This is a genomic window from Nocardia mexicana NBRC 108244 (genome assembly GCF_001613165.1).
Classification (GTDB): Bacteria; Actinomycetota; Actinomycetes; order Mycobacteriales; family Mycobacteriaceae; genus Nocardia; species Nocardia mexicana.
This window is the reverse complement of record NZ_BDBV01000055.1, coordinates 57,672-113,699: the sequence shown is the minus strand read 5'-3', so window position 1 is coordinate 113,699 and position 56,028 is coordinate 57,672. Positions and strand designations below refer to the sequence as shown.

The following is a 56,028-nucleotide window of genomic DNA, read 5'->3' as shown; positions in this document are numbered from 1 at the left end:
GGTATTTCGTCCAGGGGGACATGGTTTTCAGCCATTTCGTGGCGGGCCTGTCCGGCGGCTTCCCGGCCGGGGAGGAGTCGTTCATCCGATCGGTGCGCCGAGTCACCGACCGCGTCACCGATCCCGTGCTGAAGAAGCGCGTGGCCGGGTTCATCGGCCAGGAGGCCACCCACGGCCAGGAGCACCGGCGGCTCAACGACCGGCTCGTCGAGCTCGGCTATCCCATCGAGTGGCTGGATCCGAAAGGCCCAGGGCGCGAACGGCAGATCCGATTCGAGCAGCGGCTGCCCGAACTGGTGCACCTGGCCGCGACGGCCGCCGCCGAACACTACACCGCCATTCTCGCGCAACGCGTGCTGACCAGCGACGAGATCCAGGCCATCCCCATGGATCCCGAGATCCGGCACCTGCTCAACTGGCACGCCTTCGAAGAGATGGAACACAAGTCGGTAGCCTTCGACGTCTTCGTCGCCGCGGGCGGCACCGAGCGCACGCGCATCCTGACCATGCTCGTGATGCTGGCGCTGGCCTATCCGCTGACGATGGTCGGCCTGGCCACCTCGCTGGGCTCCGATCCGGTCGCCCGGCGACAGCCCGTGGCCCTCGCCCGGCAGGCGCGCGACCTGTTCCGTGGGCCACTGTTCCGCGGCCTGGTGTGGGATCTGGCGCGGTACGCCCGGCCCGGATTCCATCCCGACGATATCGACACCGGCGCGCTGCTCGAGCATTGGCAGCACGAATTGTTCGGCGCCGGTGGCGAACTCACCGATCGCGTGAAGTAGAGGAATGCCGTCATGACTGCCGCCGAGATCAAGACCGCGTACCCGAAGGTGCGCCGCATGCGGTTCCGCTTCGGCGGGCCCCCGCCTATGAGCCATCACTTCGTCGAGGGCGATATCGTGATGAGCCACCTGACCGCGCTGCTGTCGGGGGCGTTTCCGCCGGGGGAGGAATCGTTCATCCGGTCGGTGCGCCGCTATGCCGACCGGATCACCGATCCCGTGCTGAAGAAGCGGGTCGCCGGGTTCATCGGGCAGGAGGCCATGCACGGCCACCAGCATCGCGCGCTCAACGAGAAGCTGGCGGCGATGGGCTACCCGGTGGTGCGGCTGCTCACGTTCGATCCCGACAGCCGGCGGCAGCGGGTGATCGTCCGGCTGGAGCGGATGCTGCCCGCATCGGTGCACCTGGCCGGGACGGCCGCCGCCGAGCACTACACGACGATGCTGGCACTACGGGTGCTGACAAGTGAAGAGCTGCAGTCGATTCCGATGGCGCCGGAGGTGCGTAGCCTGCTGAACTGGCACGCGCTCGAGGAACTGGAACACAAGTCGGTGGCCTTCGACGTGTACCGCGCGGTCGGGGGAGACGAGCGGACCCGGATCGGGGTGATGGCGCTGTTCTACGCGATCACCATTCCGGGGGTGAGCGTCGCCGTGCTGCTGTCGATCCTCACCGATCCGAGCGGGTGGCGCCCGATCGCGGTGACGCGTCAGGCGCTCGACGTGTACCGGGGTCCGCTGCTGCGCGGCCTGATGGTCGACCTGGCCCGGTACCTGCGGCCCGGATTCCATCCCGACGATCTCGACACCGCCGAGCTGGTGCGGCGGTGGGAGCGCGAATTGTTCGGCGCCGAAGGCACTCTCGCCGATCGCGTCAAGTGACCGTCGCGGGGGAGTACGTGGAGGAGGGGCCGAATGCGCGCGCACGAAGTGAAGGTCGTCGAGGTGATCGGTGAGACCGCGGACACGGTCTCGCTGGTACTCGACATACCCGACGATCTCACCGGCCGATTCGCCTATGCGCCAGGACAATTCCTGACGGTGCGGGTACCCAGTGAACGGACCGGCTCGGTGGCGCGGTGCTACTCGCTGTCGAGCAGTCCGCACCACGATCCGCGGCCGGTGCTGACCGTCAAGCGCAGCGCCGGAGGCTATGCCTCGAATTGGTTGTGCGACAACGTGGTTGCGGGATCGGTACTGACCGTGCTGGAACCGTCGGGCAGCTGTGTGCCGCGCTCGCTGGACGGCGACGTGCTGCTGTGCGCGGGCGGCAGCGGTATCACGCCGGTCATGTCCATTGTGAAATCCGTGCTGTACGCCGGGCGCGGGCGGGCGGTACTGCTCTACGCCAACCGGGACCGTGGCTCGATCATCTTCGCGGATCGGCTCGAGGAGCTGGCGGCGGAGTTTCCCGGCCGTCTGACGGTGCTGCACTGGCTGGAATCCGACCGCGGCATGCCGAGCGCGCGCGGTCTCGCCGCACTGGCGCAGGGGCACGGTAGTGGAGAATGCTTCGCGTGCGGGCCGCCGGGATTCCTGGACGTCGCTCGTAAAGCATTGGCGTGCTTGGGGATACCGCAACACCGGATCCGCATCGAAGAGTATCGATCGCTGTCGGAGAACCCGTTCGAAGATGCCCGACCCGCTAGGACCGACGGCGACCCACCCGTGCGAATCGACCGAGGCGCCACCGGTCGGACTCTTCCGGACGCCGACCATGCGGTAGCCGAGGTGGAATTCGAGGGCCGCACCTACACCTTCGACTGGCCCCGCACCAAGCGCCTCCTGGACGTCCTCCTGGACCACGGCCTCGACGCCCCCTACGTGTGCCGCGAATCCGCCTGCGGCACCTGCGTGTGCACGGTCCGCCGCGGCCGCACCCGCATGGTCGCCCGCGAGGCCCTCCTCGACGACGAGATCGACGCCGGGCTCACCCTCGCCTGTCAGACCCTTCCCGAATCCCCCCACATCCACATCGCCTTCGACCAGTGACCGGGCGGTCTCCTACCGGGGTATTGGTTACGCCTCACACCTGGGTACCTGTCGGCCACCGCGGGGACGCAGTAGCGTCCAGGTCGAAGGGGCGGCAACGCCGTGCCGGTCGGGACGTCTCACAACATGTCGGGCTCGCAGAGGCCGGTGAGGTGTGCGCCCGCAGGGCCGGGCACGGTGTGCCGCAGGGAGAACGGTGGAGGTGCGCGGCATCGTGGTCGTGACGGAATTGGTGGCCGACCGCCGGCTGGGCATGGCGCATCGGTGGGGTGTGGCGGTGGCGCGGCATCGGCGGCTGGTGCTGGGTATCTGGCTGGCGATCATGGCGGCCTGTGCGGTGGCCTACCCCGTGCTCGACTCGCGGGTGCAGGCGCCGGACTTCAATCCGGACCACGCCGAATTCCTGGAGGCGGGAGAGCTCGCGCGCCAGTACTTCCCACAGCTGGGCGACGAACAGGACGTGGTGGTGTTCGACTCCGCCGCAACGACCGTGGACAGCCCCGAATACCGCCGCGCCGTCTCGGACGTGCTGTCCCAGATTCGCGACCTCGACGGAATCGCCGGCGTCACCGGGCCTTTCGACGGCCTGGGGCAGATCGCGCCGGACCGGCACACCGCCTTCGCCGTCGTCGGTGTCACGGGCACCGGCCCCGAGCGCGCCGATCGGGTGGCCCGGGTGCACGACGCGCTGAGCACCGTCGACACCGGCGACATCCGGGCAGGGCTCAGCGGATTCACCGCCGTCCAGAACGATCTCGTGGTCGTGGAGAAGGCCGACCTGGCGCGCGCGGAGATGATCGGCCTCCCGGTGGCGCTGCTGATCATGGTGGTGGCCCTGGGCGCGGTGGTGGCCGCCGCGATTCCCGTGGGCGTGGGATTGGCGGGCATCCTGCTGGCCAACGGCGTACTGCTGGTGGTGTCGCTGTTCACCGGCGTCGATGTGCTGATGACGTCGCTGGCGTCGATGATCGGCCTCGGGATCGGCATCGACTACGCCATGTTCGTGGTCAGCCGGTTCCGCGAGGAACTCGTGCGCGCCGGGGTGACCGATCGCCGGGATCCCGGCGTCGCCACGGCGGTCGGCGTCGCGATGAACACGGCCGGACGCACCGTGCTGGCCTCGGGCGTGATCGTCGCGGTGGCGGTGGTCGCCCTGGTCATCATCGGGTCGCCGACCTTCCGCGGCCTCGCGCTGGCGGTGTCCATCGCGGTGGTGTGCACGCTCGTCGTCGTCGTCGCCGTCGCCCTGCTGCCCGCGCTGCTGGCGCAACTCGGCCCCGCCGTGAACCGCGGCGCCCTGCCCGCGCGGTTCCGACCGGCGTCGATGCGCGGCGAACGCGCTGCCGCCCACGGCAATTGGTACCGGTGGGCGCAGGCCGTGATGCGCCGCCCGATCCTGTTCGGCGCCGGTGCGACGGCGGTGCTGGTGCTCGCGGCGCTGCCGATCCTGAAGATCGACTACGGGCTGAACATGGGCATCGACAATCTGGGCGACCGGCCCTCGGGCCAGGCGGCGCAGGTGCTGGCCGACAAGTTTCCGCCGGGAACGATGGCACCGATCGAGATCATCGCGACGGCGCCGAGCGGCGGACCGCTCGGCGCGGACGGCGCGGCCGAGCTGGATCGGTTCGTCGCGGCCACGGGGAAGGACGAGCGTGTCGCCACCGCGCTGCAGCGCCGCTCCGACGGTCGCGTGGCGGTCGCGGTCGTGCCCAAGACGGCCATGGACGATCCCGAGACGGACCGGCTCGTCACCGATCTGCGCGAGCGGGCCCGCGAGATGGACGGGGTGCGGGTCGCGGTCGGCGGCGTGAACGCGGGCATCGTGGACTTCTCCGCCGAGATCACCCGCAAACTGCCCGCTGTGATCGCGTTCGTGCTGATCGTCTCGTTCGCGTTCCTGGTCGCCGCGTTCCGCAGTATCGCGCTGCCGCTCAAGGCGATCGCGATGAACCTGCTCGCGACCGGCGCCGCCCTGGGGCTGACCGTCGCCGTATTCCAGTGGGGCTGGGCACAATCGCTGCTCGGCTTCCACAGCGCCGGGTATCTGCAGGTGTTCCTGCCCGTGATGGTGTTCGTCATCCTGTTCGGGCTGTCGATGGACTACGAGGTGTTTCTCATCCGCCGGATGAAGGAGCGCTGGGACGCGGCCGCCGACCATTCGGACGCCGGCAACCGAGCCGCCGTCGCCGAGGGTATCGAGCACACCGCGCGCCCGATCACCGCCGCGGCCGCCATCATGGTGGTGATCTTCGGCAGCTTCCTCACCGCGAATGTGCTGGAGCTCAAGCAGATCGGCTTCGCGCTGGCCGTCGCGGTGACCCTGGACGCGGTCGTCGTCCGCATGGTGCTCGTCCCGGCCTTCATGCGCCTGCTGGGCCGCTGGAACTGGTGGTTACCGCTCAGCGCGAGGCGTCGATGAGCCAGCGGCGCAGCCAGGCGGTCGCGGTGGTGCCGGAGCCGTCGACGACGTAGGACGCGTAGCTCTGGTGCACGGCCGAGTCGTTGAAATCCTGCAGCTGCTGCATCCGTTCGGCATTGGCGCCGTCGCTGAACTGCCCCTGCAGCGTCGGGAGCCCGCCCGCCGCCATGAGGTCGTCGATGATCGCCTGGGCCTGCGCCTGATACCGACCGGCCAGGCCCGGATCGGGGGCCGACATCTGGGCGAAGAACCCGGCGAAGCGCGCGGCGAAATCGTCCGGCGGCGTGGAACAGTAGAGGTCTCCGACGGCGCAGATGCTGCGGACCCGCGGGCTCACCCAGCCGAATCCGCTCACTCGCGGCCCGCCCGCTCCGGCGCCCGCCACCGCCGGGCCCACTGTGGCGTCGGCGGGTGAGCGCCGGGGGTCGGCGAGCAGGCCGACCGCGGCCACCCGGTCCGGCGGCACCACGCCGAGCCCCGTGCCGATCTCCGAGGCGAGGTCGCCGGCGGCATCGGCGCCCTGGCTGTAGCCGATCAACGCGATCTTGGTCGCGGCGCCGCACTGCCGCGACATATCGCCCACGAGCCAGCGGGCGCCGTCTAACGCCTCCTGCTTGGAGCGGCCGTAAACGTCACCCTCCCAGGGCAATGCGGTGGCCGCGTAGTGCACGTAGTCGGTGCGGATATTGCCCGGCAGCCCGTCGGTGACCGCCGACAGCATGCCCTCCCGGGGCTCGGCGCGCGAGGTCTCCCAGGTGCCGGGGATGGCGACGACATACATATCCGGGCAGTCCGGCGCCGCCTGCGCGGTGGGCGCCGAGGCGGCCGACAAGGTGGCCGCGGTGATCGCAGTCGCCGAAGCGACTGCGCCCCAGTACTTTCGCGTGGACACAGCCGACACCCCCTGGTGTTGAACGGTTCACGAGCGGTCCGTCGTTCGAAGCACGAGTGGAAGGTCCGGCTGCCTGTGCCGGTCACCGTGCGCCCTGGCCCCGCGTGCTGATGATAACGGAGTGGGCGGTCTGTCTGGGTCGCCATCGTGCCGGTGTGGCCGGAACTGTCAATGACGCGACGTCAGCCGACGATCGAGAACCACGGGCGGGCGGGTCCGCCGCCCGCGCGCCGCTGCCGCGCGACGGCGAGGTCGGTGGGCTGCGCGTGCAGCCGGTCGTAGCGCGCGATCTCCGAGGCGAGTTCCGGTGAGCCGCGCACGAATTCGTCGCGGATCGACCCCTCGGTCCCGAGCTGGCAGACCACGCCCAGCGCGGTGAGGATCGCCCGCGCGAACGGCGTGAACTCCGCGGGCATCGTCAACTGCCGGTTCACGTTCGACAGCTGCGGGTTCAGCGCGCGGCGCACCTGGCGGCGCAGCCAGTCGGTGCTGAGCCGGAACGTGGGGGCCACCATGGGCTCGCAGACCGCCGCCATCGCCTGGTGCGCCGCGGCGACGTCGAAACCCCGGTCGGCGTCGACGAATCCGTGGCGGCGGAAGGCGGCCTCGAATTCGGCGGCGTCGCCGTTGACGGCGCCGCCGCAGATATCGCGGACCAGCTCGTCGAATCCGGCGCCGGGCCAGGCGGTGCACGCCCCGAAGTCGAGCACGCCGAGGCGCCCGTCGGGCATGATCCGGAAGTTCCCGGGATGCGGGTCGGTGTAGAGGTATCCGGTGCGCCGCCACGACGACAGCAGGAAACGAACGATCAGCAGGCCGACCCGATCGCGTTCGGACTGCGGGCCGTCGGCGATGAGGCGGGAAACCGGTGTGCCCTCGACCCATTCGCCGACCACCACATCGCCGTCCTGGGCGATCACCCGGGGCACGAAGAAGTCCGGATCGTCGGCGTACGCGTCGGCGAACACCCGCTGGTACTCGGCCTCGGCCGCGTAGTCCAGCTCGTCCGCCACGCACGCGCAGATCGCCTCCGTCACCGACTTGACGTCCGCGGCGGGCACGAAGACGGTGGCCAGCAACGAGATTCGGCGCAACTGCTCGAGATCCGACAGCACCGACGCGCGGGCCCCGGGAAACATCACCTTGACCGCGACCGGCCGCCCGTCGCGCCACACCCCGCGGTGCACCTGACCGATCGACGCGGAGGCGGCGCTGCGGGCGTCGAATTCGCGGAAGTACCACTGCCAGCTGTCGCCGAGGCTGGCCGCCATGGCCCGGCGCACGGCGTCCGGCAGCATCGTCGGGGTCGAGTCCTGCAGCTGCGCGAGCGCCGTCCGATAGGGCGCGGCCAGCTCCGGCGGCAGCGCCAGCTCGTAGATCGACAGCAGCTGACCGAGTTTGGCCGCGCACCCCTTCAGCTCGCCGAGCACCTCGAAGATGTGCTGGGCGGTGCGCACCTGGATGTCGAGTTCGACCTCGGCGGCGGGTCGGCCCAGCGCGCGACGACCGGCGCCGGCGGCCTGCCGTCCGGCGTAGGCGACCGGAAGCGCGGCGAGCTTGGCGTTGCGGACCGTCTTGCGCACCGGCGGAATTCCGTTGGGACGCCGGGTGAACGCGCGCTTGCCGCCATCGGAACGGTTGCCGTTCGATGGCTCACCCACGCGTCGGACCGGCATCTACCACCTCATCGTGTGCGCGTCCCCACCGATGAACGCACGTGCAGTTTGGCACATGAGAGCTTAGACTGTCTGGGACGTATCCGAAAGTTGTGGAAAGGTGACATGATGGGAGCCCAGACGGTCGTCGCCGACGTCGCCGACGCGCTTGCTCGTCGCGTAGCGTCCGGGCAGTACGCCCCCGGCGACCTGATGCCGTCTGTTCGCCAGGTCGCCGAGGAGTTCAACCTCAACAGGGCTACCGCACAACTCATTCTGGGCCGATTGGAGTCCTACGGCTTCGTCGATGCGCACCGCGGCAAGGGATTCACCATCCGCGACGTGCGCGCCGACGGCGGTGTCGACGTGTTCCGGCGGCTGTTCCGGATGTCGATGGACACCCCCGAGATCGCGGCCGAGATGTTCGCCAACATCGTCGAGGAGGAGCGCGGCATCGTCCTGGGCGCGCTGCTGTCCTACACCCACGACGAGCACGGCCACGATCCGGCCGAGCTGAAGGTCGCCATCGATGAGCTGGAAGCGTTGGCGCGCACCGAGAATCCCGACCGCTATCGCCTGTTCACCATCGAACTGGGCCTGGTGCGCCGGTTGGTCACCGCGCTCGGCCAGACCATGCAGCGCGCGGTGCTGAACTCCATCGGCGAGATGGTGCTCGAGGTCCCGGAGGCGGTGGAGGCGTTCTACGCCGTGTCGCCGGATCTGCACGTGCTGATCTGGCGCGGCCTGGCCGCGGTGTGGGAGTCCGACTCCGGGCCGACGGAGTCGCAGCTGGCGCTGTTCGAGGATCTGTTCGGGATGTACCACGCGAAGGTGATCGCCCGCTTCGACGAGCTGGTCGGCGCCGCCGAGCACGCCGACGAGCAGCGCGTCGCCACGGCATGATCTCCGTCTGAGACGACGCGCCCTCCCGGACGTCTTGTAATTCAGTACTTTCCGAACAGCACCGCGGCGTTGTGCCCGCCGAAGCCGAACGAGTTGTTCATCGCGAACTCGACATTGCCGTAGCGCGGCTTGTCGTGCACCACGTCGAGATCGACCTCGGGATCCTGGTTGTCCAGGTTGAGCGTCGGCGGAATCACCTGATCGCGCAGGGACAGCACGGAGATGATCGCCTCCAGCGCGCCGACCGCGCCCACGGAGTGACCCAGCGCCGACTTCGGCGCGTACACCGTCGGATGGTTACCGATCGCCGCGGCGATCCCCTTGGCCTCCGCCAGATCGCCGAGACCGGTGCCGGTGGCGTGCGCGTTGACGTGGTCGACGTCGGAGGCGGAGACCCCCGCGGTCTGGATGGCGCGCCGCATGGCCCGCGCGCAGCCCAGGCCCTCGGGGTCGGGCGCGACCATGTGGTAGCCGTCGGCGGTCAGACCGGCGCCGAGCAGCCGCGCGAGCGGCTTCGCCCCGCGGGCCAGCGCGTGCTCCTCGGACTCCAGCAGCAGCAGCGCGGCCGCCTCACCGAAGACGAATCCGTCGCGATCGCGGTCGAACGGGCGGGAGGCCTTCTCCGGTTCGTCGATCCGGGAGCTGAGCGCCCGCGCCATCGAGAATCCGGCGATCGCCATCGGGTTGATGTAGCCCTCGACGCCACCCGCGACGATCATGTCGGCCTCGCCGAGCACGATCGAGCGCCACGCGTGTACGAGTGCCTCGTTGCCCGAGGCGCAGGCCGAGACCGGCGTGACCACGCAGGCCCGCGCACCGATCTCCAGGCCGACCACCCCGGAGACGCCGTTGGGCATGCTCATCGGCACGGCGAACGGCGACACCTTCCGGTAGCCGCCCGCGCGCATGGCGTCGTTGGCCTCGACGATGGTGTCGCCGCCGCCGAGACCTGTGCCGATGATCACGCCGAGCCGGTCCTTGTCGACCTCGGGCTCGCCGACGTTCTTCCACAGCCGCTTGCCCATCGCGTACGACATCTGCTGCACGTAGCACATGCGGCGCTTGCGGACGCGTTCCAGATCATGGGTCGGGTCGTGAATGAGCTTGCCGCCGATGGCATTCGGCAGCTGCTTGTCCACAATTTCCGGATCGGTGAGGGTTTTGATGCCGCTGGTGCCGGAAAGCAGGGCTTGCCAGCTGCTTTCGGTCTCCTTACCGATCGATGTCGTCATCTCGACGGCGGTCACCACGACATTGCGGAAACCTCCGGTGCGAGTGGAGAAACTTTCGAGCTCATGCACGTTGTTCGAATCCTCACTGTCAGTCCACAGACCCGGACACGGGGCGTCGGCGGTACGCGAGCGACATCGTTGTCGTGGGTGGCGCCGGACGCCGGCGCCCAATCCGCCGACGCGGCGAGCAGATTGCGTGCCGGGGCCAGCGTAGCCCGGAAGTCGGGGACCAGCAGACTCGACCGGACGCGCCCGTCGCGTTTACCGCTGTGCGCTCCGGGTACGCCCGGACACGCCGACGAGGGTGGCCAGGTGAGCGGCGTGCCGGGCCGTCATCGCCTCCCCCTCGAATAGGGGGTGGGAGCCGACCGCGACGGGTGACGCCTTTCGTCCGGTTGGTCCGGTCTGCCATTTGGTATCTGAGTGTTTGCTATCCGGCGTACGGTGGAATGCCCCCAGTACCACCCGGTCGCGCGGCGGCGGCCGGACGGGCGGAGGAAAGGTCGGGCCCGAGATGATACTCACCGCTGCTCAGGACGTCATCCGCGTACAACTGGAGAATCCGGGGACGGAGTCTCCGCCCGGATCGGGCTCGTCCACCGAACTGTTGCGCCACCTTGTCTGGGTGCATGTGCTGGCCACCGTGATCGCGGTGCTGTGCTGGGTGCGGCTGGCGCGGGGACGCGGTACGGGACGCGGCCGCATCGTCACGGTGGCGGTGGGCACGGTCCTGATCGGACTCGCCTCCGCGGGGGCCGGTGCCGTCCTCGAGGCGGCATTGAAGTGATGCGGTGGCGCGCGGGCGGCCACCGACCACGCGGGCCTACTCCATTGCGGTCCGCACGGTGCGCAGATCGGCGATGAACTCCTCGTAGGCCGCCTCGCGGTCGGGAGCGCGCAGAATGGCCGAGGGGTGCACGGTCGCCACGGCACGATAATCCTCGAGCGCGATCACCTCGCCGCGCTGCCGGGTGACCCGGAAGGACGGCCCGAACACGGTCTGCGCGGCCACCGCGCCCAGGCACACCACCAGCTCCGGCCGGACCACCGACAGCTCGGCCTCCAGCCACGGTCGGCAGGCCACGATCTCGGTGCGTCCGGGCTGCTGGTGAATGCGCCGCTTACCACGCTCCTCGAACTTGAAATGTTTCACCGCATTGGTCAGATAGACCATGCTGCGGTCGATTCCGGCCTCGACGAGCGCCCGGTTCAGCAGCCGCCCGGCCGGGCCGACGAACGGATGCCCGACGACATCCTCCCGGTCGCCCGGCTGCTCGCCGATCATGACGACGCGGGCGTCGCCGGGGCCCGCCCCGAACACGATCTGGGTGGCGTGCCGGTAGAGATCGCAGCCGCGGCACTCGCTCGCCGCCTTGCGCAGTGTCTCCAGATCCGCGCCCGCGGGAACGTATGCGCTGGCACTCACTGTCCGCTCCTCCCGTATTTCCGGCTGCTGCGGCGATACCCGGCCGGTCGCGGCGGAAACGGCGCACCTTGCCGTCGTGCAGTCGGTGCAATGCTGCATTCGCCGCCGTCGCCGCGTCATCCCCTTGCGGCGCATCGGATCTCGGGGTTGTGCGCCCGGCGCGATCAGCCCCGGCGGACGAAATTCGGGCGGATATCGGGGTCGGGCGGGTCGTAGTAACGGTGAAAGGTCGGCGTCAGCGCGGCCGACATGGGCGGGTTGACCCACGACCAATCGGTGGGGCATCGGCGCCCGGCAGCTTGTTCCCGCTCGACGTGCTCGATGAACTGCTTGGCCGCGGTGTGGTGGTCGGAGATGTACACCCCCGCCTGCCGATAGCTGTGCAGGACGGCGACATTCAGTTCGACCAGCGCACGGTCGCGCCAGAGCGTGCGCTCGCTGCCGGTGTCCAGGCCCATGCGCTCGGCGATCGCCGGTAGCATGTTGTAGCGGTCGGTGTCGGCCAGATTGCGGGCGCCGATCTCCGTGGACACGTACCAGCCGTTGAACGGCGCCGCCGGGTAGGTCACGCCGCCGATCTCGAGATCCATATTCGACACCGCGGGCAGTGCGGGCCAGCGCAGACCCAGATCCGCGAACCACCGGAACTCGGGGTGTTCGAGGTGGACCTCGCCGACCAGCTCCCGCGGCACGTCGAACCAGCGCAGGGGCTCGGTGGGGGTGCTGATCAGAACGGGCAGCACGTCGAAGGCCGTCCCCGGACCCCACCAGCCGAGCTTGCGGGCGAGTTCGGTCAGCGCGACGGTGGACGGATCACCGAGCACGCTGCCGTCGGGACGGCGGTAGCCCGCGTAGCGGATGAGCTGCGGACTGATGATCCGGAACGGCAGCCGGTCGGGCTCGGCGGGCGGGCCGACGGTCACCAGGCAGCGCAGCGTGCGCCCGAGGCGGGCCCGGCGCAGGTGCTCCCAGCAGGCGTCGGCCAGCTCCGCCGCATTCGCGGCCGACCGCGCGTCGATGACATCCAGCGAGCGCCAGTGCTTGCGGCCCACGCAGCGATCGTGATTGCGCCAGGCCAGTCGGGCGCCGATGCAGATCTCGTCCAGGGTCTGCCGGTAGCTGCCGAATTCCTGCAGCGTCCACAGCGCGCTGCGGCGGCGCCGTTCGGGTAGGTGGCCGAGCTCGGGCTCGGCGAAGAACTCATCGCACTCCCGGAGCCGGCGCGACAGTTGCCAACCGGCCGGTCGTTTCGCTGTGAGGGGTGGAACGTCGGTGGGATTCAGTTGTGCTGCAGGGCAATTCACGACACATCTCCGGACGGGGGCGGGTGTGCTCGGTGGACGCTGAGCGGGCGCCGCGGCGCTTGCTCCAGTGTTGCACCCACCCGCCGGCGATGGTGCTCGAATCGTGATGTTCGCGTAATCCGCGAAAGGTAGCGGACCGGCGGACAGCCATCGCCAGCTAGACGTAACCTGCGATAACACGTACCCTGCGGGTGAGCCCGGTCGCAGACGTCCGGGCCCGGATCACACACGAAACGAGTACCTCAATGGCGCGGCATGTCGACGTACTGATCATCGGCGCGGGTCTGTCCGGCATCGGAATGGCCTGCCACCTTACCCGCGAGGGCACCGGGCGCAGCTACGCGATCCTGGAGCGGCGGACCGCCATCGGCGGGACCTGGGACCTGTTCCGGTATCCGGGTATTCGATCCGATTCGGACATGCTGACCTTCGGCTACGGTTTCCGTCCCTGGCACGGCACCAACGTGCTGGCCGACGGCCCGCACATCCGCCGCTATATCGCCGAGACCGCCGAGGAGTACGGCGTCACCCCGCATATTCGTTTCGGCCGCAACGTCACCCGCGCGAGCTGGTCGAGCGCGCAGGGCCGGTGGACCGTGACCGCCGTCGACGAGCAGACCGGCAAGACCGAGACCTACACCAGCAATTTCCTGGTCGGATGCACCGGCTACTACGACTACGACAACGGCTACCGCCCGGCGTTTCCGGGCGAGGAGAACTTCCGCGGTCGGATCGTGCACCCGCAGCACTGGCCGGAGGACCTGGACTACCGGGGCAAGCGGGTGGTCGTCATCGGCAGCGGCGCCACCGCCATCACGCTGATTCCGGCGATGAGCGCCGATACCGAGCACATCACGATGCTGCAGCGCTCGCCCACCTACATCATGGCGCTGCCGTCCGACGACCCGGTCGCCGTCGGCATGAAACTGGCCAAAATGCCCGCCTCCGTGGCCTATCGGACCGGCCGGGCCCGCAATATCGCGCTGCAGCGGGCCAGTTTTCAGCTCTCCCGCACGAGCCCGAAGCTGTCGCGCCGACTCTTGCTGGCGTCGGTGCGGGCGCAGGTCGGGTCGAAGATCGACATGCGGCACTTCAGCCCGACCTACAACCCGTGGGATCAGCGGCTGTGCGTGGTGCCCAACGGCGATCTGTTCAAGGCGCTGCGCAGCGGGCGCGCCTCGATCGCGACCGACAAGATCGACACCTTCACCGAGACCGGCATCCGGCTGGCGTCGGGGGAGGAACTCGAGGCCGACATCGTCATCAGCGCCACCGGCCTCAACGTGCAGATGCTGGGCGGCGCCGAACTGGAGCTGGACGGCGAGCCGGTGTCGATCCGGGACCGGGTGGCCTACAAGGGCGCGCTGCTGGGCGGCATACCGAACGCCATGGTGGTGATCGGCTACACCAACGCCTCCTGGACGCTGAAGGCGGATCTGGCGGCCGAGTACTTCTGCCGCCTGCTCAACCACATGCGCGAGCACGACTACGGCACGTTCGAGGTGGTGCCCGAGCCCGGCGACATCTCGTCGCAGTCGCTGATGGGCGGCGCCCTGACCTCCGGCTACATCACCCGCGGCGATGCCGTGATGCCGCGGCAGGGCACCCGCGGCCCCTGGAAGGTGATCAACAACTACTTCCGGGACCGGGCGCTGCTGCGCAAGGGGCCCCTGGAGGACGGCGTGATGCGGTTCGGCAAGAGCGCGTCGAAGGCCGAGGCGGTTCCGGAAACGCGTTCGGCCTGAGCGCCTTTCGGGCCGTGCACGGTGTGCGAGTGTGCACACCGTGCAGTTCGGCGCCGTTCTCGGAGGAACGCGACGGCGGCCGTGGGCTCAGCGCAGCGGCACGGACCAGGAGAGGACCGTGCCGTGGCGCCCGTCCTCGGAGACGGCCGTCACCGAGAACCGGCCGCCCGCCGATTCCGCACGGTGTGCCAGATTGCGCAGCCCGCTCGGAGTGATGTCGTCGGGAATTCCGCACCCGTCGTCGACGACCGTGACGGCGAGGTCGTCGGCGATGGTGATCGCGATATCGATCGTGGTCGCGCCGGAGTGGCGGACGGCATTGCTGACCGCCTCGCGCACCACGGCCTCCGCGTTGTCGCCCAATTCGGAGCCGACCACCAGCAGCGGCCCCGAGACGTGCAGTGACGTCCGGATATCGCTGTCGTCGGTCTGCTGGGTGATGGCCTGCTGCAGGCGCTGACGCAACCGGGTCCCCGAACTGCCGCCGTGCAGATCGAAGATCGAGGTCCGGATCTCCTGCACCACGTCCTGCAGATCGTTGATGGCGTCGGTGAGCCGGACCCGCACCTCGGGCGCGCGGACCCGCGGCGCCGTCCCCTGCAGGCCGAGCCCGATCGCGAACAGCCGCTGGATGACGTGGTCGTGCAGATCCCGGGCGATGCGGTCGCGGTCGGCGAGGACATCGAGCTCGCGCATCCGCAACTGGGTGTCGGCCAGCTGCATGACCAGCGCCGCCTGATCTGTGAAAGCCGAGGCCAAATCCAGCATTTCGTCGCTGTACGGCGCGGACTCCTGGCCCCGCACCGTGATCAGGACGCCGAAGGCGGAGTCCGGTGTGTGCAGCGGCAGCACCAGTTCCGGGCCCGCCCGCGGTATCGCGGATTCCAGCGGAACCGCCCGCACGTCATCGATCCGCATGGGAGCGCGCCGCGTGAACGCCTCGCCGATGATGGTGCCGCGCACCTCGACCCGGTCGCCCGGCCTGCCGTCGTCGGGGCCCGCGTACTGGGTGATGGCCAGCTCGGCGACCTCGTCGGGAGGTATGTCGCCATCGGGAACCACGGCCAGAACCACGCGCTCGGAACGGGTCAGCTGCCGGACGTTCTCGACCAGGTGGGACAGCACCTCGTCGGCGTCGGTACCGGCCAGGAACTCGGTGGTGAGATTGCCGATGGCCGCGATCCAGCCCTGCCGCGTGCGCGCGGATTCGTAGAGCCGGGCGTTGTCGATGGCGACACCGGCGGCCGCGGCGAGCGCCTGCACGATCAGCTCGTCGTCCTCGGTGAACCGATGCCCGCCGGACTTCTCGGTGAGGTAGAGGATTCCGAAGACCTCGTCCCGTATGCGGACCGGGACGCCGAGGAAGCTGCGCATCGGCGGATGATGGGCCGGGAACCCGACCGAGGACGGGTGGTCGGCGAGGTCGTCGAGCCGGAGCGGCTTGGGCTGCTGGAACAGCAGGCCGAGCACGCCGTGCCCTTCTGGCAGGTCGCCGATCAGCGCCTTGGTGTCGGCATCGATGCCCTCATAGATGAACTGACTGAGCAGCCGGTCGTGGCCGCGCACGCCGAGCGCGCCGTACCGGGCGTCCACCAGGCTGGTCGCGGTGTGCACGATCGTGGTCAGGGTGCGGTCCAGGTCCAGGCCCGAGGTGACGGCCAGCATGGCCTCGACCAGCCCGTCCATCCGGTCGCGCACGTCGATGATCTGCTCGACGCGCTCCTTGACCTCACCGAGTAGTTCGCGCAGGCGTAACTGAGACAAGGTTTCGCGTACCGAATAGGATCCCGATCCCTCGGTCATATCTCCGATCCCTGATCTCTGCACGGTGCACGGACTCGTCCGGTGCAGTGTATCGGGACGTCAGGGAGGTATTCGCGGGAAATGGCACGGAATGCAACGGCGACACGCCGACGAGGCACGGCCGAACCGACCGACGATCCCCGCGATAGGGGGCTATGTGCCCTAGCGTTCGGCGGCAATGTGATGCACCGTGATCCTCGGGTGCCCGTGTCCTTTTGTGTCCTCGACTGGAGGCGATCATGAACAGCCTGGAACGGCAACTACTTTCGTGTCTGGACGCGCTCAGGGAGTTACCCAGCCCCGGCAATGTCCGCAGCGTGCGGCGTGCCGTCCTGGCGTTGCGGACCGCGGCCGACGAGCTGGACCTCGCGGATCCGTACGAGCGGGGCGTGGGGAACCTCTACGACTATGTCGACAGCTCGAGCCGTGCCGCGGTGGCCGACCGCCTGCACTGGCTGTCCGGATCTCGCGCCGAGTACGAGAACGAGCTCGGATCGGCGCTGGCGGCCGCCCGCCGGGGCGGATCGGTCTATGCGCTGTCCTGTCAGCGCGACGAACTCGGGCGGCTGGGCGAGCGCATCGAGGCGCTGCCGCCGCAGGACCGGGAAGCGTTGCGCCGCTTGCTTTCCTACATCTACATGAAGAACCGTCAGGCACTGGATCTCGCGGTGTGCACCGATTGGGGTGTCTCCGCGCTGCGCTACCGGCTGGAGATGGGCCGCGCCGACCTGGCCGGCGCCGGATCCTGAGGGCGATCAGTTCGCCGCGATCTCCGTCCAGTCCGGGGCGGGCTGGCCCGCGCGCAGCTTGGACGCGTACACCGCGGCCTGGGTGCGCCGCTCCATGCCGAGCTTGGCCAGCAGCCGCGAGACGTAGTTCTTGACGGTCTTCTCCGCCAGAAACATCCGCTCGGCGATCTGCCGGTTGGTGAGCCCGTCGCCCAGCAGGTCCAGCAGCTTGCGCTCCTGTTCGGTGAGCGAGGCCAGCGGTCCGTCGGCCTGGGTGCTGCGCCGCAGCCGCTCCATCAGCGCGGCGGCGGCGCGGTTGTCCAGCAGCGAGCGGCCCGAACCGACCGCCTTGATCGCCTCGGCCAGCTCCATGCCCTTGATGTCCTTGATGACGTAGCCGCTGGCGCCGGCCAGGATGGCGTCGAGCATGGCCTGCTCGTCGGTGTAGGACGTGAGGATCAGGCAGCGCAGCTCGTCGAATCGCGACAGCAGCTCCCGGCACAATTCGATGCCGTTGCCGTCGGGCAGGCGGACATCGAGAACCGCCACGTCCGGACGCAGCGCCGGGATCCGGGCCAGTGCGTGCGCCACATCCCCGGCCTCGCCGACAACGGTCAGCTCGGGATCTCCCTCGAGGAGATCGATCAGGCCGCGGCGGACGATCTCATGGTCGTCGACCAGGAACACCTTGATCATGGTGGGTCCAATCCGAGTGCGGCAGGTGAAGTCACGATAGACGGTTCGCCGGTGTGCGGGGTACGGCCGAAGGTCACATTCCGTGGTCGAGGCGGTATCGACCGTCCCGGTGATCTCATCGGCGAGATACCGTCGTCGATATGAGAAAACGGGGCGATCCGCCGCCCCTGTCCCGAATCCGCGAGCTGGCCGAGCGCATGGCCGCCGACCGCCGCCGGCTGCTGGGGGATCTGGTCGCTCGGCGGCAGGCCGCGGGTCTGTCGCAGACCGAAATCGCCGCCCGGATGGGCACCTCGCAGTCGGCCGTGGCCCGGCTCGAGGCGGGGCAGGTGGATGTGCGCATCTCGACTCTGGAGCGCTACGCCGCCGCGACCGGCAGCTATCTGGCGTGGCGGTTGCAGCCCGGCGACCGGTGAATGCCGGCCGCCGCCCGGGCAAGGGTGCGTGCGAGGGTCGAATCCCTTTGGGCAGAAGGGGATCGAGCACCGGCCCGGGCCGGCGGCTGGGCGCGCCGGGGAATGAGGCCCGACCCGCCCGGGTGGCAGAACCGCCGTCTCGACGAAATGGGGCCGGCCAGGCTTGCCGTCCCACTCCGGCGGTGACGCCACCTCGGGCGGGTCGCCGGGGCGCCCCGGCCAATCCAGGATCCCGCGTCGGCCGGGGATCGGCAGGGGCCGAAAGTCCATGGACGTCCCGCCGAAGGTCCTCGCCTCGGCGGCGACGACCGGGCAACCGCTACTGCGGCACGGTGACCGGGTCGGTACAGCTGCCGGGAGTGTCGACCAGCGAGCAGGCAACGGGCCCGCGGGTGGGCCGATAATCGCCGGGCACCCCGCCCGCGCGGGTCAGGGTGCTGTAGGCCGCGACGGCGTCGGTGGGGCGCCGGGTCAGGGCCGGGTCGGTACGCACATCGACGGTGTAGAGACCGAAACGTGGTGTGTAGCTGCCCCATTCGTAGTTGTCGGTAATGCTCCAGTAGTTGTAGCCCATGACGTTCATGCCGTCGGCCGCGGCGCGCTGGATCCAGTAGACGGTGTCGCGCAGATCGTCGGCGCGGGTGTAGCCGTCCGCGCGGGGCGCGCCGTTCTGGGTGGGCATGCCGTTCTCGACGATGTACAGCGGCATGCCCGGGAAGCGCCGCGCGTAGTAGTCGAGCGCGTAGTAGATGCCCTCCGGCTGCAGCGGGTTCTTCCAGAGTTCCTTGATGTTCGTGGGCGGGTTCGCCAGGATCGACTGCGGCGTATAGCCGTAGTAGTAGTCGATGCCGAGGTAGTCGAGCTTCTCCGAGATCGGGTCGACGATCCGGCCGTTGATCAGCGGTTCGGTGACACCGGCGATATAGGCGACATTGCTGGTGACCATGGCGCCCGGCTGGGCGGCGTGGATGTGGTCGTAGATGGTGTTGTGCGCCTGCACCAGTCGCTGCTGCATGGCCGGGATCGCGGCGGGGGACAGGCCGCCGTTGGAGGTCTCGTTCAGCACGTAGAAGGTCGGCTCGTTGAACGTGACCCACAGCGGATCCCGGGAAGCGTAGCGGTCCACCACCTTTCGGGCGTTGGTCAGCCAGTCGTCGAGCATCGCGGGATGGCCCCAGCCGCCGCGTTCGGCCGCCCAGCCGGGGTAGACCCAGTGGTCCAGGCTGAGCATGGGGCGGATGCCCCGGGCGGCCATGGCGTCGAGCACGCTGTCGTAGAAGGCGAATCCCTCCTCCGACCAGCTGCCCGGCCGCGGCTGCACCCGCGCCCACTCGACGCTGATCCGGTACACGCCGACGCCGAGGCCCGCGGCCAGGCCGATATCGGAGGCGTAGCGGGTGTAGAAGTCGACCGCGTCCTGGTAGCGGTCGTAGTCCGGATGCGAGGCGATGTAGCGAGTCCAATTGCTGTCCGGCGCATGGCCTTCGCACTGGAAACCGGCGCTGGCCACACCCCACAGGAAATCCGGGCCCAGGGACGGCACGGTCGCGGGCGGCGCCGGGCGGGCACCGGCGAGCGGTGCGGGTCCGGCGAGCGCGGCGGCGGTTCCGGCCGCGAACAGGCCGAGAGCGTGGCGGCGGCTGAACTGGCGCATCGGACTCCTCGACATCGGGATCGGTTTCGGCAACGCTAGCGAGATCCTAGGGCTGACCGAGTGACCACTCGGGAATGTTGCCATTCCGATATAAAACTGGTCGCGCGTCCATCTTCTCTGTGCGGGCGCGACCGGCTGTCGGTGGCGGGCGTTACGGTGGAGATCATGACGACGCATCTGACGCACTGGGGAGCGTTCGAGGCCGCCGGCGACGGCGAGCGGTTGACCGAGGTGCGGCCGTGGCGCGGCGATCCCGAGCCCATGCCGCTGATCGAGAATGTCGCCTCCGCCCAACATCATCCGACGCGGATCGATCGTCCCCACGTGCGTCAGGGCTGGCTCGAGCACGGCCCGGGGGCGCCCCGCCGCGGCGAGGAGCCGTTCGTGCCGGTGTCCTGGGAGAAGGCGCTCGAGCTGCTGTCGGGGGAGCTGCGCCGGGTGTACGGCGAATACGGGGCCGGATCGGTGTACGCCGGATCCTACGGCTGGGCCAGCGCGGGTCGCTTCCATCACGCGCAGAGCCAGGTGCATCGCTTCCTGAACTGCCTCGGCGGCTATGTGCGCCATGTCAACAGCTACAGCCTCGGCACCTCCACGGTGCTGATGCCCTATGTCCTGTGCGATCTGTACTGGCTGCTGGGCCACGGCACGGCGAAGTCGGTGCTCGCCGAGCACTCCGATCTGGTGGTCGCCTTCGGCGGGCTGTCGCCGAAGAATGCCGCCGTCTCGCCGGGCGGCGTCTCCCGGCACAACGCCCGCACCTGGATGGCGCAGGCGAGCGAGCGCGGCTGCCGATTCGTGACGGTCGCGCCGCTGCGCGACGACACCCCCGCCGAGGCGCAGGCCGAGTGGATCGCCCCGCGCCCGAATACCGATGCCGCCCTGATGCTGGCGCTGGCGCAGGTACTGGACTCGGAGGGCCTGGCGGACAACGACTTTCTCGACCGCTACACCGTCGGGTTCGATCGGTTCGCGCGTTACCTGCGCGGCGAGGCCGACGGGGTCGTCAAGGATCCGGCCTGGGCCGAGACCATCACCGGCGTGCCCGCCGACCGCATCCGCGCGCTGGCCCGCGAGATGGCGGGGCGTCGCACGTTCATCACCGTGAGCTGGTCGCTGCAGCGGGCGCGCCACGGTGAGCAGCCGCTGTGGCTCGGCGTCGTGCTCGCGGCCATGCTGGGCCAGATCGGCCTGCCCGGCGGCGGATTCGGCCACGGCTACGGGTCGGCCGCGAACGTGGGGGAGCCGACGCGGCAGCTGCGGGTGCCGCATCTGCCCCAGGGGGAGAACGGCGTCGACGCGTTCATTCCCGTCGCGCGCATCGCCGATATGCTGCTGAATCCGGGTGCGCCCTACCGGTACAACGGGCAGGAGCTGGAGTATCCCGATATCCGGCTGGTCTACTGGGCGGGCGGCAACCCCTTCCACCACCACCAGAATCTGGCGCGGCTGCGCGAGGCCTTCGCCCGGCCCGACACCGTGGTGGTGCACGACGCGTTCTGGACCGGCACCACCCGGCACGCCGATATCGTGCTCCCGGCCACGATGACCATCGAACGCGACGATTTCGGCGCGGGCGACAACGACCGGATGTTCTTCCCGATGCGCGCGCTGACCCGCCCGCACGGTGAGGCCCGCGACGACTACGCGATCTTCGCCGACCTGTCCGAAAGGCTCGGCATCGGTAAGGAATTCACCGAGGGCCGCACCACCGAGGAGTGGCTGCGCCACCTGTACGACCGGTGGCGGGCCGAACTGGGGGAGCGTGGCGAAGGAATCCCCGAGTTCGACGAGTTCTGGGCCGGTGACGGCCTCGAACTGCCGGTATCGGAACCGGCGCAGGTGGCGTTCGCCGACTTCCGCGCGGACCCGCAGGCGCACCCGCTCACCACGCCGACCGGCCGCATCGAGATCTTCTCCGAAACCATCGACGGCTACGGGTACGCCGACTGCCCGGGGCATCCTGTCTGGCTGGAGCCGGAGGATTGGCTGGGTAGCCCGGAGGCGGCCCGATTCCCGATCCAGCTGGTCGCCAACCAGCCGCGCAGCAAGCTGCACAGCCAGCTGGACGTGGGCGCGCACAGCCGATCCACGAAGGTCGCCGGGCGCGAGCCGGTGCGGCTGCATCCCGACGACGCCGCGGCCCGCGGCGTGCACGACGGGGAGATCGTGCGCCTGTTCAACGACCGCGGCTCCTGCCTGGCCGGGCTCGTCGTCGACGAGGCGGTGCGCCCGGGCGTCGCCCAACTGTCGACGGGTGCCTGGTACGACCCGGACCCGGCGGATCCGAGCTTCTGCCGGCACGGCAACCCGAACGTGCTGACCGCCGACCGGCCGTCGTCGACCCTGAGCCAAGGGTGCACCGGTCAGCTCACACTGGTGGAGATCGAGGCGTATCGCGATGCGCCGCCGGACCTTTCGGTGCTGCACCCACCGGCCACCGCCGAATCGGCGCGGGGGTGAGGGCCACTCATGAGTGATATCGAGACGCCGGACCGGTCGCAGGTCACCAAGGTCGCCGTCGAGGCCACGCTGGACGAGCTGGAGGCGCGCTACGAGCGGGCCGTCGGCGCCTTGCGCGCGGCGGTCAAGGATTTCGTCGACAACGGAGTCGTGCCCACGAGCGTCGCCCGCGAGGCGGGTGCCTTCGTCTATCCCGAATTGCGCATCGGATGGGACGGCCGGGCGCAGCCGAAGAACCGCTCCCGCGCATGGGGCCGGCTGACCCGCCCGGGCACCTACCGGACGACCATCACCCGCCCGGCGCTGCTGCGCGGGTACCTCGCCGAACAGCTCGGGGTGATCCTCGACGACTACGACGTCCATATCGAGGTCGGCCCCTCGCAGCAGGAGATCCCGTTCCCGTATGTGATCGACGGCGCCGAGCTGGGGCTGGACCGGTCCATGAGCGCGGACCTGGCGAAGCACTTCCCGACCACCGACCTGGCCGACGTCGGCGACGAGATCGCGGACGGCATCATCGACACCAGCGGCCCGCTGCCGCTGAGCCAGTTCGACGCCTTGCGCACCGACTTCTCGCTGGCGCGGCTGCGGCACTACACGGGCACGCCGGTCGAACACTTCCAGTCCTTCGTGATGTTCACCAATTACAGCCGCTACGTGGACGAGTTCGTGCGCTGGGCCTGCGATCTGATCGCCGATCCCGACAGCCCGTACGACAGGCTGTCCTGTGCGGGCGGCACGGTGATCACGGCCGACGTCGGGGACCGGGAGTCGACGGTGGCCGACGGGGCGTGGAAGAAACATCAGATGCCCGCGTGGCACCTGATGTCGCCCACCGGCCACGGGATCACCCTGGTCAACATCGGGGTCGGGCCCGCCAATGCCAAGAACATGTGTGACCACCTGGCGGTCCTGCGGCCGCACGCCTGGCTGATGATCGGCCACTGCGGCGGACTGCGGGAAAGCCAGGAGATCGGCGACTACGTCCTCGCCCACGCCTACCTGCGCGACGACCACGTCCTGGATCCCGTGCTGCCGCCGGACATTCCGATCCCGAGCATCGCCGAGGTGCAGCGCGCGCTGTACGACGCGACGAAGCTCGTCAGCGGCATGCCCGGCGAGGATGTGAAACAGCGCCTGCGCACCGGCACCGTGGTGACCACCGACGACCGCAACTGGGAGTTGCGCTATTCGGCGTCGGCGCTGCGGTTCAATCTGAGCCGCGCGGTCGCCGTGGATATGGAAAGTGGCACCATCGCGGCCCAGGGGTACCGCTTCCGCGTGCCCTACGGGACACTGCTGTGCGTCTCCGACAAGCCGCTGCACGGCGAGATCAAGCTGCCCGGCCAGGCCAACCGCTTCTACGAGGGCACGGTCTCCGAGCATCTGCAGATCGGCATCCGCGCGGTCGAACTGCTGCGCGCCGAGGGCGACAGCCTGCACTCGCGCAAACTGCGCACGTTCAACGAGCCGCCGTTCCGGTGAGTCGGCCCGGGGTTACCATCGCACCTGTGACCGGCACACCCGCGGATCAGCACCTGCGCGACCTCGCGCGGCTGCGCCGCGTCCGCGACCGGATCGACCGGGAGTACGCGCAGCCGCTGGACGTGGAGCGCCTCGCCCGCGATGCGCACATGTCGGCGGGGCACCTCAGCAGGCAGTTCAAGCTCGCCTACGGGGAGTCGCCGTACGCCTATCTGATGACGCGGCGCATCGAGCGCGCGATGGCGCTGCTGCGCCGTGGCGATCTTTCGGTTACCGAGGTTTGCTTCGCGGTGGGCTGCTCCTCGCTGGGGACCTTCAGCACCCGCTTCGCCGAGTTGGTCGGCGTCCCGCCGAGCGTGTACCGGCGCGACGCCGCGCTAGAGACGGAGGGCATGCCCTCGTGCGTCGCGAAACAGGTCACCAGACCGATCAGGAATCGAGAAGCGCAGGGCACCCGGCAACAATTAGCGTGATCTGCATGGAAATCACCATTGAAGCCAGCTTCCTCCCGCAGAACGACCCGGAGGCGGCCACCGCTTTCTACCGCGACATTCTGGGTTTCGAGGTCCGTAAGGACGTCGGATACAACGGGCTGCACTGGATCACGGTCGGCCCGGTCGGCCAGCCCGACACCGCTATCGTCCTCTACCCGCCGGAGGCCACCCCCGGTCTCACCGACGAGGAGCGCCGCACCATCACCGAGATGATGGCCAAGGGAACCTACGGCAGCATCGTCTTGGCTACCAAGGATGTCGACGGCACCTTCGAGCGACTGCAGGCCGGAGACGCCGATGTCGTCCAGGAGCCGACCGACCAGCCCTACGGCGTGCGCGACTGTGCCTTCCGGGATCCCGCGGGAAACATGCTCCGCATCCAGCAGGCGAGCTGAACAACCAGCTCCGCCACCTGCCTACAGCGTCGACATCGCGGCCGCTCCGGCATGACCGTGCTCTCCTCGCATCCCCCGGCAAGGTCGTGGGTCTCGTTGTAACCCCCGGTATGACCGTAGGTCTCGTTGTACTCCCGGCATGACCGCAGGTCTCCTCGCATTCCCGGCATGCTTTTGGCCGGGATCCACAGCACGCTGGTGGATTCCGGCCAAGGGCGTGCCGGAAATACCATCAACAGGAGGAATTCATGGCACAGCAGCCGACAGACAAGCGCAAGCCCGGTACACCCGGTGCATTCTCGCGCTGGATGCAGCAGAAGATGAATGCCCGCATGAACCGCAAGATCCGGCGCGGCCGCAAGACCTTCATGGGCATGGACGTCCTGATCCTGAACACGGTGGGGCGACGCAGCGGTGAGCCGCGGCAGACGCCGCTGGCCTGGTTCGCCGACGGCGACAACGCCTGGCTGATCGTCGGATCGGGCGGCGGGAGCCAGAACCCGGACTGGCACGCCAACCTGATGGCGCATCCGGATCGGGCGTCGATCGAGCTGCCCGGCCGCGGCACCCTCGAGGTGACCCCGCAGCAGCTGACCGGCGACGAGCGTGAGCAGGCCTGGAAGCGTATCGCCGACGACCAGCCGCGCATCGCGAAGTATCAGGAGAAATCCGAGCGGAAGTACCCGGTAGTCCGGCTCGCTCCGCGGTGATCCGCGCACACCGGAAGGGAGATCACGATGAAGTGGAGCAAATGGGATCGGCAGCTGCATCGCTGGCTGTCCATTATTTTCACGACGACCGTCCTCGTCGCCATCGTGGCCGCGGCGCTGGGCATGACGGAGTCCGCGGCGTGGGTGTTCTATGTGCCGCTGCTTCCGCTGCTGCTGCTCATGGTCACCGGTTTGTACATGTTCGTCCTGCCGTACCGGGTGAAGCGGAACAGCGCCCGCCCCGGCCCGTACACCGGCATCGATCAGGTTTAATCGACATGCCACGCCGACAAAGTCCGCGACGGCGTCCCGCGTAGAACAGATGGAGACACGATGACCACGGCCACGAAGAACGGCGCGAAGAAGGTCACGAAAAAGGGTGAGAAGTCGCCGGCGCTGCCCGCCGCCGACAGCCACGACCTGATCCGCGTGCACGGTGCGCGCGTGAACAATCTGCAGGACGTGAGCATCGAGATCCCGAAGCGCCGCCTGACCGTGTTCACCGGAGTCTCCGGTTCGGGTAAGAGTTCGCTGGTCTTCAGCACGATCGCCGCGGAATCGCAGCGGCTGATCAACGAGACCTACAGCGCCTTCGTGCAGGGGTTCATGCCGACGCTGGCCCGGCCCGAGGTCGACGTTCTGGAGGGCCTGACCACCGCGATCATCGTCGACCAGCAGCGAATGGGCGCCGACCCGCGGTCCACGGTCGGCACCGCCACCGACGCCAATGCGATGTTGCGCATCCTGTTCAGCCGCGTCGGCGCGCCGCATATCGGATCGCCGCAGGCCTTCTCGTTCAACGTCGCCTCGATCAGCGGCGCGGGCGCGGTGGCCGTCGAGAAGAACGGGCGGACGGTCAAGGAGCGGCGCAGCTTCAGCATCACCGGCGGCATGTGTCCGCGCTGCGAGGGCCGGGGGTCGGTCAACGATATCGATCTGACTCAGCTCTACGACGACTCCAAGACGCTCGCCGAGGGGGCGTTCACCATTCCGGGCTGGAAGTCCGACAGTTTCTGGACGGTCCGTGTCTACGCCGAATCCGGTTTCGTGGACCCGAACAAGCCGATCCGCAAGTTCACCAAGCGGGAAATGAACGACTTCCTCTACAAGGAGCCGGTCAAGGTGAAGGTCGACGGCGTCAACCTCACCTACGAGGGTTTGATTCCGAAGATCCAGAAATCGTTCCTGTCCAAGGACAAGGAGGCGATGCAGCCGCATATCCGGGCCTTCGTGGAGCGGGCGGTCACCTTCACCACCTGCCCGGACTGCGACGGCACCCGGCTCAGCGAGCTGGCCCGGTCGTCGAAGATCAAGGGCATCTCGATCGCCGACGCCTGCGCGATGGAGATCCGGGATCTCGCGGAGTGGGTGCGCGGGCTCGACGAGCCATCGGTCGCGCCGCTGCTCACGGCGCTGGGCGGCACCCTGGATTCGTTCGTGGACATCGGGCTCGGCTACCTCTCGCTGGAGCGGCCGTCGGGCACGCTGTCGGGCGGTGAGGCGCAGCGCGTCAAGATGATTCGCCATCTCGGGTCGGCGCTCACCGATGTCACCTATGTCTTCGACGAGCCCACGATCGGACTGCATCCGCACGATATCCAGCGGATGAACGACCTGCTGCTGCAGTTGCGGGACAAGGGCAACACGGTGCTGGTCGTGGAGCACAAGCCGGAGGCGATCGCGATCGCCGACCACGTCGTGGATCTCGGCCCCGGCGCCGGAACCCAGGGCGGCACCGTGTGCTTCGAGGGCACCGTCGACGGGCTGCGGGCCAGCGACACCAGTACCGGGCGCCATCTCGACGATCGCGCCCAGCTGAAGGAGAAGGTGCGTAAGCCGAAGGGCGCGTTGGAGATTCGCGGTGCGACGTCGCACAACCTGCAGGATGTCGACGTGGATGTTCCGCTCGGGGTGCTGTGCGTCGTCACCGGTGTCGCGGGCTCGGGCAAGAGCTCGCTGATTCATGGCTCGATTCCCTCCGAGGAGGGTGTGGTATCGGTCGACCAGGCGCCCATCCGCGGTTCGCGGCGCAGCAATCCGGCGACCTACACCAGCCTGCTGGAGCCGATCCGCAAGGCGTTCGCGAAGGCCAACGGCGTGAAACCGGCGCTGTTCAGCGCGAATTCCGAGGGCGCCTGCCCGAACTGCAACGGCGCCGGTGTCATCTACACCGACCTCGGGATGATGGCGGGGATGGAGACCACGTGCGAGGAGTGTGAGGGCAAGCGGTTCCAGGCGTCGGTGCTCGAGTATCACCTGGGCGGTCGCAATATCAGCGAGGTGCTGGCGATGTCGGTCGCCGAGGCGGAGGAGTTCTTCCGCGAGGGGGAGGCCCGGATTCCGGCCGCGCACGCCATTCTCGACCGGCTCGCGGACGTCGGGCTCGGCTACCTCAAGCTCGGCCAGCCGCTCACGACCCTGTCCGGTGGCGAACGCCAGCGGCTGAAGCTGGCCACCCATATGGCCGACAAGGGCGGCGTCTACATCCTCGACGAGCCGACCACCGGGCTGCACCTGGCCGATGTCGAGAATCTGCTCGCGCTCCTGGACCGCCTGGTCGACTCCGGTAAGTCGGTCATCGTCATCGAGCACCACCAGGCGGTCATGGCGCATGCGGACTGGATCATCGACCTGGGTCCGGGTGCCGGGCACGACGGCGGCAAGATCGTCTTCGAAGGCACCCCGGCCGATCTCGTCGCCGCCCGCTCCACCCTCACCGGCGAGCACCTCGCCGACTATGTCGGCGGCTGACTACGGCGCCTGGAATCCGCCGATCTTCTCCTCGAGGAGTTCGGCCAGCCGTAGCGGGGTGCGGTCCTCGAACATCGGGCCGATGAGCTGAACCCCCACCGGTAGGCCCTCGGGGGAGCGGCCCGTGGGGATGGCGGTGGCGGGCAGGCCGGGCATGGTGGCCATACCGGCCCAGACCAGCTGATCGAAGTACGGGTATTCGACGCCGTCGATATCGATGTGCCGGTTCTCCAGGCCGTCGTTGTGGTCGTGAGGGAAGGCGGGGGTGGGCGTGATCGGGCAGACCACGACATCGAACTCGGCGAAGAGCTGCCGCCAACCGTGGCGATGGTGTTCGCGACGGTTGTTCGCCTCGACCCAGCCGCGGTGGCTGAGCACCATGCCGCGCAGCCGCGCCGCATCGAGGCTCCCGTCGTCCGCACTCAGGGAGGCGGCGCGAGTCCGCAGTTGTTCGTAGACGTCGACGGGAAGGCCTGCGGCGGCGTTCGACAGCATCAGCAGCATGTAGAGCGTTGCCGCCTCGGTCATATCGGGCAGCAGCGGAGTGTGCCGTTCGACGCGGGCGCCCGCGTCGGCGAGCGCCTCGGCGACCCGGTTCACCCCTGCCCGCACCGCCGATCCCGTGGGAATGAGCGGATGCTCGTCGACGATCAGGACTCGGAAGTCCGACAGCCGCTCGTGCCGCGCGGGCGGCAGCGCGATGTCGTAGCCGATGCCGTGGGTCAGCGGGTCGGGTCCGGCCATCACGTCGAGCAGCAGCGTGAGGTCGCGGGCGGTGCGCGCCATCGGGCCGACGACGGCCAGGTCGAGTTCGACGGGCAGGGCCGGCGCGGGCGGCGCGACCATGCCGCGGGTCGGCGCGAGCCCGAGTGTCGGCTTGTGCGCGTAGATCCCGCAGAAGTGTGCGGGGGTGCGCAGTGATCCGGCGAGGTCGGAACCGAGGGACAGCGCGCCGAAACCGGCGGCCAGGGCCGCCGCCGATCCGCCGGAGGAACCACCCGAGGTGCGGTCGTGATCCCACGGATTGTTGGTGGTGCCGTAGATCTCGTTGAAGCTCTGGATATCTCGCAATACCAAGGGCACGTTGGTCTTACCGAGCACGACCGCACCCGCGGCCTCGAGCCGCGACACCTGCAGCGCGTCCTCGGCCGGGACGAAGTCCGCGTGCTGTGGCATGCCCCAGGTCGTGGGCAGTCCGGCGATGTTGTAGGACTCCTTGACCGTCACCGGAATACCGAGCAGTGGCCGGTCTTCCCCGCGGGCGCGCATATCGTCGGCACGGCGCGCGGCGGCTCGTGCCCGATCGAAGGTCCGCACACAGATCGCGTTGATCGCCTTGTCATCCCGCTCGATACGCGCGATCGCCTCCTCGGTCAGTTCCCTCGAGGTCACCGCACCGGCACGCAATGCGGCCGAAAGCTGTTCGGCCGACTGAAAACTCCGTTCCATGAATTCGACGGTATCGGCCCGCCGCAGCGGACATAAAACTCCTATTCACGCAATCGGGAAAGCGAATAGGGTGATCGTCTGTGCCGATCGCTTCCGCTATATTGCCAGGTCACGCCGCCGGGGAGTCGACTCGGTGGGGCTCGGGGCCATGAAATTCCGTTTCGCACAACCGGATAGATGTCACAATAAGCATTCCATCCGTGCAGTATTCATCCGTCCGAACGGAAGTACCCCTCTCGTTACGCGTCCGCCACGAGGTGCGCGGTCAGAAAGTCGATCTGATCGGCAACGATCTGCGTGACGGCCGGCGGATGGTAGACCGTGAAGTGGTCGGCGTCGTAATGCTTCAAGACGGCCCGGGGCGCGGTGGCGGCCACCTGCCCAGCGATCGCGGGATCGATCAGGTTCTCTTGCTCGCAGGCGCACACCAGCAGCGGGCAGCGTACGCGCGGCGCGGAGGACGCGGCGTTGTAGAACAGCATGCCCAGCCCCGAGGCCGCGGTGATCCGGTTGTCGAACCGGTAACCGGGGGGTGTCACCGACTGCCACCCTTCGATGGCTCCGGGCTGGTTCACGAACGCCAGGTCTCCGGGCCTTCCGACCAATGGGACGTAACGGCGCGGCCGTCCGAGGGCGGCGCGGACCAGGTCGGAGACGATCGGAGCCGTGAACCGGAGCAGATGCCGGATCCCCGCCCGTGACACGACGGCACGCCCGCTGAAGACCGGACACTGAACGACCGCGGCACGAAGGTCCTCGTGACGGGCGGCTGCAGCCAGGACGTGGCTGGCACCGAATGATGTGCCCCACAGCGCGATCCGGTGGGAATCCAGTTCGGGCCGGGAACGGGCGAATGCCAGGGCGGCGTCGACGTCCTCGGCGTAGCGGCGCTGGCTCACCAGTTGGCGCGGGCGGCCACCTGATTCTCCGAGGTGGCGGAAGTCGAAGGCCACCACGGCAAGGCCCGCTTCGGAGAACCACTTCTCGTACTGGGCGAGCATCATCTCGTGGGTTGCGCCGCCGCCGTGGACGAGCACCACGACCGGATGCGGGCCTGGGCCGTCCGGCAGGGTCAGCCACGCCGCGCACTCGTTGCGGCCGGAAGGGAAGGTGGTGCGAATGGTCATGACACCTCGATTTAGGTACGTTGTACGTGAACAGCTTCAGTTAAACACGTACCTTGTACGTAATCAAGGAGGAGTATGCCCGCCCCTCGAAAATTCACGCGCGAGCAGCTACAGGTCGCCGCACTGACCTTGGTCGACGATCAAGGCTTGGACGGCTTGACCATGCGTAGTCTCGCGTCGGCGCTGGGCACCGGTCCGATGACGATCTACAACTACGTGGATGGACGTGACGGTTTGGAGCAGCTCGTCACCGAGGCGGTGATGTCGGAAGCGCGTTGGGGCTCCGGTGTATTCAGCGACTGGGATGACGAGGTTCTCGCCGTGGCCGAGGGTATGTGGCGCGCCGTTCGCGCACATCCTCATGCGATTCCGCTGATTCTCACCCGGCGCAGCATCGACCTGGCGACCCTTCGGCCGGCCGAAGCGCTGCTGCAAGCGCTCGCACGGAGCGGTAGATCCGGGATCGAATTGCTGGTGGCGTTCCGCGTCGTGTCCGGCTTCGTCACCGGATACGCGCAAGCGGAACTCGTGGGCCCGCTCTCCATGGCGCGGGATGAGGACTTGGCGACGATCAGCGACCGGATCGCTACCTTGCCGTCCGGACAGTTCCCCAAACTCATCGAGATCGCGCACGCCGCCGTCTCGAGCGACCCGACAGCCGAATTCCGCGCCGGGATACGCATAATTCTGACAGGACTCCGGGCGTAGGCGTCGTGCCCACCAACGATGTCAGCATCGAGCCGGGCTACAGGCCGAGCTTCGTGACGGCGTTGTCCTCCAGTGGGTTTGCGGTGCGGATGTAGCCGTGCACGGTGCGGGGGTTGGACCAGCGGCCCTGGCGCATGATCTCGCGGTCGCTGGCGCCGCCGAGGGCGGCCTGGGTGGCGAAGCCCGCGCGCAGCGAGTGGCCGGAGAACAGCGCCGGGTCCAGGCCCGCGCGTGCGGCGTAGCGTTTCACCAGTTCCGCTACGGCGCGGCCGGACATGGCGGCGGCGCCGATGCCGCCGTGCCGGGTGACGGTCGGGAACAGGGGTAGATCGGGGTCGGCGAGGGCGGCGCCGGTGAAGCCGTGGCAGCGATGGATGTTGGGGTCGGGGGTCGCGCCGTCGGCGAGCCAGGCGCGCAGGCCGCCGGTGCCGTGCTCGATGTGCTTCTCGCGCAAGCGAATCCAGTCGGCGAAGGCACAGACGGGGCAGGTGTGCGGATACTTGCCGCGGGGGAGGGCGACCCGCTGGGCGGCAGCGCCGGTCGGGTCGGTCTTGGTGGCGGGGAGCTGGATCAGCAGGACCGGCTCACCGCTGGCGTGGTCGAGGTCGACCCGCACGTCGGAGATGCGCAGTCCGGCAATCTCGCTGCGGCGCAGGGCGCCCGCGAATCCGACCAGTAGGACGAGGGCGTCGCGGCGGCGCGCCGGTTCGGTCGGCCAGCCGGGCGCGGGCAGCCCGCCGAGCAGCTGTTCGAGGGTGTGCAGCAGTACCGGCCGCTTACGCTCGGGCTGGGCGCGGCGCGTGCGACGGATGCCGCGCAGGGTCAGGCGGACGACGTCGGAGCGGGTGGGCGAGGGCAGCCCGTTGGCCGCGTGCACGGCGGCGACGGCGGCACTCTTGCGCTCCAAAGTGGCCGCGCCGAACGCCCATTCGCCCGACGGCCTGCGCGTATCCGCGGCGGCGGCGAGATAGACGGCGACATCCAACGGATCGGCGGGCAACGCCTGCCGCCCCTCCGCCGCACACCACCCCGACCACGCGATCCAATCGGATCGGTACGCGCGCACCGTATTCGGCGACTGCGACGCCTCGAGATACCGGCGCAACGCCCCGGCCTGCTCATCGTCGAACCGCTCCCGCACCAGCCGCAGCGCCGCCGCATCCACCAGCACACTGCGCACACCCCGCCGCAACTCCGTATGCACCACCTCGGGCACCGCAATCTGCCCAGCGTCAGCGGCAGATTCGGCGGCAGTACTCATCGCAGGCCACAGTACCGGGCGTCAGTCGATGGACGGTGAACCCACGCGCCCGGTCACGCCGCGTGTCCAGCGGTTCAGTCGAGCCGAACTGCACTGCGGCAGGAAGCAATCATCCTCGTCATTCCCGGCATGCTCCCACTCTCATTCCCGGCATGATTTTGGCCGGGATCCACGTCGGATAGCGGGATTCCGGCCAATAGCATGCCGGAATGACGGAGGAGTTCCGCGGCAACTTTGTCGTCGTCGCTACTCAGGAGATGTGATCGGGGGTATCGGCCGGGGCGGGGGTGGCCGGTTCCGTGGTTTTCGGGCGGCGGGTGCGGCGGGAGATGGCGACGCCGATGAGGCAGAGGGTGCCGCCGAGTAGGCCCCAGGCGGTGGGGATTTCGCCGAGGAGCAGCCAGGACAGCAGGATGGAGATCGCGGGGACGGCGTAGGTGCTGGCGGTGAGGCGGCCCGCGTCGGTGCGGCGCAGCGCGTAGGACCAGGTGGTGAATCCTATTGCGGTGGGGAACAATCCGAGGTAGATGCCGTCGAAGGCGACGCGTCCGGGCGCGGCGGCGAGCTCGGTGACCAACTGCGGCGTCCAGGGCAGCAGGACCACGGTCGCGATCACGCAGCCGAGCCAGATCGCGGTGAGCGGATCGACGTAGGCCATCGCGGGCTTCTGAACCAGCACGCCCGCCGCATAGAGCACGGCGGCGATCAGGCACAGCAGCACCCCGAGCCCGTCGCGGTGCCCGCCGGAACTGAACGCGATGATCGCGACCCCGCCCAGCGACACCAGCGCACCGGTCACCAGCATCGCGGACAGCCGCTCGTCGAGCAGCGCGGCGGCGCCGAACGCCACCAGCAGCGGCGCGAGGTTCACCAGCAGCGCGGCGGTACCCGCGTCGACGTGCCGCTCACCGGCGTTGAGCGCCACCGTATATCCGGCGAGCCACAGCACCGCATAGGCCGCCACCAGCAGCAGTGCGCGCTTGGATCGTGGAATGTGCCGCAGGACATGACCGCGGAAACCGACCAGCACGGTCAAGGCGACGGCCGCGACGGCCAAGCGCAGCAAGGCCATCGGCGCGGGAGACAGCGCGGATCCGGCATCGCGGATGGCGATGAACGCGGAGGCCCACAGCACCACGGTCACCAGGGCGGCGGCCGCGGTGGTCAGGTCCGGGTTGCCGCGCGGCGACAGTCGAGCGGCCGCGCGGGTGCGAAGGTCGGTAGTCACCCTGACATCGTCGCCACCCCGCATAGGACAGCACAAGCGAATAAAAGACATCGAATGTTCAGCCCAGCTGTACAATCCGGGCATGCTCGACATCACCCGGTTGAATCTGCTGCGCACGGTCATCGCCACCGGGTCGCTGCGGGCCAGCGCGTCCGCGCTCGGCTACACGCCGTCGGCGGCCAGCCAGCAACTGGCCGCACTGCAGCGTCAGACCGGCCTGCAGTTGGTCGAGCGCGCGGGGCGCGGTATCGAACCCACCGCGGCCGGGCGCGCGCTGGCGTCGGAGTCGGGCAGGCTGTTCGAGGAGCTCAGCCGGTTGGAGGGCGTGGTCGGGGATCTGCGTGCCGGGCGGGTGGGCAGCCTGTCGATCGGTTACGTGGCCTCCGTGAGTTCCACCTGGCTGCCGCCGATCGTCGATGCGCTGCGCACCGAATTCCCCGATCTCCGACTGGAATTGCGCATGTCCGAGTTCGCCGACGGGCAGCGCGATGTGGAGATCGTCATCGAGGATCCCGATGCCGGTCCGCCCCCGGGCGTGCGGGTCCATCGCCTCGCCACCGACCCGTACGTGGTGGCCGTGCGCTCCGACGATCCGCTGGCCGCGCGGCCCGAGGTCGCGCTGATCGACCTCGCCGACAGCACCTGGATCGATAACGAGCCGAGCGACGGCCCGTGCCGCCGGATCCTGCTGGACGCGTGCACCCAGGCCGGCATCACCCCGCGCTTCCAGGTGCAGACCCCGGACTACCGCACGGCGCTGTCCATGGTCGCGACGGGTATCGGCATCACGGCCCTGCCCCGGCTCGCCGCGGTGGACCTGCCTGCCACCGTGGTGGCGCGCCCGCTCGTCGACCCGACCCCGATCCGCTTCGTCAGCGTCGCCGTTCGCGATTCCGCCGCGGCGAATCCCCCTACCCGCCGCGTGGTGGAGTTGTTCACCGCGGTCGCGGCGCGGCCGGAGTAGCGGATCTCGTATCCGATTGTGGCCGTGGCCGATTCAGCGGCTGGGTGTGGTGACGCCGAACGGTGCCTGCCCGCCGCCCTGGGCGGGGGACACGGTGGACGGTCCGGAGGCGGTGTCACAGAGCAGGACACAGCCGGACTGCCCCGGACTGTAGGTGCTCGCCCCGGGCGGCGTGACGGTCAGTTGCCCGCTCGCCGTGAAATCTATCGTCCACTGCCCTGTCGAACCGGAGCCCCCACCGTAGGGCTCGGTCCAGGTCGAGGGTGTGGCGTCGAACGACGGCCCGCTCCACCCCTGCTGGGTGCCCACGGTCGACGGGGCGTCGCAGAGCATGCTGCAACCACCGTGCGGTGAGGCGCCCGGCTGCGGATATGCCGGACCTTGATGGGTGGAGAACGTTATCGGTGCTATCACCGTCGCCGTCACGCCGACTCCGGCCGCAATGATCATGATCATGTCTGAATGGCCTTCCAAGAGTGCGGATCTCGCACATTCGAGTGTGGCGAAGTTCCGGTGTGAGCGTGCCAATCCCGGTAAACACTCTCGGACAGGGCAGTATCGGTCCCCATGGACGACGAGACCCAGTGGGAGCAGGCAGATCCGGAGGTCCAGGCCCGGATCAAGGACAGTTTCGACCGCCAGGGCCTGATGCGGCATCTCGGTGCCCGCATCACGCACATCGGTCCGGGTCGCGTGCACATCGTGCTGCCCAACCGGCCCGAGGTCGCCCAGCAGCACGGTTATGTGCACGCGGGCGCCACGGGTGCGATCGCGGACAGCGCGGGTGGCTATGCCGCGTTCACCGTGTTCCCGGAGGATTCCACGGTGCTGACGGTGGAGTACAAGATCAATCTGCTGGCCCCGGCCGCGGGGGAGCACCTGGAGGCCGTGGGGTCGGTGGTGAAATCCGGTCGCACCCTGACCGTATGCCACCTGGAGGTGTTCGGCGTCGAGGCGGACCGGCGGTCGCTCGTCGCCACCGGTCAGCAGACGCTGATCTGCCTGCCCGGGAAACCGGACCGGTAACCGCGTCAGGTCGTCGCGAGCAGGATCTGTTCGGATTCCGCGGGGCGCAGGCCGTCGGCGCGATCGGCGAAATAGCGGGCGGTGAGCTCGTCGGACGAGATGTGCCGGGCCGCCGGGAAACCCGCCTCCTTCGCCAGTGCCACCATGTCGGCGGGGCGGAAGAAGCTGATGAACGGGGTGCCGTTGGTGCGGGCACCCTGCTCGGCGAAGCGGCGCAGTTCCTGTTCGGCGGGCCCCACGAGGTCGATCGGCAGCATGAACGTCGTCGCCAGCGTCGAACCCGGCGCGAGTGACGAAATCTGTTGCAGGGTGGCGGTATTGGCCTGCTTGGTGAGGTACATGGTGACGCCGGTGGAGGCCACGACCGCCGGGCGTCCGGGATCGAAACCCGCGGCCGTCAACCGATCCCACCACGAGTCCACCTCGAAGTCGACGGGTACCAGCCGCAACCACTCGGGAATGCCGTACCCGAGTTCGATGAGCCGCTGCCGCTTCCACTCCTGCGGCCCGGGCTGGTCGACCTCGAAGACGGTCAGTTTCGCGGCGAGTTCGGGTCGGCGCTGCGCGAAGGTATCCAGCCCGGCCCCGAGCACCACGTACTGGTCGACCCCGCGGGCGACCTGCTCGGCGACGAGATCCTCGATGAACCGCGCACGCGAGAGAATGCCCGCCCGCATCGGGCCGACGGCCTGCGGATCCATATCCGGTCGGTCCCGCCAGCCCGCGTCGGGCGCCACCAGCCGCAGGCCCACCTCGTCCTCGAAAACGTATGGGGGCGCATCGATCTGCACATGCATGGCCCGCCACAGGGCGACCCGGGCCGCGGTGTCCTCGGGTCCGATCGTCTGTTCGCTCGTCACGGCGCTCACTCCTTGCCGGGCGCCTGCAGACTCCAGAGCCGACCGTCGGGGTCGCGGACGGTCATCTCCTGAGTCCCGTAGTGCGTCTGCTCGAACTCGGTGACGATCTCCACGTCGTCGCCGGGACGGTGTTCGGTTCCGGCCACCTTCAGTACCAGCTGTGCGCGCGGCTCCTGGGTGGGCGCGACCTCGGCCACGAATACCCAGGGGCCGTCACTGTTACGAAACTGGCCCGAGTTGTGGTCGGTCTCGAACTCGACCTCGAATCCCAGTTCCTGCAGGAATCTGGCGGTCTTGCCCCAGTTGTGGGTCTCCAGGAATACGGCCTCGATGCCCTCGGTCTGCATATCAATCCTTTCGCTGCGGGTGCGTGTCGTCGAGGTAGGCGCGCAGCGCATCGGCGACCAGCGCCGACAACGACGTTCCCGACTCGATCGCCTGGATCTTGACCTGCTTGATCAGCCCGATCGGCAGGTAGACGTTGAACTGCTTCACATCCTCGTCGCCCACGACCCGATGCTAGCATGCTAGCAAGCTAGGTGCAGGCGCACGGTGAGGCCCGCCCCGTTCGCGGCGGAGGTTCAGCGCGGGGCGTCGGGATCGGTTCGGGGGCGGGGCGAGATGGCGGTGATGAGGTAGCGGTCGCCGATGTGGCGCGTGGTCACCAGCTGCGAGTTGTAGGTCTGCGCGGCATGACCGGGCCGGAACTCGGTCACGGTCACCAGATTTTCACCGGGTATCGCCGTCGGGGTGATCGTCACGCAGTGGGTGGCTCCCGGCGGAATCGAGTCGATGCCCTGCTGCAGGACGGCCGCCGGGGAGACCTCGCCGTCGGCGGCGACCACCGCGCGCGCCCTGTCCCCGGAGCGTTCGACGTAGAACGCGTGCTGAAACGCGAGAATCGCCGCCGCCGCGGAATCGGTTCCGCCGGGCCCGTTGCCCTGGACGCGATCCCCGTCGCGCTCGGTCGGGCACTGCGACGCCACCGGGGGAGCGGGCGCCGCGGCGGGCGGTGCGCCGGAGTCTGTGTTCTGGCCGATTCGGACCAGCACCGTGACGGTGACCAGGAGGGCCACGAAGACGCCGACGGGGACGAGCCACCACTTCCTGCTACCGCGCGCCTCCGGCCGCAGTAGATTGTCGAATTCGTCGCGAAACGACTCCCGAGGTCCGGCCTCACTTCGGTCTTCGGTCCGCGACTCGTTCCGGTACATGGCCCCCGCCTTCTGTCCTGGCCCTATATGACGTACCGGACAGTATGAGCTTTTGGCCGAATGTCAACGCCGCCCCACCCATTTGGCGCGTTTGCGCACTCGCGCTATCCGAACATGGCTCGGCGCTGCCAGAACCGCTGTTCGACGGATTCGAGGTAGGCGGGGGATTCGACCCTGGAAGACGTCTCTTCCAGCTCTCCGTCGTCGGCCACGTAATAGGTCTTGCCGCGTGGCTTTCCGTCCTTGGGGGTGTACACGATCCAGCCGACGCTGAATCGCTCGGCCACCAGCCTGCCCGCCGCGGCCTTCCCGGAGCCGCCGCGGAGTATGTGCTTGCGCACCTGCCCGATCGCCTGCACCTGCGGCATGGGCGCGAGGGGGCGGAGCTTCTGCTCGGGCCCGGCCACTGGAGCCGATTCGGGACTCGGCTTCTTTGCGCGGCGGCGGGACGACCACGGCGTGGTGAGGACGATCGATCCCACGGTCTCCTCGTCCGGCTCGCTCTCGGCGGCAGCGGTCTCGGGCGACGAGGAGATTCGGCCGTGTATGGCCCGCGGGTCTTCCACGGAGACTCCGGAGGCGGCCGAGGCCCGCGTGGGCGATGCTTGCCCGAACGGATAGGAGACGACGGGACTCTTCGGGACGGCGACCTCCGCCTCGCCCGCTGTCGTGTACAGCCAGCGTTGAGGTCCTTCGTTCATTTGCGGTTCCTCTTCGGTGATACCGACAGCAGCGCATAGCGAGAATCTCCACTGTAAGTCGGTGTCGCGGTGCGGTTGTGCCCACTGCTGACAAGGTCGTCGGGCGGTCCCGCGGCTGTGTGGCTTCGAGGGGCGAGGTCGGCAAATAGGTACGGGCGTACAGGCGAGCCCAGTTTTTCGAGAGTTCCGTCGCTGTTTCGTTTCGTTGGGCGCGACCAAACGTAAACGAAAAAGAAGCGAGGTGAACGGCGGGTCGTTCGCCTGCTGACCCCCGATAAGGTTCACTTATCGGGGGTCAGGACGGACTGATTCATATTGGGACACTGACGGTTTCGTTCCGTGTCGTTTCGTTGGATATGACGAAACAAACGCTACGATTCTCGGGTGTCGAACGTATGCAGCTATCCGGGATGCTCACGCCCCAGCGCACGAAACGGCGGCCCGGGACGACCGTCGGAATACTGCGACCACCCGGACCACACCCGGTGGCGGGCCTGGCGCGAGCGGCAGCGGCAACAGCAGGAGGTCGAGCCCCCGGCTGTCAACGTCACTGTGACGCAACAGGGTCCGGTGACCTCGGCTCGCTTGCGGGCCGATGAGCTGCTGGTTCAGTTCCGGACGGTGGCCGAGCAGTTGGGCGGCACCCTCACCGCCGCGGTGGCCGAACTGTCCACCCTCGCCGACCCCTCGGTCGCCGAGGCGCAGGTCCAGGCGGTGCAGGCGGATGCGGCGCGACGCATTGCCGAGGCGGAGATGGCGACCGTCGCCGCGGAGCAGGCCCGGCGCGAGGCCGAAGAGGCCAGGGCCGCGGCCGAATCCGCCGCCGAGGATGCGGCGGCCGCGGCGGAGCAGGCCGAGTCCCGCATCGCCGCGGCGCTGGCCGACCGGGACGAGGCGTTCGGCGAGGTCGAGCGGGTCACCAAGCAGGCCGCCGACGACGTGTTCGCCGCGCGCACCGAGGCGGAGGCCGAGATCCGCACCGTCCGGAGGGAGGCCGCCGACGATATCGAGCGCGCCCGCGACCAGGCCGCGGAAGAGATCGACCTGGTTCGCCAGAAGGCGAACGCCGAGACCGAGCGTGCGAAACGCGAAGCCGCCCAGCAGGTCACCGCGGCCGCCGCCGAACGCGACCTGGCCGTGCAGCGGGCCGGCGACGCCGAGCGCGCCATCGAACGCGCCGAATCCGCGGTCGCCGACCGCACCCAGGCCCTCACCGAGATCCGTGACGAGTTGAACCGAGTGCGGGCCGAACTCACCACGGCCCGCACCGAACTCACCGATACCCGCCGGGCGGCGGCGGAGGAGTCGGCCGCGCTGCGCGCCGAGCAGACGAAGACGCTGGAGAAGAACCGCCAGGAGTTCGCCGAACGCCTGGCCGCCGTCGACGACGCCCGCGCCCAGACCCTGACGCGCGCCGAACGCGCCGAACGTCAACTCGATGAACTGCTCGCCCAAACCCGGGACCGGGCAACGGATCTCGATCCCGCATGACCCTCCGCATTCGGGCTGCACGGTGCGCGGCGACCGGGTTGACTGGTCACCATGACATCCGCAGACCGGCGTAACCACTCCGATCGACCGGCCGCGGTGGGGGACATTCACTCACCGCACGAGCTGATCGTGATCACCCGCGGCTCCGACGCGCCCATCGACGACATCGCCCTGGTGGCCAACCGCTCGGCCGAGGGCCGGATCGCGGCGCTGCTCCCCGACGGGGCGGAGCTCACCCGGATCTTCGGTACCGCCAACCGTATTCAGCAGGCGGTGGCCGGTGCTCCCGACGAGGGGGCGGGCGCGCAGTACCTGAACTACTTCTTCGTGCGCGGCGTGGCCGAGCGCTCGGCGGATCTCGGCGATCTCGCGGCGCGGCTGCGGGCCGACGAGGCGGTGGCGGCCGCCTACGTCAAGCCGCCCGCCGAACCGCCGATCGACGTGGAGATCGTCGCGATGCGGTCCACGGCCGCGGTGCCGCCGGTGACACCCGAGTTCACCACGCGCCAGAGCTATCTGGGCGCGGCACCGGACGGGATCGATGCGCAGTGGGCGTGGACTCGTCCGGGCGGGCGTGGCGCCGGGGTGCGGGTGGTGGACGTGGAGGGTGCGTGGCAGTTCACCCACGAGGACCTGCGCGAGAATCAGGGCGGCGTGATCGGCGGCCAACCTTCGCCGGATCTGGGCTGGCGCGACCACGGCACCGCGGTGGCGGGCGTCATCAGCGGCGACGTGAATACCTTCGGCATCACCGGTATCGCATCCGAGGCGGGCATCCGGGCGATATCCGTGTTCGGCCCGGGGTCCGCGTCCGCGATCCGTACCGCCGCCGACGCGTCGAGCGCGGGTGACATCATCCTGCTCGAATTGCACCGTCCCGGACCACGATTCGATTTCGCCAATCGCCCGGACCAGCGGGGCTACATCGCGATCGAGTGGTGGCCCGACGACTGGGCGGCCATTCGCTACGCGGTCGGGCGCGGCGTGATCGTCGTGGAGGCGAGCGGCAACGGCGGCGAGAACCTCGACGATGCGCTGTATGACACCCGGCCGGCCGACTTCCCGGAGACCTGGAGCAATCCGTTCCGCGGCGGGGCCGCCGATTCGGGGGCGGTGCTGGTCGGCGCGGGCGCACCGCCTCCGGGCACGCACGGCCGCGACCACGGCCCGGCACGATCACGCCTGGGTTTCTCCAACTTCGGATCGCGGATCGACACCCAGGGTTGGGGTCGCGAGGTGACCACCACGGGCTACGGCGACCTGCAGGGCGGCAATAACGAAGACCACTGGTACACAGACGTTTTCAGCGGCACATCCAACGCCTCGCCGATCGTGGTGGGCGCGGTCGCGAGCTACCAGGGCATCGCCACGGCCGCGGGCACCCGGCTGACACCCCAGCAGATCCGCACCCGCCTCCGCGAGACCGGATCCCCCCAGACCGACGCCCCGGGCCGACCGGCCACGCAGCGCATCGGCAACCTCCCGAACATCCGCGCGCTGGCCGGGGAGTAGCGTAAAGTCACGAAAGTTCCGGAGATAATCGTGACAGGCGGTGTCGTGATTTGTTGAGAGGCTGAGTGGGCGACCATCGGACAGGCCGATCGGTCACTCACGAAGGAGTATTCGAGTGGGGTCTCAGGCCAACGCGTGCATCACGTTCAACGGCAACGCACGGCAGGCGCTGGAGTTCTATCGGGAGGTCTTCGGCGGCGAGTTGGAGGTGGGAACGGTCGCCGACTTCGGCGCACCGGACGCACCCGACGCCGACAAGGTCATGCACGCCCGGCTCGACACCTCCGCCGGCTACACGCTGATGGGATGGGATCATCCGGCCGACAGGCCCGGCCACCCGCCCTATCGGCCGGGCAACAATGTCGCGGTTTTCCTCGGCGGCTCCGATGACGAACTCCGCGACTACTTCACGAAGCTGTCCGTCGGCGGCACCGTCACGCTGCCGTTGGCGGAGCAGGTGTGGGGTGACGAGGCGGGTTCACTCGTGGACCGCTTCGGAATCAGCTGGATGTTCAACATCACAGCCTCGCAGTGATCGACCCTCGCCGTGGGTGCGCCGCGTCTAAGATCAGGCGCTGACGGTCTACTCGATCACTGAGGGGTACTCGATGACGAAATCCCGCGTGAAATTCTGGGTCTCGACTATCGGACTGATTGCGGCGCCACTGGTTTGGAGCGCTCCGGCTGCGGCGGAGGGCGTGGCGTTGACGCCGGAGGTGGTCGAGTCGGCAACCGCCGTCGATGCGCCACCGCCGTGCGTCAACTATCCCGGCAACATCCCCTGCAATCTGTCCACATTCTCGAGTTCCCTCGGTATCGGCCGCTGACCGCACCGAACCCGGCCGGGATCTACCGGACGGCGAGCGCTACGAGCTGGGTGATCTCCTTGTCGGAGAAGTTGTTATCGCTGACGAGCACCAGCGTGCGCTCGCCGGAGGGCAGGCGCGGGCCCCAGGTCATGCCCTCCACATTGTCCAGGGCGGACAGTCCGACCTCGCCCAGGTCCACCAGCAGGCGTTTGGTGACCGCCCGCGCGGGTTGTAGCGGTGCGCCGAGAACGTTGGCGGCGCCCGCGGTGTCGGCCTCGTAGATGCGGAGCCGGTAACCCGCGTTCTCGACGTAACTGCGTTCCAGTACGAGGTATTTCGTCGGGTCGAGGGGATCGGCGGCGAGGATCGACGCGATACCGTTGGTCCCGCGGCCCTCGGTGAACACGGGGTCCAGCGGGTAGGCGTATTGGGCGAGCGGCGGTCCGGACCTGGCCTGCACGGTCAGGCGGGTGAGCGCGCCGGACGATGCGGTGGGCTCGGGCCCGTCCTGCATGAGCGGTCCCTCGACGGAGTGGACGAACAGTGTGCCGCCGGCGGCGAAGGTGGCGCCCTCGAATCCGGCGTTGCGCTGCGGGCCCGAATCGGGGCGCATGCGTTCGTTATCGGGAATCGGCATCTCGCCGGCGGAGGTGCCGTCCGGTCGGGCGATGCGGATCGACGGATCGGCGAGCACGGTGTCGGTGCGTTCGCCCTCCTGTGTCCACACGTAGTCGCCGGTCCACGGATCGAACCTGATTTCCTCGGGGTCGACCGTCATCGGCGCATAGGTGGCGCCCTCGGCGGTCCGCAGCGGACGGGTGCCGGTGAACGTGACCGGTCCGACACCGCTGCCGCCCACCGGGATTCGGGCGGTGTAGAACCGCGCCGGGTTCTTCGCGGACCGATCGTCGCTGATCATCACGTATTCGCCGGTGCGCTCGGAGTAGTCGATGCCGGACAGGCCGCCGACCGTGGTGCCGTCGAAGTCCAGGTCGTGCGGAACGATCTGCTCGCCGAGCAGCCGCACCGGCGGCGACTCGGTCTCCGCATGCGCCGGAATGGCGGTGAATGCAAGAGTGCACGACACGAAAATCAGCATCTGTCCGGATCGACCCATGGCAGACAACCTATCCGGCGCCTCACCCGCATGCGCGGGGAGCCGATCTCGTCGAGTTGCGAAGCGGAACCGGCGGCGGGCACAGTGTCGTTTCGTGTCGGGATCATCAGAACAGGCCGAGAGTCTCGGCGTCCGGGAGTTTCCGGTGGCCGAGGCCGAGGCCGGGCCGTACGGAATCACGACCGGCGCCGACGGCGCGCTCTGGTTCACCCTGGTCCACAGCGGCGAGATCGGCCGTCTGACCGTCGACGGCGTCGTCGATCGATTTCCGGCCGGGAACACCGGGTGTCGACCGGCGATCATCGCCGCCGGTGCGGACGAGGCGTTGTGGTTCACCCGGTCCGGTGATGATCACATCGGGCGGATCACCACCGACGGTGCCGTGACCGCGTTCGAACTGTCCGCGGGCAGTGGCCCGTTCGGGCTCTGCGCCGGTCCCGACGATGCTCTGTGGTTCACCGAGATGAACACCGACCGGATCGGCCGCATCACCACCGACGGCGGGGTCACCCACTTCGACCTTCCTGTCGCGGGCGCGTTTCCGTCCATGATCGCGGCGGGTGCCGACGCGGCGCTGTGGTTCACCCTCAACCGGGCGGGTGCCATCGGGCGCATCGACCTCGACGGCAGGACCACGGTGTTTCCGCTTCCGGATGCCGGTGCGCCGGTGGGTATCACGCGCGGTCCGGACGACTCGATGTGGTTCGCCGACATCGCCGGGGGCCGGATCGGCTGTATCGACGGCCACGGCGCGTTCCGGATGTTCCCGCTTCCCGACCGCGCGGCGAAACCACACGCCATCACCGCGCTGCCCTCCGGTGACTGCTGGTTCACCGAATGGGGCGCCAATCGTCTGGCCCGGATCGGTTCTTCCGGCGCGGTCGGCGAATACGATCTGCCCACGCCGGAGTCCGAACCGCACGGTCTTACCGTCGGTCCCGACGGGGCGGTGTGGGCCGCGCTGGAAGTCGGCACGGTCGTGCGCCTGGCGCCGGAGCATGCCCGCGCGGTGTAGCAGCGAGGTGCGCGTTCCGGTCCGACCGGGCGGCATGGCAGGGTCGAGGGCATGGTGTCGCAGAGTCGTGGGGTGTTGGTGACGGGGGCGTCGCGGGGGATCGGGCGGGCGATCGCCACGACGTTCGCCGAGAACGGGGATCGGGTCGCGGTGCATTATTCGTCGCGCCGGGAGGAGGCCGAGCGGACGCTGGCGGGGTTGCCGGGTGACGGGCACACGCTGATCGGCGGCGATGTGGGGACGGCCGACGGCGCCGCGGCGATCGTCGAGGCCGCGGTGGCGGCGCTGGGCACGGTGCACGTGCTGGTGAACAATGCGGCGGTGAATCTGCCGCAGCCGTTGCCGTCGACGGATTTCGAAGAGTGGCAGCGGGTCTGGCGGCAGACCGTGGACGTCAACCTGCTCGGTACCGCGCATACCTCCTACTGCGCGGCGCGGCACATGATCGACCGCGGCGTCCCCGGCCGCATCGTGAACATCGGTTCGCGCGGCGCCTCGCGCGGCGAACCGGACCACCCCGCCTACGGCGCCACGAAGGCGGCGATCCAGGCGCTCGGCCAGTCCCTCGCGGTCTCGCTGGCACCGCACGGCATCGCGGTCGCCTCGGTCGCCCCCGGATTCGTCGCCACCGAGCGAGTAGCCCACCGCGTCACCGACGAGGTGAAGGCACAAAGCCCCTTCGGCCGAGTAGCCACCCCACCCGAAATCGCCGCCGCCGTCCACTACCTCGCCTCCCCACAAGCCACCTGGAGCTCGGGCGCGGTCCTGGACGTAAACGGCGCGTCCTACCTCCACTGACCCGACCACTCGACGACGGGACCGGTGCTGAGATGTCTGTGAGTTCTGTGCGTGTGGCGACCTTCAACGTTCTGTCGCCGCTTCTGGCGGACTGGGATCGCCGGAAGAAGGTGATTGCGGAGCAATTGCGGGAAGGCGGTCCCGATATCATCGCTTTGCAGGAAGTGGACGCCGGTTCGGATCGTGAGCAGGTGATAGCCGATCTGCTGGGCCCGGGCTGGCATGTTGCATGGCATTCCCGGACGACCGCGGACGGGGTCGGGTTGGCGCTGGCCAGCCGGTGGCCCTTCGGGGAGATCCGCGAGCACGGGTTGGGCGTCACCGATCGCGCGGCGGTCTTTCCCTGGTCGGCTGTGGTCGTCGCCGAGGTGCGGGCGCCGCATCCACTCGGAACAGTGCTTGTCGCCCATCACAAACCGGTCTTCCAGTTCGACTACGAGCACGAGCGTGAGTTGCAGGCGGTCGAGGCGGCCCGGTTCATCGATGACGTTCTCGATGGGCGTGCGGAACATGTTGTGGTGGTCGGTGACTTCGACGCCACCCCGGACTCGGCGAGCATGCGATTCTGGACCGGACGCCAGTCATTGGCGGGCATTAGCGTCGGCTATCACGATGCGTGGGAAGTACTGCGGCCCAATGATCCTGGGCATACCTTCGCCCCGGACAACCCGTTGGTCGCCCGCGGTGACATGTCTTCGGCCGCAGGTCGGCGCATCGACTACGTGTTGGTGCGGGGGACCGGTTTCGGGCCGACGCTCGAGGTGCGGGCTGTCGAGCGGATCTGCGTTGCTGCGGGCGGGGGAGTTCAGGCGAGCGACCATTACGGCGTACTCGCCGAACTCGGTGTTCCCTCACGCGCTCCAGGGGTGTGGGGCTGACAGTGCGAGTCTGTCGCCGTCCTCGATATGCCTTGCCGCCCTGGGAAAGCGGTCCCGTAAGGGTTCAGTCGGCCATGTCATCTTGGATCGGCCGTGACGACGGCCAGCCCGCTGAGCGTTTCGTCGAGCAGGGTGGTGAAATCAGCCTGCGGGTTCTCCTGTGCCGCGAGGACCGTAGCGAAGCCTGCTCCGACGACAGCACCAACGCTCGCGCGGACCATTGGATCATCGGCAGTGGTGCCACTACGGTCGGCCACGAGAGTGGCCATCACACGGCTGGCGTCGATGAGTTGATCGAGCAACATGGCCCGCAGGGGCGGTACGGACGTCATCAGCGCTATCCGTTCGCGCAGGTAGCGCCGTTCACCGGGGGGCAACTCGGTGAAGATGTCGCGCAGGGCTGTTCGCAGGGCCTCGAAAGAACTGGATGCGGCTGGTTGCGCCCGGAAGTGCGCGGCGAACGAAAGATCGAGATCGTCCCAGAGAACGACGTCTTCCTTCGTGGGAAAGTACCGGAAGAATGTCCGCTCGGAAACCTCCGCAGCGGCTGCGATCTGCTTGACCGTCGTGTTCTCGTATCCCTGCTGACCGAACAGGCGTAGCGCCTGTTCCTGAATCGCACGGCGTGTGCGTTGCTTCTTCTTCTCCCGGAGTCCGGTCACGATGGCAGGCCCAGCAGAAGTTCGGCATTGCGGTAGGCGATCCGTTCCCGATCGGGCCCACCGACCGGGAGCTGATCCAGGAACGATCGTGCACGCTCCATCGAACCGTAGGGATGGTCGGTGGCGAAGAGGATCCGGTCGACGCCGACCTGCAGCAGCAGGTTCAGGAATGTGGGGGTCCAGTTGAACGCTGCGAAGGTGTAGTGGAGATTGGTCGTGAAGTACTCGCCGACCGGGCGCTGCAGCTTCACGACGTGGGACATGACGTGTTCGAATCGCGGCATCATGAATGACAGACCCTCGCCCATGTGACCGATCACCACCTGGAGTTCGGGGAAGCGGTCGAAAACGCCGCTGAGCACGATACGCAGGACGTGGGTCGCGGTCTCGATGTGCCACCCCCATCCGCTGGTCGCGAACACTTCGGCAACCTCGGGGGCGTAGTTGCCGAGGTAGGAAGCCTCGATCACCGGCCGCGGCGGTGGCGTCGGGTGTAGGTAGATCGGAACCCGCAGGGCCTCGGCCCGTTCCAGGATCGGCCAGAAGAACTCGTCGTCCAGGTAGCGGCCGCGGGTGTGGCCGTTGATCAGGGCCCCGACGAATCCGTGCTCACGCACCACACGTTCGAGTTCGTCGGCGGCGCATTCGGGTGCGGCGGTGGGCAGCGCGGCGAATGCGGTGAACCGGTCAGGATGTCGCCGCACCACTTCGGCCGCTTGGTCGTTCGTCTCCCGAGCCAGCGGCACGGCCTCGGTGGCCTCCGACTGCTCGACCCCGGGCGCGGTCAATGACAACACCTGCACATCGATCCCGGCGCGGTCCATCGCCGCGATCCGCTCGTCACCGACATCCGCGAGCAGGTCGAGAATCCGGCCGCCACCGGCTGCCCGTGCCTGCTCGGCCATCGCACGTCCGGGCCCCGACAGGAATGCCGGGGTCGCGAAATGCTCCTCTAGCGCAATGGTCCGCATCATTCCTCCAAAGTGTCAGTAGACCAGCATTTGGCAGTATGCTGCCAGATTCTTGGAAGTTGCGCCACAAGCGAGAACCCCTTCGAGGTCTCGGGCCGCGGTTACTCGGATGTTCTCGCTGTGGGCCGGGGAGATGTGGGCGAGCACCTCGTCATCGATGCGCCTGCCGCCGCGGCGCAGCAGGTCCACCGCGAGCCGGTAGTACTCGCTCGTCCAGGCGATGACAGCGTTGGCGGCCAAGGTCAGACACCACGCCTGCTCGGTCTGGGCCTCCAGATGCCTCGCGCGGATCATGCCCCATGGGCGTAGAGCAAACCGGTTTGAGTGCGTACACCGGTTCGCCCTTGTTGAGCTGGCGATAATCTTGGTGCCGTGGTGGCGTGCTGATCTGTGACCCAGGTGTAGGTCGACAACTCTACTTCGGCGAAATACCTGCTCAGAGCTCTGGCGGTGATCGACTTGCCGCTCCGCCAGATTTCGCGATTGCTACCGGAACCCCGGGATGCGGAGGCGGGCGTCGACTATCAGGCCGATGATGCCGAGGGCGATGCCGGACGCGGAGACGGCGAGCAGTGCGGGATCGGTGGTTCCGGTGAGTGCGTCGCCGAGGACGACGAGGGCGATCGTGCCGGGTAGTACGCCGACGGCGGTGGCGATCAGGTAGGGGGTGGGCCGGATCGAGGAGAGTCCGGCGCAGAAGTTGATGAGCCAGAAGGGGATCGGTGAGATCAGCCGGAGGGATCCGACGGCGAGCCAGCCGCGGCGGGCGAGGCGGCGATCGACGGCCAGCACCTTGGGGTGGGTCAGCCGGGTGGCGACCGCGTCGCGACCGATCGTCCGCACCAGCAGAAATCCCAGTGCCGCACTGACCGCCGTGGCGCCGAGGGCGATCGCGATGCCCCCGGCGGTCCCGAACAGCAGCCCGGCGCTGAGGGTGAACGGGACGCGTGGGACGACAACGGTGGCCAGCGCATGGGCGAGGAAGAACACGATCGGCAACCAGGGACCGGCCGTCCGGGCCCAGTCGCGGATCTGCTCGGCACCCAGCTGCGGGAGCAACACCGCGCTCACCCCGAACGCCAGGAGCAGGATGACGGCGCCGAGCAGTCGCGGATCGCGGAACCGGCGTGAGACGTTGGGCCGCCGCTCGCTCGCGTTTCCACGGGACTTCTGCGCACCACCTCGCGTGGGCCGATCAAACCTCAGCCACGGGCGGCGGCGTTTCGGCCCGGCAAGGATATTGTGGGCGGACACGGGAACACGCTCTACTTGGTGGTCTCGCGGGGTGCGGGTTGGAACAGCTCGACGAAGTTCCCGGAGGGGTCCAGCAGCAGAACCTGTTGTCCGCCGGGGCCGCTCAGGATGTCGTTGCGGAAGGTGACACCGGCCGACCGCAATCGCGCGACGTCGGCGGCGATATCGTCCACGACGAGCTGAATGCGGTTCCAGCCGCCGGGTTTCGGGGTCTCGCCGTCGGGCATCGGCCGGGCCGCGGAGCTCTTGGGCCCGGACAGCAGCAGTTGCACCGGGCCGCGCCGGACGGCGGCGAAGGCGGGCGCGGCGTCGAAGTCGACGGTGAAGCCGAGGTGGGTGGTGTAGAAGTCGATCGCCGCGCGCACATCATCGATGAGGTAGCGGACGCGGAGGTCGGCGGTTTCGGTGGTCATGATCGAATCTCCTGTTTGTTCTTCTACATCGGCAGGAACCCGATGCGGGTATCGAGTTCCCTTGCGACCCGCCGGAATTCGGGATAGGTCGCACGATCGCCGTCCGCGACGGCGGACGGGTCGGGCAGACTCCAGTGCGTCGTGACGGCCGATCCGTGGTCGCGGGGGACCTCGCGGATCTTGTCGCACAACGTGATCACGTAGTCGAAGCGGCGTGAGGTGAGCGCGTCGAGCGCCTGGGGTGGCCGGGGCTCGAGGTCGATGCCGTAGTCCTCGCGCAGGACGCGCGCGGTATTCGGGTGCATCCGCGGTTTGGGATGGCTGCCCGCGCTCGCGACGTGGATGCCGTCGACGCGGCGCCGCAGCAGCGCCTCGGCGATCGGGGAACGCGCACTGTTTCCGGTGCACAGGAACAACACCGCACTGCCGGAGGGCCACTGCCGCGCCGCGGGTGTCAGCGCCGGATGCAGCGCGGTGGCGGCCTCGCCGAATGCGCTCGCGCAGCGGGCGAGATCGAGATGGTAGTAACTGTCGCGACCGTCGAAACTGCTGCGCCGCGCGCCCACCAGCCCGGCCCCGCGCAACAACCGCAGGTGATACGACACGAGATTCTGCGGCTCGTCGACAGCGGCCACCAACTCCCGAACCCGGCGATCCCCACCCGCCAACTCGCTCATCAGCGCCCACCGCAACGGATGCGCCGCCATGCGCATCAGCAGCGGAACCGGCACCCGATCACTGGTCGTCACCTTGACCAGAATACATCAAACTGGCTTGATGGAATAGGCGGGCGGCAACGTGTGCACATGAGGCCGTCCAGTTGCCGCCATCGACACGCTCTCCGAATCAGGGCCTGCCGCTACGGATTGCGGCCGGAGTCCGGTTTGATGTGGCCAGCCTCCACGAGTACCTGGTAGGCGGTGTGCTTGCGGAGACAGTCGGCGCGGTCGCACGCGCGGTGCTGCTGCATGATCCGATGGGCATGTGCGACCGTCACCGGGTAGTCCGGTGCCTCGTGTGTCCACCCCACCGCGCGAAGGGTGTGCGTAGGAGCCGCACTCTTCCCTCGCTCGTATTCACCATCGGTGCGCAGCACGAGATACACCATGCCTGCGGTGATCGCGAGCAGCGACAGGATCGCCGACCAGGCCGCGTTCATACTTCCCCCATCTGACAGGGGAGCATCGTCCATCGAGCGAAACTCATTCGGGGGCAAGCGGTTTCCACGTCTGCGATGCACATCAACGCGTGTAGTTGGATCACGTCGAAATGGGTTGGTGACGGCGCAATCACGGCATCGACATCGGCGGTGCGTACCTGGTCGACCAGTGGGAGAACGGAAAGTCCGGGCCAGTACAGCCGATAACCCAACTGGCGGGAGAGTCTGCGAATGCGCGCGTTCTCCAGCTCCACCCACGGGCAAACCGCAACGTCTACCCACGCGAACGCGGTCGGATACGCCCTCATCGCCCGTTGCCTCCCTTGATTCGTCGTCAGTGAGCCCCGCGGCACGGGAACGATCTCTGCGGCGGGCGTGGCTGACGGTAAGCCCGGAAGGCGCGCCATTTCTGCTGTCCATACAGCAATCACGATGCCTTATACAGAAATCGGTATAAGGTGGCAGCTGGGCGGGAAGTCCTGGCAGCGTTCCGTGGGGCAGTGCCGATGACGACTCAGTGATATGGCGGGGTATCCGACGTGCATACGACGACCGGCCAGACCATCCGACGGATTCGAAAATCTCTCGGCATGACCCAGGCGGAATTGGGTGCACTCCTGCACTTGACGCAGCCAGCCGTATCGCAGCTGGAGCACGACGGTCCGGCTGTTTACGATGTCCGTGTTCTCCGCCGCGTGGCCAAGGCGCTACGTGTGCCGATTGCCGTATTGGTGGTGGAGTCGGACGAGGAGGCAGACGTGCAGCGTCGCCAGTTTCTCAGAGCTGGAGCATTCGGTGTCAGCATCGCCACTCTGTCCGAAAAGCGAACCGCGGCGTCCGCGAACGTCCGTTTAGGGCAGACAGACGTCGATCGAATTGTCGGTAGCGTCAACCAGATTCACCAACTACAGCTGATTGCAGGTGGCGACCGACTGTGCGATGTGGCGGCCAACGAGGTGCGGTATGTCGAACGGCTGCTGGACAGCGGCACCTACAGCGACGAAGTCGGCAAGGCCCTGACCAGTGCGGGAGCCGAGATGATGACCGCGGCAGGTTGGGTCCACTACGACGCCGGTCATTGGCGGGCCGCGCGACGCTACTACGCGGACGCATCTCAGGCTGCCGCAATCGCCGGTGACGGGATTGCGGCAGCCCATGCTTGGATCAATGCTGGCCTGCTCTCGTATCGAGAAGGTTCACGACCGAAAGAGGGCGTTCAATTGGCCGAAGCCGCTCAACTCGCCGCGCGGCGCGATGGCGGCCCGAAACTCCGCGCGTTGGCGGCCATCCGAGAAGCTGAAGCGTACAGCGTTATCGGCGACCGGTCCGCCATGATCGCTGCTGTCAACCGCGCACACCGAGCGTACGAGTCGACCAGGGGCAATGACCCCGACTATCTCGGCCACCTGCCTGAAGCGCGGCTCAGCGGACTGACGGGTCTGGCGTTTACGCGTCTGGGCGACTACCAGGAAGCTGCCGCCTACCTGCGCGCGGCGGTCTCGGGCGCTGTCCAATACCCCCGCGAACAGGCAGCGTGGCAGATCCGCTTGGCGGAGAACATGGTTCAAGCAGGAGCGATCGCTGACGGCTGTGCAGCCCTGCTCGACAACTTCGACAACATCAGTACTGTAGCGTCAGCCAGACTGCAGGCCGCTCTGACCGGCATCGCCGATGGACTGCGGCCGTACGCGTCCGTGAGCGAAGCGCGGGAGTTCCTAGGACTCTGGACCGCCGGTTGATATCGGCTCATTCCATTCTCGAAGATAAGCGGACACACGGTTGCGTAGCACGTGGTAGCGCTGTCGGGTGCTGTCGTAGGAAAGGCAGTAGTCCCGCGTCGACGGAAACCCTTGCGTCTTTGGTGCGGGGACGGAAAAGCGCGTTCCGGGAGGGAACTGCTCCCGGGTGAGATCGACTGTCTCACTACCGATTACATTGAAGTAGTGGGATACGTTCTCACCGCTCGGCAAGATGGCGATGGAATGTACGATATCCCCACCGAAGTAGTCTTGAACGACGCAGGCTGTCACGGCGCACTGCCCTTTGGCGCAATTGCTACCAGCCCAATCCGATGCACTGCTTGTCTCGGCGGACCAAGCTGCCTGCAGGGCGCACTCCAGGGCAGGGCGGGGAACGGCAGCCACATCTGTACGGTACCAACGCTACGGATCGGAGCGACATGTCCACGCAGGTACCGGTACCTCAGGCAAGGGCCTCGGCTAGTTGGTCGGTGGCGTGGATGAGCCAGTCCGGGTCGGCGTGGCGGCGGCCCCACATGGCTTCTCGGACTGCTCCGGCCTGGGTCCAGCGTCGTGTTCGTTCGGTGTCGAGTTCGGCTGCGTCGCAATAGATGTCGAGGTAGCGGAGGATGGTTGGGCGCATGTTGGGAGACCGGAGCACATCGGTGTGGCGGGGGCTGCGGATCACATTGAGGGCGTCGTGGGCGGGGTCGCCGACCCAGGTTTTGGGGTCGATGGCGAGCCAGGGTTCGCGGTCGGAGGCCAGGATGTTGGCGTCGTGCAGGTCGCCGTGGACGAGGATGTCGGGCTGGTTCGGACCGAGTTCGCGGAGGGTGGCGACGACGGCGTCGAGGACGCGGCGTGGCAGCGGGTTGCCGAAGTCGGTTGCGGTGGTGAGGATCTCGTGTTCCCAGCGATCGACCTGATCGGACAGCCGCGGTAGTCCGGGTGGTGCCGCGACGGCGAGCCTGCGTGAGAGTCGGCCCTGGATCGTGAGGGCCTGCTCGGGATCGGTGACGGCGGCGAGGGTGCGCTGCGACGCCCGCTCCAGCAGCAGGGCGAAGTTGTCGTCGTCACGCGCGAACATCCGCACGGCGCCGCGGCCGTCCCAGGTCGCGTACGCGTCCGGATCGTGGACGTTGCCCGGGTGCGGGAACGACACCTTGACGACCGCGGGCGTGCGGTCGCGGCGCAGCACGGGGACGACGATCCCGACCTGGCCGTACATCACCGGCCCCGTGGGCGTGCACGACCAGCGCCGCAGCAGCCCGTCCACCACCTCCGGCAGCGCCGTGGCCCACGCCCGCCCGCGTTCGCCTTCGTTGGCCGCCTTGATCCGGGCGAATGCCTCCGGGACCTCGATCATGAAGGCGACCCTACTGAACGTCCGCTGCCGCGCCGTCAGGGTCGAAGTTGGTTGGCGGTCAGGGCGACTCGGCCGCCGGCGGCGGGGATATTGGTGATGTTGCGGATGCGGCCGGGTTCGACGGTGGTGCCGGGTGGCAGCGCCAGGGTGTAGCGGGTCAGGACCTCGCGCAGGACCGTGGTGCCCTCCATGAGGGAGAATCCGGCGCCGATGCAACGGCGCACACCGCCCCCGAACGGAAGCCAGGTGTGGGCGGCGACGCTGCCGTCGAGGAAGCGCTCGGGCCGGAACTGGTCGCCGTCGGGGTAGCTGTCGGACCGCTGATGCGCCAGCACGATCGAGGTGGATACGACGGTGCCGCGGGGGAGGTCGAGACCGCAGACGGTGCGGTCGGCGGTCAGGCGGCGCACCGTCCCGCCGATCACCGGATGCCGCCGCATCGCCTCCTTCAGCACCGCCTCGAGGTATTTGTCGTCGCCGTCGGCGGCCGCGCGGCGAGACACGTCCTGCACCGCGGGATTGGCGGCCAGTTCGTGGAATGCCCACGACAGCGCCGAGGCGGTGGTTTCATGACCGGCGAGCAGCAGCGTGACGAGCTGATCGCGCAGCTCCGCATCGGTCAGCGGGGTGTCGGCCGGATCGTCGCCGGAGCCGACCGACAGCAGCCGCGACAGCACATCGGCGCGCTGATCCAGATCGGGATGCGCTCGGCGGCGGGCGATTTCGCCGTAGAGCAGCTCGTCGATGGCGGTCTGATTCTCGCGGAAACGCTTCCATAGGCCGAATCGCTGCAGGCGCGGATACTTCCACGCGAAGAACACCAGCGGGCTGATGTCGAGGATGCCGCGCAGCCGCGGCGCCAGCTCGTCGCGCCGGTGCCGGTCGGTCACACCGAACACCACCTGCATGATCACGTCGAGGGTGAGTTCGTTCATGCGGTCCAGGGTGGTGAGCGTGGCACCGGAGACCCAGCCGTCGACCTGCGCCTTCGCGATCGATTCGACGAGGGTGCGGTAGCCGCGCAGTGCGGATCCGGTGAAGGCGGGCATGAGCAGGCGGCGGGCGCGGGCGTGTTCGGCCTCGTCGGTCAGCAGCAGCGAATGCTCGCCCATGATCGCCCCGAGCACCCGGTTACCTTCGCCCGCATGCATATCCGCCGGGTCGCCGGCGAAGACCTCGCGAATGTGTTCGGGCCGGGAGAACACCACCAGATGTTCCGCGTACGGCGGCACCATGCGCAGCGTGAACACGTCGCCGTACCGGCGCGCCTGGGCGGTGAGGAACATACCGCGCCGACGCGAGTACAGCATCGTCTGGACCGCTCGGGGTAACCGCGGTCCGGGTGGATAGACACTGGTCACGAGGAGGTCCTTCCGACGTGCCGCGGCCGTGCGAAACGCTGTGCCTACCACCGTAACCGGTCACGGGCAGAGCGCGTGCCCGAGCATTCGCAGCGGATCGACCCCGTCCTCGTCCACACTGCCCGTTGCCGAGATTGTGACCGCACGCCCGTCGGACGTGGCGCCCGCGATGGCGATGAAGCCGTCGATCCCGCCGTCGTGGCCGAGATACCGGACGCCGCACGGCAGGTCGCCGTACATGAGGCCGAGGCCGTAGTACCGCCCGCTCTGGAACAGGCTCGAGCCCATGGGCACCCCGTCGAGCATCTCGCGCAGCTGGGCGGGCGGTACCACCTCACCGCGTTCCAGCGCCGTGAAGAACCGGTTGAGGTCCGCGCCGGTGGACACCAGGGCGCCGGCCGCCCAGGGCACCGACGGTTCGATCCGGGTGACATCGGTGTGCGGGCCGTCGATATCGGAGTAGCCGATCGGATGGGGCTCGCGCAGGTCGAGCTCTCCGGCGGCGGGCAGGTAGGTGCCGGTGAGCCCGAGCGGGGTGAGAATTCGGGCCTGCAGTTCGTCGGTGTAGGAGTGTCCGGTTATTCGCTCGATGAGCATCGCGGCGACGATGAAATTGGTATTGGTGTACTCGTACCGGCTGCCGGGGGCGAATTTCGCCGGGCGCCGCAATGCGATGGCAATCTCTTCGTCCGGGGTAAAGGTGCGGCCGGATTGCGCCGCCCGATATTCCTCGATCTGCGGATCCTCGGAGAGTTCCGGCAGCCCGCTGCGGTGCTGCAGCAGCTGCCGCACCGTGATGGCGCGCCCGTCGACGCCGTCGCCGGTGAGCAGCCCGGGAAGGTAGCTGTCGATCGGCTCGTCGAGCGCGATCGTGCCCGCGTCGACCAGCTGCAGCACGATCGCCGCGACGAAGGTCTTGGCGACGCTGCCGACGCGGACGTGCTGCGGCCGATCGGTCGAAACCGGCTGCCCGGTACGGATATCGGCGGTTCCGGCG

56 protein-coding genes and 1 pseudogene (2 of these 57 running past the window's edge) are annotated in these 56,028 nt (G+C 68.5%); 27 read left to right on the top strand and 30 right to left on the bottom strand.

Annotated elements, in window-relative coordinates:
* The 4 genes from NM1_RS22710 to NM1_RS22695 all read left to right on the top strand — a co-directional run.
* A protein-coding gene (locus tag NM1_RS22710) for a metal-dependent hydrolase (protein ID WP_068023146.1) crosses the window boundary here: on the top strand, positions 1–782 show its 3' portion. Its footprint begins 82 nt before the window's first position; the window shows 782 of its 864 coding nt (coding positions 83–864); its start codon lies off the left edge, out of view; it ends in the stop codon at positions 780–782.
* 12 nt (positions 783–794) lie between these two features.
* The gene (locus NM1_RS22705) at positions 795–1,664 is read left to right on the top strand and encodes a metal-dependent hydrolase (protein WP_068023143.1); all 870 of its coding nucleotides are present in this window, start codon (positions 795–797) and stop codon (positions 1,662–1,664) included.
* A gap of 33 nt (positions 1,665–1,697) precedes the next feature.
* Positions 1,698–2,774 carry a ferredoxin--NADP reductase gene (locus NM1_RS22700; protein WP_068023140.1) on the top strand — a complete coding sequence of 359 codons (1,077 nt, stop codon included), beginning with the start codon at positions 1,698–1,700 and terminating at the stop codon, positions 2,772–2,774.
* Positions 2,775–2,970: 196 nt separating this feature from the next.
* Positions 2,971–5,196, top strand: coding sequence for an MMPL family transporter (locus tag NM1_RS22695; RefSeq protein WP_246010677.1), 2,226 nt, complete (start codon positions 2,971–2,973; stop codon positions 5,194–5,196).
* Here NM1_RS22695 and NM1_RS22690 read toward each other — a convergent pair.
* Together NM1_RS22690 and NM1_RS22685 are read right to left on the bottom strand one after the other, a co-directional pair.
* Positions 5,177–6,088 (bottom strand): cutinase family protein, encoded by a 912-nt coding sequence (locus NM1_RS22690; protein WP_068023137.1) that lies wholly within the window; start codon positions 6,086–6,088, stop codon positions 5,177–5,179. The genes NM1_RS22695 and NM1_RS22690 overlap by 20 nt on opposite strands.
* A 182-nt stretch (positions 6,089–6,270) precedes the next feature.
* Positions 6,271–7,764 carry an ABC1 kinase family protein gene (locus NM1_RS22685; protein WP_084519916.1) on the bottom strand — a complete coding sequence of 498 codons (1,494 nt, stop codon included), beginning with the start codon at positions 7,762–7,764 and terminating at the stop codon, positions 6,271–6,273.
* A gap of 108 nt (positions 7,765–7,872) precedes the next feature.
* Here NM1_RS22685 and NM1_RS22680 point away from each other — a divergent pair, with 108 nt between their 5' ends.
* Positions 7,873–8,646 carry a GntR family transcriptional regulator gene (locus tag NM1_RS22680; RefSeq protein ID WP_068023238.1) on the top strand — a complete coding sequence of 258 codons (774 nt, stop codon included), beginning with the start codon at positions 7,873–7,875 and terminating at the stop codon, positions 8,644–8,646.
* 41 nt (positions 8,647–8,687) lie between these two features.
* Here the strand turns inward: NM1_RS22680 and NM1_RS22675 are convergent, their stop codons facing one another.
* Positions 8,688–9,947 (bottom strand): KasA/KasB family beta-ketoacyl-ACP synthase, encoded by a 1,260-nt coding sequence (locus NM1_RS22675; protein ID WP_068023136.1) that lies wholly within the window; start codon positions 9,945–9,947, stop codon positions 8,688–8,690.
* A 445-nt stretch (positions 9,948–10,392) separates the two neighbouring features.
* On the opposite strand from NM1_RS22675, the gene NM1_RS22670 reads away from it, so the two are divergent.
* The gene (locus NM1_RS22670; protein WP_068023130.1) at positions 10,393–10,665 is read left to right on the top strand and encodes a hypothetical protein; all 273 of its coding nucleotides are present in this window, start codon (positions 10,393–10,395) and stop codon (positions 10,663–10,665) included.
* A 36-nt stretch (positions 10,666–10,701) separates the two neighbouring features.
* Here the strand turns inward: NM1_RS22670 and NM1_RS22665 are convergent, their stop codons facing one another.
* Together NM1_RS22665 and NM1_RS22660 are read right to left on the bottom strand one after the other, a co-directional pair.
* Positions 10,702–11,403 carry a UdgX family uracil-DNA binding protein gene (locus NM1_RS22665; RefSeq protein ID WP_084519915.1) on the bottom strand — a complete coding sequence of 234 codons (702 nt, stop codon included), beginning with the start codon at positions 11,401–11,403 and terminating at the stop codon, positions 10,702–10,704.
* A gap of 65 nt (positions 11,404–11,468) precedes the next feature.
* Positions 11,469–12,533 (bottom strand): nitric oxide synthase oxygenase, encoded by a 1,065-nt coding sequence (locus tag NM1_RS22660; RefSeq protein WP_246010783.1) that lies wholly within the window; start codon positions 12,531–12,533, stop codon positions 11,469–11,471.
* Positions 12,534–12,853: 320 nt separating this feature from the next.
* Here NM1_RS22660 and NM1_RS22655 point away from each other — a divergent pair, with 320 nt between their 5' ends.
* On the top strand, positions 12,854–14,353 hold the full coding sequence (locus NM1_RS22655; RefSeq protein ID WP_068023126.1) for a flavin-containing monooxygenase: 1,500 nt from the start codon (positions 12,854–12,856) through the stop codon (positions 14,351–14,353).
* Positions 14,354–14,440: 87 nt separating this feature from the next.
* Here the strand turns inward: NM1_RS22655 and NM1_RS22650 are convergent, their stop codons facing one another.
* Positions 14,441–16,156 (bottom strand): GAF domain-containing sensor histidine kinase, encoded by a 1,716-nt coding sequence (locus tag NM1_RS22650; RefSeq protein ID WP_068023125.1) that lies wholly within the window; start codon positions 16,154–16,156, stop codon positions 14,441–14,443.
* Positions 16,157–16,395: 239 nt separating this feature from the next.
* Here NM1_RS22650 and NM1_RS22645 point away from each other — a divergent pair, with 239 nt between their 5' ends.
* Positions 16,396–16,905 carry a hypothetical protein gene (locus NM1_RS22645; protein ID WP_147288804.1) on the top strand — a complete coding sequence of 170 codons (510 nt, stop codon included), beginning with the start codon at positions 16,396–16,398 and terminating at the stop codon, positions 16,903–16,905.
* Positions 16,906–16,911: 6 nt separating this feature from the next.
* Here NM1_RS22645 and NM1_RS22640 read toward each other — a convergent pair whose 3' ends face one another.
* The gene (locus NM1_RS22640) at positions 16,912–17,580 is read right to left on the bottom strand and encodes a response regulator transcription factor (protein ID WP_068023122.1); all 669 of its coding nucleotides are present in this window, start codon (positions 17,578–17,580) and stop codon (positions 16,912–16,914) included.
* 140 nt (positions 17,581–17,720) lie between these two features.
* Here NM1_RS22640 and NM1_RS22635 point away from each other — a divergent pair, with 140 nt between their 5' ends.
* The gene (locus tag NM1_RS22635) at positions 17,721–17,996 is read left to right on the top strand and encodes a helix-turn-helix domain-containing protein (RefSeq protein ID WP_068023119.1); all 276 of its coding nucleotides are present in this window, start codon (positions 17,721–17,723) and stop codon (positions 17,994–17,996) included.
* Between the two features lie 319 nt (positions 17,997–18,315).
* Here NM1_RS22635 and NM1_RS22630 read toward each other — a convergent pair whose 3' ends face one another.
* On the bottom strand, positions 18,316–19,650 hold the full coding sequence (locus NM1_RS22630; RefSeq protein ID WP_068023117.1) for a family 1 glycosylhydrolase: 1,335 nt from the start codon (positions 19,648–19,650) through the stop codon (positions 18,316–18,318).
* Positions 19,651–19,815: 165 nt separating this feature from the next.
* On the opposite strand from NM1_RS22630, the gene NM1_RS22625 reads away from it, so the two are divergent.
* The 7 genes from NM1_RS22625 (at position 19,816) to NM1_RS22595 (ending at position 27,948) form a co-directional block, all read left to right on the top strand.
* The gene (locus NM1_RS22625) at positions 19,816–22,113 is read left to right on the top strand and encodes a molybdopterin guanine dinucleotide-containing S/N-oxide reductase (RefSeq protein WP_068023232.1); all 2,298 of its coding nucleotides are present in this window, start codon (positions 19,816–19,818) and stop codon (positions 22,111–22,113) included.
* Between the two features lie 9 nt (positions 22,114–22,122).
* Positions 22,123–23,598 carry an AMP nucleosidase gene (locus tag NM1_RS22620; protein WP_068023115.1) on the top strand — a complete coding sequence of 492 codons (1,476 nt, stop codon included), beginning with the start codon at positions 22,123–22,125 and terminating at the stop codon, positions 23,596–23,598.
* A gap of 26 nt (positions 23,599–23,624) precedes the next feature.
* Positions 23,625–24,071 (top strand): helix-turn-helix transcriptional regulator, encoded by a 447-nt coding sequence (locus NM1_RS22615; RefSeq protein ID WP_068023114.1) that lies wholly within the window; start codon positions 23,625–23,627, stop codon positions 24,069–24,071.
* A 5-nt stretch (positions 24,072–24,076) separates the two neighbouring features.
* A complete protein-coding gene (locus NM1_RS22610; RefSeq protein ID WP_068023230.1) occupies positions 24,077–24,487 on the top strand; it encodes a VOC family protein in 411 nt (136 codons plus the stop codon).
* Between the two features lie 248 nt (positions 24,488–24,735).
* The gene (locus tag NM1_RS22605) at positions 24,736–25,197 is read left to right on the top strand and encodes a nitroreductase family deazaflavin-dependent oxidoreductase (RefSeq protein ID WP_068023111.1); all 462 of its coding nucleotides are present in this window, start codon (positions 24,736–24,738) and stop codon (positions 25,195–25,197) included.
* 27 nt (positions 25,198–25,224) lie between these two features.
* Positions 25,225–25,470: a hypothetical protein gene (locus NM1_RS22600; protein ID WP_068023109.1), complete on the top strand. Its 246-nt coding sequence runs from the start codon at positions 25,225–25,227 to the stop codon at positions 25,468–25,470.
* A 60-nt stretch (positions 25,471–25,530) separates the two neighbouring features.
* Positions 25,531–27,948 (top strand): ATP-binding cassette domain-containing protein, encoded by a 2,418-nt coding sequence (locus NM1_RS22595; RefSeq protein ID WP_068023108.1) that lies wholly within the window; start codon positions 25,531–25,533, stop codon positions 27,946–27,948.
* On the opposite strand, the gene NM1_RS22590 is transcribed toward NM1_RS22595, so the two are convergent.
* Both NM1_RS22590 and NM1_RS22585 read right to left on the bottom strand, forming a co-directional pair.
* Complete coding sequence (locus NM1_RS22590; protein WP_068023107.1) at positions 27,949–29,397, bottom strand: amidase; 1,449 nt, start codon at positions 29,395–29,397, stop codon at positions 27,949–27,951.
* Between the two features lie 239 nt (positions 29,398–29,636).
* Positions 29,637–30,524, bottom strand: coding sequence for an alpha/beta hydrolase (locus tag NM1_RS22585; protein ID WP_068023103.1), 888 nt, complete (start codon positions 30,522–30,524; stop codon positions 29,637–29,639).
* A 75-nt stretch (positions 30,525–30,599) separates the two neighbouring features.
* Between NM1_RS22585 and NM1_RS22580 the strand changes: the two genes are divergently transcribed.
* Positions 30,600–31,232 (top strand): TetR/AcrR family transcriptional regulator, encoded by a 633-nt coding sequence (locus NM1_RS22580; RefSeq protein ID WP_068023102.1) that lies wholly within the window; start codon positions 30,600–30,602, stop codon positions 31,230–31,232.
* Positions 31,233–31,269: 37 nt separating this feature from the next.
* Here the strand turns inward: NM1_RS22580 and NM1_RS22575 are convergent, their stop codons facing one another.
* Together NM1_RS22575 and NM1_RS22570 are read right to left on the bottom strand one after the other, a co-directional pair.
* Positions 31,270–32,493: a site-specific integrase gene (locus NM1_RS22575; RefSeq protein WP_068023100.1), complete on the bottom strand. Its 1,224-nt coding sequence runs from the start codon at positions 32,491–32,493 to the stop codon at positions 31,270–31,272.
* A gap of 250 nt (positions 32,494–32,743) precedes the next feature.
* Positions 32,744–33,721 (bottom strand): DMT family transporter, encoded by a 978-nt coding sequence (locus NM1_RS22570; RefSeq protein ID WP_246010675.1) that lies wholly within the window; start codon positions 33,719–33,721, stop codon positions 32,744–32,746.
* A gap of 82 nt (positions 33,722–33,803) precedes the next feature.
* Here NM1_RS22570 and NM1_RS22565 point away from each other — a divergent pair, with 82 nt between their 5' ends.
* Positions 33,804–34,685, top strand: a complete 882-nt coding sequence (locus NM1_RS22565) for a LysR family transcriptional regulator (protein ID WP_068023096.1) — start codon at positions 33,804–33,806, stop codon at positions 34,683–34,685.
* A gap of 33 nt (positions 34,686–34,718) precedes the next feature.
* Here NM1_RS22565 and NM1_RS22560 read toward each other — a convergent pair whose 3' ends face one another.
* Complete coding sequence (locus NM1_RS22560) at positions 34,719–35,141, bottom strand: hypothetical protein (RefSeq protein ID WP_147288803.1); 423 nt, start codon at positions 35,139–35,141, stop codon at positions 34,719–34,721.
* A gap of 111 nt (positions 35,142–35,252) precedes the next feature.
* Between NM1_RS22560 and NM1_RS22555 the strand changes: the two genes are divergently transcribed.
* Positions 35,253–35,711 (top strand): PaaI family thioesterase, encoded by a 459-nt coding sequence (locus NM1_RS22555; RefSeq protein WP_068023091.1) that lies wholly within the window; start codon positions 35,253–35,255, stop codon positions 35,709–35,711.
* Positions 35,712–35,716: 5 nt separating this feature from the next.
* Here the strand turns inward: NM1_RS22555 and NM1_RS22550 are convergent, their stop codons facing one another.
* From NM1_RS22550 to NM1_RS22530, 5 genes are all read right to left on the bottom strand, one after another.
* Positions 35,717–36,553, bottom strand: coding sequence for a class I SAM-dependent methyltransferase (locus NM1_RS22550; RefSeq protein WP_255286206.1), 837 nt, complete (start codon positions 36,551–36,553; stop codon positions 35,717–35,719).
* Between the two features lie 23 nt (positions 36,554–36,576).
* On the bottom strand, positions 36,577–36,918 hold the full coding sequence (locus tag NM1_RS22545) for a glyoxalase/bleomycin resistance/dioxygenase family protein (protein ID WP_068023086.1): 342 nt from the start codon (positions 36,916–36,918) through the stop codon (positions 36,577–36,579).
* Position 36,919: 1 nt separating this feature from the next.
* Positions 36,920–37,081, bottom strand: coding sequence for a ribbon-helix-helix domain-containing protein (locus tag NM1_RS22540; RefSeq protein WP_068023085.1), 162 nt, complete (start codon positions 37,079–37,081; stop codon positions 36,920–36,922).
* Between the two features lie 71 nt (positions 37,082–37,152).
* Positions 37,153–37,785, bottom strand: coding sequence for a DUF8176 domain-containing protein (locus tag NM1_RS22535; protein WP_068023082.1), 633 nt, complete (start codon positions 37,783–37,785; stop codon positions 37,153–37,155).
* Between the two features lie 104 nt (positions 37,786–37,889).
* Positions 37,890–38,486, bottom strand: a complete 597-nt coding sequence (locus tag NM1_RS22530; RefSeq protein WP_068023081.1) for a hypothetical protein — start codon at positions 38,484–38,486, stop codon at positions 37,890–37,892.
* Positions 38,487–39,056: 570 nt separating this feature from the next.
* Here NM1_RS22530 and NM1_RS22525 point away from each other — a divergent pair.
* The 4 genes from NM1_RS22525 (at position 39,057) to NM1_RS22510 (ending at position 42,316) form a co-directional block, all read left to right on the top strand.
* Positions 39,057–39,977 (top strand): coiled-coil domain-containing protein, encoded by a 921-nt coding sequence (locus NM1_RS22525; RefSeq protein ID WP_255286205.1) that lies wholly within the window; start codon positions 39,057–39,059, stop codon positions 39,975–39,977.
* 51 nt (positions 39,978–40,028) lie between these two features.
* On the top strand, positions 40,029–41,489 hold the full coding sequence (locus NM1_RS22520; protein WP_084519913.1) for a S8 family peptidase: 1,461 nt from the start codon (positions 40,029–40,031) through the stop codon (positions 41,487–41,489).
* 115 nt (positions 41,490–41,604) lie between these two features.
* Positions 41,605–42,024 (top strand): VOC family protein, encoded by a 420-nt coding sequence (locus NM1_RS22515; protein WP_068023075.1) that lies wholly within the window; start codon positions 41,605–41,607, stop codon positions 42,022–42,024.
* 73 nt (positions 42,025–42,097) lie between these two features.
* Positions 42,098–42,316 carry a hypothetical protein gene (locus tag NM1_RS22510; protein WP_068023073.1) on the top strand — a complete coding sequence of 73 codons (219 nt, stop codon included), beginning with the start codon at positions 42,098–42,100 and terminating at the stop codon, positions 42,314–42,316.
* Between the two features lie 22 nt (positions 42,317–42,338).
* On the opposite strand, the gene NM1_RS22505 is transcribed toward NM1_RS22510, so the two are convergent.
* Positions 42,339–43,415, bottom strand: a complete 1,077-nt coding sequence (locus tag NM1_RS22505; RefSeq protein ID WP_068023070.1) for an esterase-like activity of phytase family protein — start codon at positions 43,413–43,415, stop codon at positions 42,339–42,341.
* A gap of 94 nt (positions 43,416–43,509) precedes the next feature.
* On the opposite strand from NM1_RS22505, the gene NM1_RS22500 reads away from it, so the two are divergent.
* From NM1_RS22500 to NM1_RS22490, 3 genes are read left to right on the top strand one after another with little or no spacing between them, the layout of a single operon-like run.
* A complete protein-coding gene (locus tag NM1_RS22500; RefSeq protein WP_068023067.1) occupies positions 43,510–44,430 on the top strand; it encodes a Vgb family protein in 921 nt (306 codons plus the stop codon).
* Between the two features lie 51 nt (positions 44,431–44,481).
* Complete coding sequence (locus NM1_RS22495; protein WP_068023065.1) at positions 44,482–45,228, top strand: SDR family NAD(P)-dependent oxidoreductase; 747 nt, start codon at positions 44,482–44,484, stop codon at positions 45,226–45,228.
* Positions 45,229–45,266: 38 nt separating this feature from the next.
* Positions 45,267–46,106, top strand: coding sequence for an endonuclease/exonuclease/phosphatase family protein (locus NM1_RS22490; RefSeq protein WP_169814311.1), 840 nt, complete (start codon positions 45,267–45,269; stop codon positions 46,104–46,106).
* A 77-nt stretch (positions 46,107–46,183) separates the two neighbouring features.
* On the opposite strand, the gene NM1_RS44110 is transcribed toward NM1_RS22490, so the two are convergent.
* From NM1_RS44110 to NM1_RS22455, 7 genes and pseudogenes are all read right to left on the bottom strand, one after another.
* Complete coding sequence (locus tag NM1_RS44110) at positions 46,184–46,768, bottom strand: acyl-CoA-like ligand-binding transcription factor (RefSeq protein WP_246010670.1); 585 nt, start codon at positions 46,766–46,768, stop codon at positions 46,184–46,186.
* On the bottom strand, positions 46,765–47,739 hold the full coding sequence (locus tag NM1_RS22480; RefSeq protein WP_068023223.1) for an amidohydrolase family protein: 975 nt from the start codon (positions 47,737–47,739) through the stop codon (positions 46,765–46,767). The genes NM1_RS44110 and NM1_RS22480 overlap by 4 nt, the downstream gene beginning before the upstream one ends.
* Positions 47,740–47,820: 81 nt before the next feature.
* Positions 47,821–48,112, bottom strand: a pseudogene (locus NM1_RS22475) (Tn3 family transposase); the annotation flags it as partial.
* A 113-nt stretch (positions 48,113–48,225) separates the two neighbouring features.
* Complete coding sequence (locus tag NM1_RS22470; RefSeq protein ID WP_068023220.1) at positions 48,226–48,846, bottom strand: TVP38/TMEM64 family protein; 621 nt, start codon at positions 48,844–48,846, stop codon at positions 48,226–48,228.
* Between the two features lie 158 nt (positions 48,847–49,004).
* On the bottom strand, positions 49,005–49,406 hold the full coding sequence (locus NM1_RS22465) for a VOC family protein (protein WP_068023056.1): 402 nt from the start codon (positions 49,404–49,406) through the stop codon (positions 49,005–49,007).
* A 23-nt stretch (positions 49,407–49,429) separates the two neighbouring features.
* Positions 49,430–50,155, bottom strand: coding sequence for an arsenate reductase/protein-tyrosine-phosphatase family protein (locus NM1_RS22460; protein ID WP_246010666.1), 726 nt, complete (start codon positions 50,153–50,155; stop codon positions 49,430–49,432).
* Between the two features lie 110 nt (positions 50,156–50,265).
* Positions 50,266–50,565 carry an RNA-binding protein gene (locus tag NM1_RS22455; RefSeq protein ID WP_068023054.1) on the bottom strand — a complete coding sequence of 100 codons (300 nt, stop codon included), beginning with the start codon at positions 50,563–50,565 and terminating at the stop codon, positions 50,266–50,268.
* Between the two features lie 539 nt (positions 50,566–51,104).
* On the opposite strand from NM1_RS22455, the gene NM1_RS22445 reads away from it, so the two are divergent.
* Complete coding sequence (locus NM1_RS22445; protein WP_255286204.1) at positions 51,105–52,304, top strand: helix-turn-helix domain-containing protein; 1,200 nt, start codon at positions 51,105–51,107, stop codon at positions 52,302–52,304.
* Here the strand turns inward: NM1_RS22445 and NM1_RS44800 are convergent.
* The 4 genes in view from NM1_RS44800 to NM1_RS22430 are tightly spaced (at most 60 nt apart) and all read right to left on the bottom strand, a layout consistent with a single transcriptional unit that may run on beyond the window.
* Positions 52,281–52,709, bottom strand: coding sequence for a YunG family protein (locus NM1_RS44800; protein ID WP_425454303.1), 429 nt, complete (start codon positions 52,707–52,709; stop codon positions 52,281–52,283). The genes NM1_RS22445 and NM1_RS44800 overlap by 24 nt on opposite strands.
* 58 nt (positions 52,710–52,767) lie before the next feature.
* On the bottom strand, positions 52,768–53,670 hold the full coding sequence (locus NM1_RS22440) for an aminoglycoside phosphotransferase family protein (protein ID WP_068023045.1): 903 nt from the start codon (positions 53,668–53,670) through the stop codon (positions 52,768–52,770).
* A gap of 35 nt (positions 53,671–53,705) precedes the next feature.
* Positions 53,706–55,031 (bottom strand): cytochrome P450, encoded by a 1,326-nt coding sequence (locus NM1_RS22435; RefSeq protein WP_068023042.1) that lies wholly within the window; start codon positions 55,029–55,031, stop codon positions 53,706–53,708.
* 60 nt (positions 55,032–55,091) lie between these two features.
* On the bottom strand, positions 55,092–56,028 hold the 3' portion of the coding sequence (locus tag NM1_RS22430; RefSeq protein ID WP_068023039.1) for a serine hydrolase domain-containing protein. 194 nt of this gene lie beyond the right edge of the window; only the last 937 of its 1,131 coding nucleotides appear in the window; the start codon falls outside the window, past its right edge; its stop codon occupies positions 55,092–55,094.

Coding starts and splice junctions, on each gene's coding strand:
- NM1_RS22705 (WP_068023143.1), top strand. CDS start 795: ATGACTGCCGCCGAGATCAAGACCGCGTACCCGAAGGTGCGCCGCATG.
- NM1_RS22700 (WP_068023140.1), top strand. CDS start 1,698: ATGCGCGCGCACGAAGTGAAGGTCGTCGAGGTGATCGGTGAGACCGCG.
- NM1_RS22685 (WP_084519916.1), bottom strand. CDS start 7,764: ATGCCGGTCCGACGCGTGGGTGAGCCATCGAACGGCAACCGTTCCGAT.
- NM1_RS22680 (WP_068023238.1), top strand. CDS start 7,873: ATGGGAGCCCAGACGGTCGTCGCCGACGTCGCCGACGCGCTTGCTCGT.
- NM1_RS22670 (WP_068023130.1), top strand. CDS start 10,393: ATGATACTCACCGCTGCTCAGGACGTCATCCGCGTACAACTGGAGAAT.
- NM1_RS22665 (WP_084519915.1), bottom strand. CDS start 11,403: ATGCAGCATTGCACCGACTGCACGACGGCAAGGTGCGCCGTTTCCGCC.
- NM1_RS22655 (WP_068023126.1), top strand. CDS start 12,854: ATGGCGCGGCATGTCGACGTACTGATCATCGGCGCGGGTCTGTCCGGC.
- NM1_RS22650 (WP_068023125.1), bottom strand. CDS start 16,156: ATGACCGAGGGATCGGGATCCTATTCGGTACGCGAAACCTTGTCTCAG.
- NM1_RS22645 (WP_147288804.1), top strand. CDS start 16,396: ATGAACAGCCTGGAACGGCAACTACTTTCGTGTCTGGACGCGCTCAGG.
- NM1_RS22640 (WP_068023122.1), bottom strand. CDS start 17,580: ATGATCAAGGTGTTCCTGGTCGACGACCATGAGATCGTCCGCCGCGGC.
- NM1_RS22635 (WP_068023119.1), top strand. CDS start 17,721: ATGAGAAAACGGGGCGATCCGCCGCCCCTGTCCCGAATCCGCGAGCTG.
- NM1_RS22630 (WP_068023117.1), bottom strand. CDS start 19,650: ATGCGCCAGTTCAGCCGCCGCCACGCTCTCGGCCTGTTCGCGGCCGGA.
- NM1_RS22625 (WP_068023232.1), top strand. CDS start 19,816: ATGACGACGCATCTGACGCACTGGGGAGCGTTCGAGGCCGCCGGCGAC.
- NM1_RS22620 (WP_068023115.1), top strand. CDS start 22,123: ATGAGTGATATCGAGACGCCGGACCGGTCGCAGGTCACCAAGGTCGCC.
- NM1_RS22610 (WP_068023230.1), top strand. CDS start 24,077: ATGGAAATCACCATTGAAGCCAGCTTCCTCCCGCAGAACGACCCGGAG.
- NM1_RS22605 (WP_068023111.1), top strand. CDS start 24,736: ATGGCACAGCAGCCGACAGACAAGCGCAAGCCCGGTACACCCGGTGCA.
- NM1_RS22600 (WP_068023109.1), top strand. CDS start 25,225: ATGAAGTGGAGCAAATGGGATCGGCAGCTGCATCGCTGGCTGTCCATT.
- NM1_RS22595 (WP_068023108.1), top strand. CDS start 25,531: ATGACCACGGCCACGAAGAACGGCGCGAAGAAGGTCACGAAAAAGGGT.
- NM1_RS22590 (WP_068023107.1), bottom strand. CDS start 29,397: ATGGAACGGAGTTTTCAGTCGGCCGAACAGCTTTCGGCCGCATTGCGT.
- NM1_RS22585 (WP_068023103.1), bottom strand. CDS start 30,524: ATGACCATTCGCACCACCTTCCCTTCCGGCCGCAACGAGTGCGCGGCG.
- NM1_RS22580 (WP_068023102.1), top strand. CDS start 30,600: ATGCCCGCCCCTCGAAAATTCACGCGCGAGCAGCTACAGGTCGCCGCA.
- NM1_RS22575 (WP_068023100.1), bottom strand. CDS start 32,493: ATGAGTACTGCCGCCGAATCTGCCGCTGACGCTGGGCAGATTGCGGTG.
- NM1_RS22565 (WP_068023096.1), top strand. CDS start 33,804: ATGCTCGACATCACCCGGTTGAATCTGCTGCGCACGGTCATCGCCACC.
- NM1_RS22560 (WP_147288803.1), bottom strand. CDS start 35,141: ATGATCATGATCATTGCGGCCGGAGTCGGCGTGACGGCGACGGTGATA.
- NM1_RS22555 (WP_068023091.1), top strand. CDS start 35,253: ATGGACGACGAGACCCAGTGGGAGCAGGCAGATCCGGAGGTCCAGGCC.
- NM1_RS22545 (WP_068023086.1), bottom strand. CDS start 36,918: ATGCAGACCGAGGGCATCGAGGCCGTATTCCTGGAGACCCACAACTGG.
- NM1_RS22535 (WP_068023082.1), bottom strand. CDS start 37,785: ATGTACCGGAACGAGTCGCGGACCGAAGACCGAAGTGAGGCCGGACCT.
- NM1_RS22530 (WP_068023081.1), bottom strand. CDS start 38,486: ATGAACGAAGGACCTCAACGCTGGCTGTACACGACAGCGGGCGAGGCG.
- NM1_RS22520 (WP_084519913.1), top strand. CDS start 40,029: ATGACATCCGCAGACCGGCGTAACCACTCCGATCGACCGGCCGCGGTG.
- NM1_RS22510 (WP_068023073.1), top strand. CDS start 42,098: ATGACGAAATCCCGCGTGAAATTCTGGGTCTCGACTATCGGACTGATT.
- NM1_RS22505 (WP_068023070.1), bottom strand. CDS start 43,415: ATGGGTCGATCCGGACAGATGCTGATTTTCGTGTCGTGCACTCTTGCA.
- NM1_RS22495 (WP_068023065.1), top strand. CDS start 44,482: ATGGTGTCGCAGAGTCGTGGGGTGTTGGTGACGGGGGCGTCGCGGGGG.
- NM1_RS22480 (WP_068023223.1), bottom strand. CDS start 47,739: ATGCGGACCATTGCGCTAGAGGAGCATTTCGCGACCCCGGCATTCCTG.
- NM1_RS22465 (WP_068023056.1), bottom strand. CDS start 49,406: ATGACCACCGAAACCGCCGACCTCCGCGTCCGCTACCTCATCGATGAT.
- NM1_RS22455 (WP_068023054.1), bottom strand. CDS start 50,565: ATGAACGCGGCCTGGTCGGCGATCCTGTCGCTGCTCGCGATCACCGCA.
- NM1_RS22440 (WP_068023045.1), bottom strand. CDS start 53,670: ATGATCGAGGTCCCGGAGGCATTCGCCCGGATCAAGGCGGCCAACGAA.